General features: G+C 67.4%; 37 protein-coding genes, 1 tRNA gene, 1 rRNA gene and 1 riboswitch (1 of these 40 running past the window's edge). Of the genes, 23 read left to right on the top strand and 16 right to left on the bottom strand.

Annotated elements, in window-relative coordinates; all coding sequences use genetic code 11:
* Positions 1 to 289: 289 nt before the first annotated feature.
* The 6 genes from rrf (at position 290) to ACFVTE_RS08205 (ending at position 7922) form a co-directional block, all read left to right on the top strand.
* Positions 290 to 406 (top strand): 5S ribosomal RNA (gene rrf / locus ACFVTE_RS08230).
* A 320-nt stretch (positions 407 to 726) separates the two neighbouring features.
* Positions 727 to 2037: an ISL3 family transposase gene (locus ACFVTE_RS08225; RefSeq protein WP_387099011.1), complete on the top strand. Its 1311-nt coding sequence runs from the start codon at positions 727 to 729 to the stop codon at positions 2035 to 2037.
* 256 nt (positions 2038 to 2293) lie between these two features.
* On the top strand, positions 2294 to 2578 hold the full coding sequence (locus ACFVTE_RS08220; RefSeq protein WP_003803320.1) for an HU family DNA-binding protein: 285 nt from the start codon (positions 2294 to 2296) through the stop codon (positions 2576 to 2578).
* Positions 2579 to 2694: 116 nt separating this feature from the next.
* On the top strand, positions 2695 to 4857 hold the full coding sequence (locus ACFVTE_RS08215) for a cytochrome c oxidase assembly protein (protein ID WP_387099009.1): 2163 nt from the start codon (positions 2695 to 2697) through the stop codon (positions 4855 to 4857).
* On the top strand, positions 4857 to 6857 hold the full coding sequence (locus tag ACFVTE_RS08210) for an NHL domain-containing thioredoxin family protein (protein WP_387099007.1): 2001 nt from the start codon (positions 4857 to 4859) through the stop codon (positions 6855 to 6857). Before ACFVTE_RS08215 ends, ACFVTE_RS08210 begins: the two co-directional genes overlap by 1 nt.
* A 714-nt stretch (positions 6858 to 7571) precedes the next feature.
* On the top strand, positions 7572 to 7922 hold the full coding sequence (locus ACFVTE_RS08205; RefSeq protein ID WP_387099005.1) for an endonuclease domain-containing protein: 351 nt from the start codon (positions 7572 to 7574) through the stop codon (positions 7920 to 7922).
* Positions 7923 to 7981: 59 nt separating this feature from the next.
* On the opposite strand, the gene ACFVTE_RS08200 is transcribed toward ACFVTE_RS08205, so the two are convergent.
* The gene (locus ACFVTE_RS08200) at positions 7982 to 8974 is read right to left on the bottom strand and encodes a hypothetical protein (protein WP_387099003.1); all 993 of its coding nucleotides are present in this window, start codon (positions 8972 to 8974) and stop codon (positions 7982 to 7984) included.
* A gap of 129 nt (positions 8975 to 9103) precedes the next feature.
* Positions 9104 to 10828: a helicase HerA-like domain-containing protein gene (locus tag ACFVTE_RS08195; protein WP_387099001.1), complete on the bottom strand. Its 1725-nt coding sequence runs from the start codon at positions 10826 to 10828 to the stop codon at positions 9104 to 9106.
* Positions 10829 to 10981: 153 nt separating this feature from the next.
* Here ACFVTE_RS08195 and ACFVTE_RS08190 point away from each other — a divergent pair, with 153 nt between their 5' ends.
* From ACFVTE_RS08190 to ACFVTE_RS08180, 3 genes are all read left to right on the top strand, one after another.
* Positions 10982 to 11971, top strand: coding sequence for an LLM class flavin-dependent oxidoreductase (locus ACFVTE_RS08190; protein WP_387098999.1), 990 nt, complete (start codon positions 10982 to 10984; stop codon positions 11969 to 11971).
* A 181-nt stretch (positions 11972 to 12152) separates the two neighbouring features.
* Positions 12153 to 13460 (top strand): hypothetical protein, encoded by a 1308-nt coding sequence (locus tag ACFVTE_RS08185; protein WP_387098997.1) that lies wholly within the window; start codon positions 12153 to 12155, stop codon positions 13458 to 13460.
* Between the two features lie 129 nt (positions 13461 to 13589).
* Complete coding sequence (locus ACFVTE_RS08180; protein ID WP_387098995.1) at positions 13590 to 16217, top strand: trehalase-like domain-containing protein; 2628 nt, start codon at positions 13590 to 13592, stop codon at positions 16215 to 16217.
* A 2-nt stretch (positions 16218 to 16219) separates the two neighbouring features.
* Here ACFVTE_RS08180 and ACFVTE_RS08175 read toward each other — a convergent pair whose 3' ends face one another.
* The 4 genes from ACFVTE_RS08175 to ACFVTE_RS08160 form a co-directional block, all read right to left on the bottom strand.
* The gene (locus tag ACFVTE_RS08175; RefSeq protein ID WP_387098993.1) at positions 16220 to 17341 is read right to left on the bottom strand and encodes an FAD-dependent oxidoreductase; all 1122 of its coding nucleotides are present in this window, start codon (positions 17339 to 17341) and stop codon (positions 16220 to 16222) included.
* A gap of 68 nt (positions 17342 to 17409) precedes the next feature.
* The gene (locus ACFVTE_RS08170; RefSeq protein WP_387098991.1) at positions 17410 to 18336 is read right to left on the bottom strand and encodes an AEC family transporter; all 927 of its coding nucleotides are present in this window, start codon (positions 18334 to 18336) and stop codon (positions 17410 to 17412) included.
* 110 nt (positions 18337 to 18446) lie between these two features.
* Positions 18447 to 18875 carry an aspartate 1-decarboxylase gene (gene panD, locus ACFVTE_RS08165; protein ID WP_387098989.1) on the bottom strand — a complete coding sequence of 143 codons (429 nt, stop codon included), beginning with the start codon at positions 18873 to 18875 and terminating at the stop codon, positions 18447 to 18449.
* A 57-nt stretch (positions 18876 to 18932) separates the two neighbouring features.
* Entirely contained in the window at positions 18933 to 19919 is a 987-nt protein-coding gene (locus ACFVTE_RS08160; protein ID WP_387098987.1) for a LysR substrate-binding domain-containing protein, read from the bottom strand.
* Positions 19920 to 20076: 157 nt separating this feature from the next.
* On the opposite strand from ACFVTE_RS08160, the gene ACFVTE_RS08155 reads away from it, so the two are divergent.
* The gene (locus ACFVTE_RS08155; RefSeq protein ID WP_387098985.1) at positions 20077 to 21537 is read left to right on the top strand and encodes an amino acid permease; all 1461 of its coding nucleotides are present in this window, start codon (positions 20077 to 20079) and stop codon (positions 21535 to 21537) included.
* 411 nt (positions 21538 to 21948) lie between these two features.
* Complete coding sequence (locus ACFVTE_RS08150; RefSeq protein ID WP_387098983.1) at positions 21949 to 25473, top strand: proline dehydrogenase family protein; 3525 nt, start codon at positions 21949 to 21951, stop codon at positions 25471 to 25473.
* Between the two features lie 81 nt (positions 25474 to 25554).
* Here the strand turns inward: ACFVTE_RS08150 and ACFVTE_RS08145 are convergent, their stop codons facing one another.
* Together ACFVTE_RS08145 and ACFVTE_RS08140 are read right to left on the bottom strand one after the other, a co-directional pair.
* Entirely contained in the window at positions 25555 to 25809 is a 255-nt protein-coding gene (locus ACFVTE_RS08145) for a hypothetical protein (protein WP_387098981.1), read from the bottom strand.
* Between the two features lie 146 nt (positions 25810 to 25955).
* On the bottom strand, positions 25956 to 26810 hold the full coding sequence (locus ACFVTE_RS08140; protein WP_387098979.1) for a LysR substrate-binding domain-containing protein: 855 nt from the start codon (positions 26808 to 26810) through the stop codon (positions 25956 to 25958).
* 133 nt (positions 26811 to 26943) lie between these two features.
* Here ACFVTE_RS08140 and ACFVTE_RS08135 point away from each other — a divergent pair, with 133 nt between their 5' ends.
* On the top strand, positions 26944 to 28272 hold the full coding sequence (locus ACFVTE_RS08135; protein ID WP_387098977.1) for an MFS transporter: 1329 nt from the start codon (positions 26944 to 26946) through the stop codon (positions 28270 to 28272).
* A gap of 29 nt (positions 28273 to 28301) precedes the next feature.
* Here ACFVTE_RS08135 and ACFVTE_RS08130 read toward each other — a convergent pair.
* Positions 28302 to 28375, bottom strand: a tRNA-Gly gene (locus ACFVTE_RS08130).
* A 245-nt stretch (positions 28376 to 28620) separates the two neighbouring features.
* On the opposite strand from ACFVTE_RS08130, the gene ACFVTE_RS08125 reads away from it, so the two are divergent.
* Positions 28621 to 29067 carry an SRPBCC family protein gene (locus ACFVTE_RS08125; RefSeq protein ID WP_387098975.1) on the top strand — a complete coding sequence of 149 codons (447 nt, stop codon included), beginning with the start codon at positions 28621 to 28623 and terminating at the stop codon, positions 29065 to 29067.
* A gap of 98 nt (positions 29068 to 29165) precedes the next feature.
* Here ACFVTE_RS08125 and ACFVTE_RS08120 read toward each other — a convergent pair whose 3' ends face one another.
* Positions 29166 to 30989, bottom strand: a complete 1824-nt coding sequence (locus ACFVTE_RS08120) for a CAP domain-containing protein (RefSeq protein ID WP_387098973.1) — start codon at positions 30987 to 30989, stop codon at positions 29166 to 29168.
* A 106-nt stretch (positions 30990 to 31095) separates the two neighbouring features.
* Between ACFVTE_RS08120 and dcd the strand changes: the two genes are divergently transcribed.
* Entirely contained in the window at positions 31096 to 31671 is a 576-nt protein-coding gene (gene dcd / locus ACFVTE_RS08115; RefSeq protein WP_003803277.1) for a dCTP deaminase, read from the top strand.
* A 97-nt stretch (positions 31672 to 31768) separates the two neighbouring features.
* Here the strand turns inward: dcd and ACFVTE_RS08110 are convergent, their stop codons facing one another.
* The 3 genes from ACFVTE_RS08110 to ACFVTE_RS08100 all read right to left on the bottom strand — a co-directional run bounded on the left by ACFVTE_RS08110 (position 31769) and on the right by ACFVTE_RS08100 (position 34978).
* The gene (locus ACFVTE_RS08110) at positions 31769 to 32953 is read right to left on the bottom strand and encodes a cation:proton antiporter (protein ID WP_387098971.1); all 1185 of its coding nucleotides are present in this window, start codon (positions 32951 to 32953) and stop codon (positions 31769 to 31771) included.
* A 5-nt stretch (positions 32954 to 32958) separates the two neighbouring features.
* Complete coding sequence (locus tag ACFVTE_RS08105) at positions 32959 to 33441, bottom strand: cation:proton antiporter regulatory subunit (RefSeq protein ID WP_377951376.1); 483 nt, start codon at positions 33439 to 33441, stop codon at positions 32959 to 32961.
* Between the two features lie 133 nt (positions 33442 to 33574).
* On the bottom strand, positions 33575 to 34978 hold the full coding sequence (locus ACFVTE_RS08100; protein ID WP_387098969.1) for an MFS transporter: 1404 nt from the start codon (positions 34976 to 34978) through the stop codon (positions 33575 to 33577).
* 190 nt (positions 34979 to 35168) lie between these two features.
* On the opposite strand from ACFVTE_RS08100, the gene ACFVTE_RS08095 reads away from it, so the two are divergent.
* From ACFVTE_RS08095 to mnhG, 6 genes are read left to right on the top strand one after another with little or no spacing between them, the layout of a single operon-like run.
* The gene (locus ACFVTE_RS08095) at positions 35169 to 38246 is read left to right on the top strand and encodes a Na+/H+ antiporter subunit A (protein WP_387098967.1); all 3078 of its coding nucleotides are present in this window, start codon (positions 35169 to 35171) and stop codon (positions 38244 to 38246) included.
* Positions 38243 to 38836 (top strand): Na(+)/H(+) antiporter subunit C, encoded by a 594-nt coding sequence (locus tag ACFVTE_RS08090; protein ID WP_387098965.1) that lies wholly within the window; start codon positions 38243 to 38245, stop codon positions 38834 to 38836. Before ACFVTE_RS08095 ends, ACFVTE_RS08090 begins: the two co-directional genes overlap by 4 nt.
* Positions 38833 to 40425, top strand: a complete 1593-nt coding sequence (locus tag ACFVTE_RS08085) for a Na+/H+ antiporter subunit D (RefSeq protein WP_387098963.1) — start codon at positions 38833 to 38835, stop codon at positions 40423 to 40425. The genes ACFVTE_RS08090 and ACFVTE_RS08085 overlap by 4 nt, the downstream gene beginning before the upstream one ends.
* A complete protein-coding gene (locus ACFVTE_RS08080; RefSeq protein ID WP_387098961.1) occupies positions 40422 to 40967 on the top strand; it encodes a Na+/H+ antiporter subunit E in 546 nt (181 codons plus the stop codon). Before ACFVTE_RS08085 ends, ACFVTE_RS08080 begins: the two co-directional genes overlap by 4 nt.
* Positions 40964 to 41242, top strand: coding sequence for a monovalent cation/H+ antiporter complex subunit F (locus tag ACFVTE_RS08075; RefSeq protein ID WP_387098959.1), 279 nt, complete (start codon positions 40964 to 40966; stop codon positions 41240 to 41242). Before ACFVTE_RS08080 ends, ACFVTE_RS08075 begins: the two co-directional genes overlap by 4 nt.
* The gene (gene mnhG / locus ACFVTE_RS08070) at positions 41232 to 41648 is read left to right on the top strand and encodes a monovalent cation/H(+) antiporter subunit G (protein WP_387098957.1); all 417 of its coding nucleotides are present in this window, start codon (positions 41232 to 41234) and stop codon (positions 41646 to 41648) included. The genes ACFVTE_RS08075 and mnhG overlap by 11 nt, the downstream gene beginning before the upstream one ends.
* A gap of 126 nt (positions 41649 to 41774) precedes the next feature.
* Here the strand turns inward: mnhG and ACFVTE_RS08065 are convergent, their stop codons facing one another.
* Positions 41775 to 42038: a DUF4235 domain-containing protein gene (locus tag ACFVTE_RS08065; protein ID WP_387098955.1), complete on the bottom strand. Its 264-nt coding sequence runs from the start codon at positions 42036 to 42038 to the stop codon at positions 41775 to 41777.
* 59 nt (positions 42039 to 42097) lie between these two features.
* Positions 42098 to 42649, bottom strand: a complete 552-nt coding sequence (locus ACFVTE_RS08060; RefSeq protein WP_387098953.1) for a heme-degrading domain-containing protein — start codon at positions 42647 to 42649, stop codon at positions 42098 to 42100.
* 119 nt (positions 42650 to 42768) lie between these two features.
* A riboswitch (TPP riboswitch) is annotated at positions 42769 to 42911 on the top strand.
* Between the two features lie 72 nt (positions 42912 to 42983).
* On the opposite strand from ACFVTE_RS08060, the gene ACFVTE_RS08055 reads away from it, so the two are divergent.
* Genes ACFVTE_RS08055 through ACFVTE_RS08045 form a run of 3 tightly spaced genes read left to right on the top strand, consistent with a single transcriptional unit; the run spans position 42984 to position 46047 of the window.
* Entirely contained in the window at positions 42984 to 43604 is a 621-nt protein-coding gene (locus ACFVTE_RS08055) for an ECF transporter S component (protein WP_387098951.1), read from the top strand.
* Positions 43604 to 45247, top strand: coding sequence for an ABC transporter ATP-binding protein (locus ACFVTE_RS08050; RefSeq protein WP_387098949.1), 1644 nt, complete (start codon positions 43604 to 43606; stop codon positions 45245 to 45247). The genes ACFVTE_RS08055 and ACFVTE_RS08050 overlap by 1 nt, the downstream gene beginning before the upstream one ends.
* Positions 45244 to 46047, top strand: coding sequence for an energy-coupling factor transporter transmembrane component T family protein (locus tag ACFVTE_RS08045; RefSeq protein ID WP_387098947.1), 804 nt, complete (start codon positions 45244 to 45246; stop codon positions 46045 to 46047). Before ACFVTE_RS08050 ends, ACFVTE_RS08045 begins: the two co-directional genes overlap by 4 nt.
* A 43-nt stretch (positions 46048 to 46090) precedes the next feature.
* On the opposite strand, the gene ACFVTE_RS08040 is transcribed toward ACFVTE_RS08045, so the two are convergent.
* On the bottom strand, positions 46091 to 46181 hold the final stretch of the coding sequence (locus tag ACFVTE_RS08040; protein WP_387098945.1) for a GNAT family N-acetyltransferase. The gene runs 407 nt beyond the window's last position; only the last 91 of its 498 coding nucleotides appear in the window; its start codon lies beyond the right edge, outside the window; its stop codon occupies positions 46091 to 46093.

Genomic DNA, 46181 nt, shown 5'->3' with positions numbered 1-46181 from the left:
GACCACTGGGTTGATAGGCCGGATGTGGAAGCGAGGACTAACGACTCGTGAAGCTGACCGGTACTAATAGGCCAACAACTTACACCACACAAGAAACAAGCATGCTTGCGTCCACTATGTGGTTCCCAACCAACAAACCCGAGCCGGGTTTGCACGGTCACACGGAACCAACAACTAAATAAACAACACCACAACTGCACCACCACCCCCAGCGGGGAACCGGTGCAGGAACGTGTAACCACAGATTTCCCACCCCCAGGCAACGCCCCCGGGGGACGGGACACAGGGTTACGGCGGTCATAGCGTGGGGGAAACGCCCGGTCCCATTCCGAACCCGGAAGCTAAGACCCACAGCGCCGATGGTACTGCACCCGGGAGGGTGTGGGAGAGTAGGTCACCGCCGGACAACCATTAGGTCGAGAGCCCCAACCACACGGTTGGGGCTCTCCCGCATTTAAGACCTCGTGACAGAGTCCTCCAGGCACACCCCCTGCGGACAGCGGCCCGGGGGTTTCGACAGGCCCAACCATCATGCCCACGGCCCGGTTTCGACAGGTTAAACCGGCCCTTCGCAGATGAGCGTGGTTAGGGCGGTCTGAGGCTTCCGCCGTGGCGTTGGATGTTTCCGGTACGGCGTGGTGCGGCAGGAAAGAGGTCAGGGCCTCTTTGAATTGGTTGCGACCAAGCAGACCAATATCCAAAAGAGACCCTGACATGAATAACTCTATGTCTTGTTCCCACGGCCGGTGGTGCACGCGCGCGGATACGCTGCTCGGTGTTGAGGGCATCCACATCAGCTCTGTCACGGCGACCGGGGCCGGCCTGGTCCTGGGGGTTGAGACCGGGGAAGACGTCACCGGTTGTCCGGACTGCGGCGTCGTGGCGGTGGGCCACGGCCGTCGGCCGGTCCGGCTCCACGACATCCCGTGTTTCGGGCGGCCGGTGCGGCTGCTCTGGGCCAAGCGCGTCTGGCGATGCCCGGACCCTGACTGCCCCAGAACGACGTTCACCGAGGAGCATCCGATGGCGGTATCCCGAGCGAAACTCACGACCAGGGCAGTCGGGTGGGCGACCGATACGCTGCAGCGTTTCGACACCTCGGTTTCGGCACTGGCCCACCAGCTCGGCGTTTCCTGGCACACCATCTGGGACGCTGTCCGGGTGGAAGCATCCCGCCGGATCGCAGAGACGGACCGGCTGACAGGGGTGGACGCGCTCGGGGTTGACGAGCACGTCTGGTCCCACACCGGCCCGCCTGGCACCGGCATGGTCACCGGAATCGTGGACCACACTCGCGACGCCCACGGTGTTGTCCACGCCAGGTTGCTGGACCTTGTCCCGGGCCGGTCCGGGAAGGCTTACGCCGACTGGCTCAAAGACCGCGGAGAGGAATTCACCGCAGGCATCAAAACCGCAGCGCTGGACCCGTTCCGCGGCTACGCCAACGCGATCCGCGACGAACTTCCCGAAGCCATCACCGTCCTGGATGCCTTCCATGTCGTGAAGCTCGGATCGGCCATGGTCGATGAGGTCCGCCGCCGGGTCCAGCAGGACACTCTCGGGCACCGCGGCCGCAAGGGCGACCCGCTCTACGGCATCCGCCGGACCTTGCAGATCGGGGCCGAACACCTCACCGACAAACAGGCCGCCCGGCTCGACGCGAAGCTCACCCTCGGGGACCCGGACCACGAAGTCAGCCTGGCCTGGCAGTGCTACCAGAAGCTCCGAAACATCTACCACGCCAGACCGGAGAAGGGCCGCCAACTCGTCAGCGAGGTGATGGCCCAATTCCCGACCTGCCCGATCCCGGAAGTCGCCCGGCTCGGCCGGACACTCAAACAATGGAAGGCAGCGATCCTGGCCTACTTCGACACCTTCGGCGCCTCCAACGGCCCCACCGAAGCGATCAATGGGGTCATCGAAACCACCCGCAGAATAGCCCGCGGCTTCCGCAACTTCACCAACTACAGACTCCGATGCCTACTCGCAGCCGGCGGCCACCGCCCCTACCGAATCAACCAGACAAACCATGCCTAAATGCGAAGGGCCGTTAAACCAGCGGCCCCTCTTCGGAGAAAGGTCCGGCCGCAGAGGCACCAAGCGCGAGCGTCGATCCGGGGCGGAGGCCGCATTTGGCTGGAAATCCTTGAAATACCGGTGATTTAGGTCAAAAAGTGGCGGAAACACGCGGAATTTATCCCCCTCGCCGGTGCAAGCTGGTAAGTTTTCGAACAGTGGCTTGCACGCACGCCGCATGCAGGATCCAGAATCAAAAGCGTCCAGGAGGACATACATGGCTAAGAACCGTAGTGAACTTGTTTCCGAGGTAGCAGGCAAGGCCGGCACCAGCCAGGCAGCCGTCAACTCCGTGCTCGATGCACTGTTCGAGGTTTTCGAATCTTCTGTCGCCGCCGGCGAGAAGATCACCATCCCCGGCTGGCTCGCAGTTGAGCGCACCGACCGTGCAGCCCGCACCGGCCGCAACCCGCAGACCGGCGAGACCATCCAGATTGCTGCCGGCCACAGCGTCAAGCTGACCGCTGGCTCCAAGCTGAAGGCCGCTGTCTCCAAGAAGTAGTCTTTACACAGCTCAGAGGAGCGGCGCCCGTGTGGGTGCCGCTCCTCTTGCATTTAACCCGGGATCCGCCAGACACTCGATTCGCCGCCGTGGCGGCGGTAGCGGACAATGGATAGGTGCCCTCAGCAGCAAAACCCCTAACTCCGCAACCCGCGCCCGATTCGGGCACGCGGGCCACTGACAGTGCCTTCGGCATTCAGCGGGCCTGGCAGTTGGCCGGACTCGGTGCCCTCTTCCTGGGGCTGGTGGCCGCGTTGCTGTTCTCCGGTGCCGCAGCCGCCCGCGAGGTTTCCGACCCCGGTGCGCTGGTCCGGTGGGGCCTGCCGGTCAGCAAGGCCATCCACAACGTCTCCCTGGCAACGGTAATCGGCGGGCTCATCTTCGCCGCCGGCATCCTGCCGCACAGGCTCGGTGACGCCCGGTCGAAGGACGCCGATACTCCCGAGCACCCGGCCTTCACGCGCGCCTTGGCCATTGCGGCAGCAGCAGGCGTGGCGTGGACGCTGTCCGCCATCGCCGTCCTGGTGCTGACGTACTCTGACGTGGCAGGCCAGGGCATCTCCGGGGATGCCGAGTTCACCCGTGCCCTCGTGTACTTCATGACAGACATTGAAACCGGGCGGGCCTGGCTGGCCGTGACGATCATCGCCGCCGTGGTGACCACCGCCCTCTTCGGGGTGCGGTCGCTGACGGGCCTGGCGTTCACGCTGCTGCTGGCGCTGATCGGGCTGGTTCCCACCGCCCTGATCGGCCACTCCGCCAGCTCCAACGACCACGAGGGCGCCATCAACTCGCTGGGCCTGCACCTGGTGGGGGTCAGCGTCTGGGTGGGCGGCATCATCCTGCTGGCCCTCCTCTCCGGTGCCCTCGCCACGCGCAACCCTGCCCGCAGCGGCCAGATGTCCCAGCCGGGAAGCCAGGACATCACCGAACCCGTTCTCCGTCGGTTCTCCTCGCTCGCCGGTTTCGCCTTCGCGCTGGTGTTCGCATCGGGCGTCATCAATGCCAGCATCCGGGTGACCAGCTGGGCTGACCTTTTTGACTCGGCCTACGGGCAGCTGATCCTGGCGAAGTCCGCCGCAACACTGGTGCTGGGCGGAATCGGCTTCATGCACCGGCAGTGGGTCATCCCGCAGCTGGCCCGTGCTGGGGCGGCGCTGTCCGCACGGCGGGTCCTCTGGCAGCTCATTCTCATCGAACTCCTCATCATGGGCGCCACGTCCGGCATCGCCGTCGCACTGGGCCGTTCAGCGCCGCCGGAGCCGGCCACCTACGCCGCGGATGCGTCCCCGGCCTTCATCCTCTCCGGCTACGAGCTGCCGCCGGAACTGACGCCCGAACGCTGGTTCACCGAATGGCGCTTGGACTGGCTCTGGATCGCCGTCGGGGTCTTCGGCCTCGTGTCCTACCTCCTGGGCGTGGCCAAGGTCCGCGCACGAGGCGACAAGTGGGCCTGGTTCCGGACGACGAACTGGATCATCGGCCTCCTGGTGCTGACCTACATCACGTCGGGACCGCCGTCGGTATACGGCCGTGTACTGTTCTCAGCGCACATGGTGGACCACATGGCCCTCACCATGGTGGCCCCGATCTTCCTCGTCCTCGGTGCCCCAGTGACCCTGGCGCTCCGGGCGCTTCCGGCGAGGAGGGACGGGTCCCGCGGCCTCCGGGAATGGCTCCTGCTGTTCGTACACTCGAAGTTCTCGCAGGTGGTCACCCACCCGCTGTTCGCGGCGGCCAACTTCGCCGGCTCCATCGTGCTGTTCTACTACTCGGACGCCTTCAGCCTCGCGATGCGCGAACACGTGGGGCACGAGCTGATGAACCTGCACTTTGCCCTGACGGGCTACATCTTCGTGCTCAGCATGATCGGCACCGACCCGCTGCCGCGCCGCGCGCCGTACCCCCTCCGGCTCCTGCTCCTGCTGGCAACCATGGGCTTCCACGCCTTCTTCGGCGTGTCCATCATGGGCGGCACCAACCTGCTGGCCGCGGACTACTTCGGCAACCTCGGCCGCACCTGGGGGGCCTCTGCCCTGCTGGACCAGCAGATGGGCGGCGCAGTGGCCTGGGGCATCGGCGAAGTGCCCACAGTGCTGGTGGCGATCGGCGTCGCCATCATGTGGTCACGGTCCGACGAACGCGAAACCCGGCGCACCGACCGGGCCGCCGACAGGAATAACGACGCCGATCTCACCGCTTACAACGATATGTTTGCCAAATTGGCTGAACGCGACGCCAAGCTGGCTGAACGCAACTCAAAGCTGGAAGGACGCTGATGAGCGAAACCGTACGCACCCACCTCCGGGTCCGCGCCTCCGAACTGGTGGGCCGCAACTGGCTGAACACCGGCGGCAAGTCTTTGGACCTGGAAGCCCTGCGCGGCAAGATCGTGCTTCTCGACTTCTGGACCTTCTGCTGCATCAACTGCCTCCATGTGCTGGACGAGCTCCGGCCGCTCGAGGAAAAGTACTCCGATGTCCTGGTCACGGTGGGCGTGCACTCCCCGAAATTCGAGCACGAGGCCGATCCTGTCGCGCTGGCCGCCGCCGTGGAGCGCTACGAGATCCACCACCCGGTCCTGGACGACCCCGAGCTGGAAACCTGGAAGGCTTACACGGCGCGCGCCTGGCCCACGCTGGTGGTCATTGACCCCGAGGGCTACATCGTGGCGCACCTGTCGGGCGAAGGCCACGCTGACGGCCTGGGCGTGCTCATTCCCGAGCTGATTGCCGAGCACGAGGCCCGCGGCACCCTGCACCGCGGCAACGGCCCGTACGTGGCCCCGGAGCCGACGTCGGGAACCCTGCGCTTCCCGGGCAAGGCCCTCTACCTTCCGGCCGGCCGGGGTTCCGCGTCCGCCAGTTCAGCGTCCGACGCCGGTGCTGCCGCCGGCACCGCGTCCGACGCCGGCACCTGGCTGGTCACCGACACCGGCCACCACCGCGTTCTGGAGCTCGGCACCGACTTCCACACCGTGCTGAACACCTACGGTTCCGGGGAGAAGGGGCACGCCGACGGCGCCGCCGGCACCGCCCGGTTCAACGAACCTCAGGGTCTTGTCCTGCTGCCGGAAGACGTGGCAGCGAAGACGGGCTACGACGTCGTAATTGCCGACTCCGTCAACCACCGCCTGCGGGGACTGTCGCTCGCCGACGGAACCGTCACCACCCTCGTCGGCAGCGGCGTGCAGCGGCTCCTTGAGACCGGGCCCGCCCGCGTGGACGAGGACGCGGCCGGCTTCACCGGACGCCTGGGCGACCACCCCCTGGATGTTGCCCTCAGCTCGCCGTGGGACGTCGTCTGGTCCGGCAAGCTGAACGCCGTGGTGATCGCCATGGCGGGCGTGCACCAGATCTTCAGCTACGAACCCCTCACCGGGGATGTCTCGATCGTTGCAGGCAACGGGCTGGAAGGCCTGCTCGATGGCGCCGCCCACGAGTCGTGGTTCGCGCAGCCGTCGGGTGTGGCCGAGGACGCCGACGGAAACATCTGGGTGGCCGACTCCGAGACCTCTGCCCTGCGCAAGCTGGTGATCGACGACGACGGAACCGTCACCGTTGAATCCGCCGTGGGCAAGGGCCTCTTCGACTTCGGCTTCCGTGACGGCGAGGCGTCCGAGGCGCGCCTGCAGCACCCGCTGGGTGTCACCGTGCTGCCGGACGGCTCCGTGGCGATCGCCGACACCTACAACGGTGCCGTGCGCCGCTACGACCCGGCCGCCGGAACCGTGTCCACGCTGGCGCGGGGCCTGGCCGAGCCGTCCGACGTGATTGTCGACCACACCCAGGTGGCGGGCTCCGAGCCGCTGCTGGTGGTGGTAGAGGCGAACAAGCACCAGCTCGTGTACGTGCCCATCCCCAAGGAAGCGCAGCAGGTGGACGAGGGCGCCGCCCAGACGCACCGGCCCAAGAGCCCTGTGGCGCCGGGCCTGCTGGAGCTTACGGTCCGCTTCACGGCGCCCACCGGCCAGAAGCTTGATGACCGCTGGGGCGACCCCACGCAGCTGAAGATCTCCTCCACGCCGCCGGAGCTGCTCGTGTCCGGCTGCGGGACCTCCGTGGGCCTGCTGCGCACGCTCGAGCTGGCCTCAGACGTTCCGGAGGGCATCCTGCACATTACGGCCCGCGCTGCCGCCTGCGACGGGCCGGAAACGGAGGACGGCGAGATCCCGGACCACGCCGCGTGCCACCTCTACCAGCAGGACTGGGGCATCCCCGTGGTGCTGCAGGCCGACGGTGACACGGACCTGGTGTTGGATCTGCGCGGCATGGACTGAGGTCCCCCTAAAGCTCCGCACGGCTGAAGCGGCCCGGTTTTCCGCCCTTGTGACGCGAAAGCCGGGCCGCTGTCGTTGGATCGGGTCCAAAACTGGGCCTGCCCGGCCGCCGGGGAACGGCGGTTGTTCACGTAGAACACATAACGCCGGACACGGGGGTCCTGCGGCAGGCAGGGTGGAGGTGTGGATCCCGCCTACATCATCAAATCCGCTGGCGGAGTGCTGCTGACGCGGGACGTGCTGGCCAGGGGCGCCTCAGAGGTAAGTATTCGCCGTGCCGTCCGGGGCGGTGCGGTCTTGCGGCTTGAGCGCGGGCTGCTTGCCGTGGCCGGAGCGGACCCTGAACTGGTGGCGGCGGGACGTGTGCGTGGCCTCCTCACTTGCATTTTTACCGCTCCGAGGTTTGGTCTGTGGCAGCTCCGCCCGGCAACGCAGCCCCACTACTGGCACAGCAACGGCCGGGCAGCAGACGGTTGCGTCGGTCACCGACTTGCCCTGACGCAACCGAGACGCCACGGAACCGTCGCCCCGCTACCAGATGTTCTGCTCCAATCCCTGCTCTGCCTGCCGCCTCTGGAATCGCTGGTGATGGTGGAGTGCGCATACAACCGCGGAGACATCGACCCCACATTTTTGCGCGGGCATCTCACCGGTAACCGTTGCGGGAAGGCCAGGGACGTACTGGCAAGGGTGGAACGGGGCTCCGATTCACTCTTGGAGACTCTGGCCCGCGTTCTGTTCCGTGAGGCGGGGATCGCCACCGAGGCCCAGGTCTGGCTCGATGGGATCGGAACCGTGGACTTCCTGCTGGAAGGCTTCCTCATCGTGGAACTCGACGGAGTCGCCTTCCACCTCGAGTCGCGACAGTTCAAGAAGGACCGGCGGCGGGACAATGCCGCCGCCGTGCGGGGGCTGCCGGTCCTTCGCTTCTTCTATGACGACGTCGTTCACGCGCCGGAAGCGGTGTTGGCGCAGGTGCGGGAGGTCCTAGCCCGTGGTTCATCACGCTGGCCGCAGCCGGACCAGCCCGGTTTCGGGCCGTACAGGCGGTTGCTGAGGCCGTAACGGTGGGGGACTGGCCATTGAAGATGGGCCAGTCCAGCCGACCGCGGAGGGCAGCGAGCCTAGAAGCTGAGCAGCGGCGTGACCTTGATGGTGTCGCCGTCGATGTCCAAACGCGTGGTGAAACTGAAGTCGTGCTCCTCGTCCAGCGGCGAGACGGCGCCGGTGAAGAGGTCGATCTGCTCGGCGGTGATCTTGGCCTTGCCGTCCAGCGGCGCCACCACCCACTTGCCGTCGAAGGGCTCGATGGTGATCTTCGGGTACTCCGTGATGCTCCACTTGATGGTTCCGTCCACCACGCGGTTGTTGGTGACGTGGTAGAACGGGCAGTCGGGCTGGAGCCGCTGCTGCTGGCCGGCTTCCGCGGCGCACTTGTCGAGGAACTCCTTGACCCGGGCGGACACGGCCTGGTTCAGCTCATCAGTGGCATGCGTCAGCAGGTTCAGCGGGGCGGCGGGGGCCTCCCGCCCGGAGACCGTGGCGCGGGTGGGGGGAGCCGCGAAGTACTGGCCGTTGAGGGACGCCTCGTACTCACCCGGGTAGAACACCGAGAAGCTGTTGTGGCCGCCGGGCATGTTCACCGGCACGCCGTTCATCGTTGCCTCGCTGGAGTTCACCACCGTCACGTCCACGGTGGGCAGCGTGGTGGGCACGAAGGACCATTTGTGGAAGAACAGCCATTCGGTGCCGGTGCTCTCCAGCAGGAACTCGGTGTGCAGCTGGCTGCCGTCGATGGTGTAGTCCATCGGAACCATCACCCGGTTGCTGCCGCGCGCAACTGCGGCGCCGAGCTTGACGTTCGTGATGCGCGAGGCCGCGGTCTGCAGGGCCGTGCCGTCGAGCATGGCAGGGTCGGCGTCCGGCACCGACGCGCGGAGCAGGCCAAGCGCCCGTTCGCCTTCGCCATGCTGCAGGGCCTCCAAATATTCGCGCACGGGTTGCTGCGGACTGGCCACGGAGGAGTTGACCAGATTGACCGAAATGATGGCGCCAACGATGGCAAGCATGAGGCCCAGCAGCCATCCGGCCGCCGTCTTCACCAACGCTTGACTCATTTGCACGCACCCCACGTTACCTGCAACGCCAGGCAACTCTGGAGTAAGGGCGGTCCACGTGACGCTTAGCCAGCGTGCAGGAATGCCCGACGGCGGGGGCTCACCCGCCGCTTCCGGCGCTGCCTTCCGCTAGCGCCGGCGCCTGGACGAGGTGCCGAAGACGCCCCGCAGGAGCTCCCTGCCGAGCTGGGTTCCCATGGACCGGGCCATGCTTTTCAGGCCGCTGCCAAGGGCCCCGCCCAGGGCGCCGGTGATGTCGTCCATCATGCCGCCGGACGGGGGAGCCTGGCGCCTGGCCGGGGGCGGAGGAACGGGCATGCCGTCTGCCCGCCCGGTGCCGGTCTGGCTGTGCGGCTGTCTGCTGCTGGGACGGCCGAGGATCTCCTCCTCGATGCGGCGGGCTTCGTCGTCGATGGCCGTTGGGCCGAGACTGCCGGGAACGAACACTTCGGGCGACGGCACCGGCGGCTGACCGGGCGCAGCAGCGCCGGTGGCCGCCCCGGCCTTGCCGGTCAGCTTCTCGTACGCTGAGACGTTGTCCACCGCAGTCCCGTACTTCGCAAGCAGCGCCGACCCCGCCACAGTGCTCCTGACCAGTTCGGCGCTGCTGGGACCCATGACGGATTCCGGTGCCCGCAGCCGGGTGAGGGCGACCGGCGTCGGCGCTCCCCTCTCGTTCATGACCGTGATGACGGCCTCGCCGATGCCCGCGGACGTCAGGGTTTCCTCGAGGTCGTAGTCGCTGACCGGGAACGTGGAGACGGTGGCCTTGAGTGCTTTAGCGTCCTCCGGCGTGAACGCCCGGAGGGCGTGCTGGACGCGGTTGGCCAGCTGCCCGAGGACGTCCGCGGGGACATCCTTGGGGGTCTGCGTGACGAAGAAGATGCCCACGCCCTTGGAGCGGATCAGGCGGACGGTGGTGGTGATGGCTTCCAGGAAGGCCTTGGAGGCGTCGTTGAAGAGCAGGTGCGCCTCGTCCAGGAAGAACACGAGCTTGGGCTTGTCGAGGTCGCCGGCTTCGGGCAGGTCCTCGAACAGGTCGGCGAGAAGCCACATAAGGAACGTGGAGAAGACCATCGGCTTGGTCTGCAGCGTGGGCAGTTCCAGGCAGCTGATGACGCCGCGCCCGTCAGGTGCCGTGCGGAGCAACTCGGCGGTGTCGAATTCGGGCTCGCCGAAGAACCGCTCCATGCCCTGCACCTCGAGGGTCACCAGCTCGCGGAGGATGACGCCGGCGGTGGCCTTGGACAGGCCGCCCAGGTCCTTGAGCGCTTCCTTGCCCTCGTCGGAGATGAGGAACTGGATGACGGCGCGCAGGTCCTTCAGGTCCACCAGCTCGAGGTTGTTCTTGTCGGCAAAGTGGAACACGAGCTGGAGACTTGATTCCTGGGTGTCGTTGAGCTCCAGGACGCGGGAGAGCAGGATGGGCCCGAACGATGTGATTGTGGCGCGGACCGGGACGCCGTCGCCGTCCCCGCCGAGGGCCAGAAACTCCACCGGAAACGTCTTCCCGGACCAGGCCTGCCCGATGCTCTCGGTCCGCCTGGCCAGCTTGTCGCTCCCGGCGGCCGCCGTGGCCAGCCCGGACAGGTCGCCCTTGATGTCGGCCAGGAAAACGGGCACGCCGGCGCTTGAGAGCTGCTCGGCCATCATGTGCAGGGTGACGGTCTTGCCAGTGCCGGTGGCGCCGGCCACGAGCCCGTGCCGGTTCATCATGGACAGCGGCAGCCGGACCGGAGCGTCCTTGTGCAGTTCACCGTCCACGATGGCGGCGCCCAGCTCGATGGTGGCACCCTCCAGGGCATATCCCTTTTGGATGGTGGCTACTTTATCTGCGGTGGACTTGTTGGCCATGCCGCCAGCATAGCGGGAGGTCAATGGACGGGATATGTGGACAGCGTCACCGGCTCAGAAAGAAATAACCCGGGCTCCGCCGTCGTTGTTCCTTACGTGCCGGACCACCGTGGGGCCGGCAGCTGCGCACCCCCTACGAAAGGCCATCCTGCCGTGACTGTTCCCCTCTCCATCCTCGACCTGGCAACCATCGGCAAGGGCCAGACGGCGGCGGAGAGCTTTGCCGGGAGCGTCGCCATGGCACAGCTGGCCGAAAAGCTCGGCTACCGGCGCGTCTGGTACGCCGAGCACCACAACATGTCCTCCATCGCCTCGTCCGCCACGTCCGTGCTGATCGCCCACGTGGCCGCGCACACCCAAAGCATCAGGCTGGGCGCCGGCGGCGTGATGCTGCCCAACCATTCCCCGCTCACCATCGCGGAGCAGTTCGGTACCCTCGAGACGCTGCATCCCGGCCGGATCGACCTGGGCCTTGGCCGTGCGCCCGGCAGCGACCAGAACACCATGCGCGCCCTGCGCCGTGACCCGCATTCGGCCGACACTTTCCCGCAGGACGTCCTGGAACTGCAGGGCTACCTCACCGGGCCCACCCGGGTGCAGGGCGTGGAGGCGACGCCGGGCAGGGGAACCAACGTGCCCCTCTACATCCTGGGCTCCTCCCTCTTCGGGGCACGGCTCGCGGCCCAGCTGGGGCTGCCGTACGCTTTCGCCTCCCACTTCGCGCCGAATGCGCTGCAGGACGCCGTCGCCGTGTACCGCCGGGAATTCAAGCCGTCCGAGCAGCTGTCCGCGCCGTACGTCATCGCCGGCGTGAACGTGGTGGCCGCCGATGCTGCCTCGGACGCCCAGGAAATGCTGCGGGCCACGATGCGGGCCCGCGTCTCGCTGTTTTTCGGCGGCGGACGGCAATTCACCGACGACGAAGCCGACATGATCCTGGATTCGCCGCAGGGACAGCACGTGTCGCAGATGATGAAGTACTCGGCCGTGGGCACCCCGGACGTCGTGCTGGAGTACCTTGACGGCTTTGCCCGGCACGCCGACGCCGACGAGCTCATTGTGGCGCACCAGAGCACCGGGACCGCCGAACGGCTGCGCTCGGTGGAGCTCCTGGCAGAGGTGGCCGGACTTGTGGGCGTCTGAGTCAAGGCCCCGATTTTCAACTCATATCTGTTGACTCCGGCCGGAGGCGGAACCTAGCTTTAAGGGCGCAAGGTCTCAATACAAACACTTATTGCCGGCTGGGTTGAATGTAGCGGTCTCAAATCACTGCAGACCCAGGCCGCCATCCTAAATGCCTGGGGAAAAATTGAAGATCAAGTCCATGGCCGCGGCCGTTTTCACCATCTTCTTCATGGTCAGCGGACTGATTGCCGGAGCTGCTGCTCCGGCGTCCGCCGCGGGCACCACGTACTACGTCAGCGCCGCTGGCAGTGACAGCAACTCCGGCACTGCCAGCACCTCGGCATGGAAGACGCTGTCAAAGGTCAACCAGACGGTTCTCAATCCCGGGGACACCGTCAGTTTCCGCCGGGGCGACACCTTCAGCGGCGGCATCGTCACCGCACAAAGCGGAACCTCCACCGCCCCCATCACGCTGAACAGCTACGGCACGGGCAACGCCCCCATCATCACCGGCGGAAAATCCGGAAACTGCATCAGGATCAATGGCAACTACACCATCCTTGAGGGACTGCGCGCCGTGACCTGCGGCTACGCGGGAGTCAGCGTCACCGGAGACCGCAATACCGTGCGGAACACCAGCGCCTCCTACAATGCCGTCGGGCTTAAGGTCGGAACCGGCTCCGACTTCGGCAAATACACGGGAAATTCGCTCACCAGCAACAATGTGATGAATGTAAATACTCCGGGCACAAATTGCGGCACGTCGGCGGCCGTGAACTGCAGCGACGACTCGGGGGCTTTTGGCGTACTGATTAACGGCAGTGACAACGAGTTTTCCGGCAACACCGTCACCGGGTCCACCGGCAGGTCCTATGACTACAACCAGGACGGCGGTGCATTCGAAATCTACAACGGCAACCGCAACAACGTTCACCACAACGTGTCGCTGGACAACAACAACTTCTCCGAACTTGGAAAGTCCTCGGGCACGGCAGACGGCAACACATTCCGCTACAACCTCATCCGTTCAACCTGCGGCGCCAACTGCTCAGAGGCCAAGGGCCTGATTGCCCGTGGAAACGGAACGTCATTCGGCCCCACCAACGGCACCGTCTTCGAGTTCAACACTGTCTACCTGACCGGCACGCAGTCGCAGGCGATCGTGTGCCACGCGACCTGCCCTGCCTCGACGGTGATCCGCGCCAACATCCTGGTGGGCGTCAGGAACTCCCTGTGGATCAACGGTTCTGGCTGGACCGAGAAGCAAAACGTCCTGAACGGCCCCGTCAACATCACCCCGAACAGCACGTCCACGACGGCTCCGGCCCGCTTCGCGAATGCTCCGGCAGACCTCCGCCTGACGGGCACGAGCCCGGCCATCGACAGGGCCGGCACCACGCCCTACACGGTGGACCTGATGAAAGCCCCCGCCGTCCAGAACGGGGACTGCGCCGGAACGGCCGCTGCTGACGCCGGGGCCTACGAATACGATTCGCCCAACTGCTGATAGCGGTCGGCAGGAACAGGGGCCGCAAAGTAACACGAACGCAATAACGGGGATATTCAGGGGAAACGGCTGCGCCGGACACTTGAGGTGTCCAAGTCCGATTGGGGATAATCCGAAGGATTGCCGCGCATGCCCACTCCGCTCAACCAGACGGTGGCCGATTCCGCACTACTGACCAAATCCCTTCCGTTGGGCCTGCTGAGGGCCTTCGTCCAGTCGGAGGCAGCCGACGACGGGCTCACGCCCCAGCTGCTCGGCGAACTGAAGATCCTGGCCCGGACGCCGGGGCTGCTCGTCGCGTGCAATTACGGCGGAACCCTGTGCGCCGCCGAGGGCATCTCCACGGAAACGCTGCCGCTGGGCAGCGCGGCCATCGCCCTCCGGGCCCTTGCGGCCCTGCCCAACACGCACGCCGCGGTCATCTCCGGACGGTCCCTGCGTGACCTCGCCGCCGTCTCCCGGCTTCCCGCCGAAGTCCACCTGGTGGGTTCGCACGGTGCGGAGTTCGACATGGGGTTCGCGCACGGACTGTCCCTCGCCACGGAGTCGGTGCTGCAACAGGCCAACCAGGCCCTGCTCGAAGCGGTGGGCGCGGACAAGGGCATCAGCATCGAACGAAAGCCCGTCGCCGTCTCTGTCCACACCAGGTCCGCGGCCCCGGACGTCGTGGCCCGGTGTGCCAGGAAAGCGGAGGAGGTCGCCCGGGCCCTCGGGCTCTTCTTCATTGTGGACGGCTCCGTCCTGGACCTCTCCGTGCTGCCGCCCTCCAAAGCCGATGCCCTGGACCACCTGAGGGCCCGGCTGGGGGTGAGCGCCGCCCTGTACGCCGGGGATGCCGTGAGCGACGAACTGGCCATGGCCACACTCCGCGGCCCGGACATGGGGCTGTGGGTAGGGGACATGCCATCGGAGACCAAACACAGGTTGAAGGATCCGGAATCCTTCGCTCGTGTGCTCGGCATCCTCTTCGAGTTGCGCCGTGCCTGGCTTTTCGGCGAGGACGCCGTCGGTCTGGAGCGGCACTCAATGATCGGGAACGGCTCCTCCACCGCGTTGGTGACGCCCGAGGCCAAGATCTGCTGGATGAGCCATCCCCTGCCGGACTCGGGCTCTCTCTTTGCCCACATCCTGGGCGGCGACGCCGCCGGGCACTTCTCGGTGGAGCCGGTCAAGGCGTCGCGGGTTCTTGGCCAGCGGTACGTGGACAGCACCATGATCGTGGAAACGCGTTGGGCGGACGTCACCGTGACTGATTATCTTGAGCCTGCCCCGGAAGGCATCACCAGCCTGGTCCGGGTGCTGTCAGGCACCGGGGCGGCCCGGATCGTCTTCGCGCCCCGGCCGGACTACGCCAATGCGCCCTTCAGCATGGAGGCCCGCGGCAGTGAGCTCCACGTGGTCGGCACCTCCGACCCCATCATTCTGCTGGCGCCGGACGTCATGTTTGCCATCACTTCGGACGGGCGGCACGCAACAGCCACCGCCGAGGTTAATCTGCAGCACGGACCGGTGGTCCTCAACCTCAGGTGCGGCGATACGGAGCCCCAGCACGCTCACGGGACAGGTGAAGCGGACCGCAGGGCCGCCGTCGCGCATCATTCCCGGCGCTGGGTACAGGACCTGAGCCTGCCGTCCGTCAAGCCCTCCCTCGTGCGGCGCTCGGCACTGGTGTTGCGCGCGCTGGTCCATGAGCCCACCGGCGCGGTGCTTGCGGCCCCCACCACGTCCCTTCCGGAGGGCATCGGCGGCACCCGCAACTGGGATTACCGCTACTGCTGGCTGCGCGACGGATCCATGACCGTCAATGCCCTGGTGGACCTGGGATCAACGGTGGAGGCCGACGGCTTCCTCAGCTGGCTGACCGGGATCCTGGCGAACGCCCCTGGGCCGGAATGGCTGCATCCGCTGTATTCCGTCACCGGTGCACCGCTGTCCACGGAGGCCATCATCGAGAGCCTCCCCGGATACGCGGGTTCGCGTCCCGTACGGATCGGCAACGCCGCGGACCACCAGGTCCAGCTCGATGTCTTTGGCCCGATCGCGGAGCTGATCCACGGGCTGAGTAAGTCCCGGCATTCGCTGGCTGACGGGCACTGGGAGTTGCTGGTCCAGATGGCCAGCGCCGTGCTGGCGCGGTGGCACGAGCCGGACCACGGCATTTGGGAGGCCCGGCGCGCCCCGAGGCACCATGTCTACACCAAGGTGATGTGCTGGGTGACCCTGGACCGCGCCCTGCGCACGGCCGCCCGGCACGGCCGCAGCCCCGACCCTGCCTGGGCGGACACGGCGGCCGCCATCCGGGACGAGGTGCTCCGGGAGGGATGGGACCACACCGCCGCGTCCTACACCGTCGCCTACGACAGCCCGGACCTTGACGCCGCTGTACTGCACATCGGACTGTCCGGACTGCTCGACGTCAGCGACCAGAGATTCCTGGACACCGTCGCTGCCGTGGAGCGGGAACTCCGGGTGGGACCCACGGTTTTCCGGTACAAGTACGACGACGGCCTGCCGGGCCTGGAGGGCGGCTTCCACATCTGCACCACCTGGCTGATCGAGGCGTACGTGGCGGTGGGCCGGATCGCCGACGCCTGGGACCTCTTCGACCAGTTGGTCAACCTGTTTGGGCCCACGGGGCTGCTTCCGGAGGAGTACGATCCGGGCACCGAGACGCATCTGGGGAACCATCCGCAGGCGTATTCACACCTCGGGTTCATTCGCTGCGCGCTGCTCCTGGATGGGCACCAGCGGAGCTGAACCTACGCCCGGGAAGCCGCAAAGATCGCCGGCGCCGGGCCCTCACCGGTGGCAAGGTCCGCGAGGATCCGGCCCACCACCGGAGTGAACTTGAAGCCGTGGCCGGCGAAACCTGCCCCGATGACCACGGGCCCGATCCGGTCCAGCACGAAGTTGTGGTCCGGGGCGGTGGTGTAGGTGCAGCTGATGTCGGTCATGGCGTCGGCGTCCACGCCGGGCAGCCAGTCCCTCGCGTACTGCTGGAGGGCTGCGCGCTGGCGCGGTTCGGGCAGGTAGGACCTCAGGTCCGGGTCCACGACGGGCCCCACTCCGTGCCAGCCCGCCTTGATGCCTTCGCCGGGTGTCAGCATGCCGTACACGGGGGAGTAGAAACCCGCATAGTCCCGGCCCTCGCCGGGGAAGTGGTTGAACCCCGGCCAGGAGGCGCCGTCGTCGGTGATGCCGAAGTGGGCCGGCTGCTCCTGGGTGACGGTCAGGCGAGGGGTGGCGACTGAGCCTGCGAGCAGCTTGGAGGTCCAGCCGCCTGCGGTGACCACCGCCTGCCGGGCGGTGAGCGCCTCCGCCCGGCCGCTGTCGTCCACGGTGAGCCGGACGCCGTCGTCGAGTATGTCCAGCCCCACCACCTTCACGCCATGCCTGATGGCCGCGCCGTTCCGTGCCGCGAGCCGCTGGAACGCGGGAAGCGCGGCCTCGGGGTTGAGCTGGCCGCCGTCGGGCATATGGAGGACCTGCTGGTCAAAGCGGATGCCGCGCCAGCGCTCGCCGGCTTCGGCCAGCGGCACGAAGTCCGCCCGCAGGCCCGTGCCGTTCAGCGCCGCGTGGATCTCACCGAGGTGCGGGTCGGGACCGTGATTGACGACGCCGGTGCGCGCCAGCAGCTGCTCGCCGCTCTCCTCTTCGAGCTCGGCCCAGAGCTTCAGTGTTTCGGCCAGCATGGCGACGTACTCGGGCTCCGCGTAGGCAAGGCTCAGGTTCCGGGTTGCACCGTGCGAGGCGCCCTTGTGGTGGCCGGGCGTGAACTGCTCGAGCAGTGTCACGTCGCGTCCGCGGGCAGCCAGCGCCCAGGCGGCAGCGGAACCCATGGCTCCGCCTCCGACGATCACGGTGTCCAGGGTGGTGTTCAAGGTTCCTCCAGTTCGGGCGGCAGCCGGGGAGCGGTCAGGGGTGGGGCTTTTGGGGGGTGGGGCGGCAGTTATGCCAGAAGCAGGGCCACACCGATCATCGCAGGCACGGCCACGATGGTGGTGATCAGGACGGTGTCCTTCGCCACCGTGAGCCCGGCCTTGTACCGGCTGGCGGCGACGAACACATTCTGCGCAGTGGGCAGGGCGGACGTGACCACCACGGCGAACAGGGCCGCACCGTCCAACCCGAGGGCGAAGCGCGCAAAGACATACGCAATGGCGGGGTGGACGAAGAGCTTGAAGCCGCTGGCCAGCAGGGCGTCGGTTCTCCGGCCGGCGTCCGCCTGCAGCGGCTTCGACCCGTTCAGGCTCATGCCGAAGGCCATCAGCATGGCCGGAATCGCGGCGCCGCCGATCAGGTGGACGGGCTCCAGCAGCAGCGGCGGGACTTGAAACCCAGTTCCCGCGACCAGCAGCCCGAGGGCCGAACCGACGATCATGGGGTTTTTCAGGATCAGCATCACGAACCGGAGCGGCGTGGTCCGGTGCGAGCTGGTGGTGGCATCGAGGGCCATGAGGAACATCGGCGTGAAAAACGCCAGCTGGAAGATCAGCAGCGGAGCGACGTGGCTGGCGTCGCCGAGGACGTAGACGGCAATCGGGATGCCCAGGTTGGCGGAGTTGGCCAGCGAGGCGCTCATGGACGACATCAGTGATTCCGGGACGCTGCGCTTCAGCAGGAACCTGACGATGATGAAAAACAGGGCGGCGGTGGTGACGGCACCGACTGCTGCCACGAGTAGCGGGGCAGCGAACACGTCACGGAGGCTGGCCCTGCTGAGTGTTTCGAAGAGCAGCGCGGGGCTGGCCACGAAGAAGGTCAGCCCGCTCAGGACCTGGCGGGCGTTCTCGCCCAGGATGTTGCGCCTGCCCACGAACATGCCCACCAGGATGATGGACCACACCACGAAAAAGCCCGCGAGGACGCCTAGCACGGAATAGCCGTCGGGGGCAGGCTGAGGCAGGCAGTGGCATCCACCATCCCAGCCTAATCAGATTTATTCAGCCGCGGTTCACGTTGTGGCAGGGATCTCGCAGCTGCCGATCAGCTGAGCGCCGCGTTATTCAGCGCGAACGGCGGCCGCAGCAGTCCCGGGGTGAGGCCTTCGGCGGGGTCATTGCCCAGCTGAATGATGCGGTTGTCCTTGTCCACGTGGACAACCTTCGGCTCGTAGGCCTTGGCTTCCTCGGTGGTCATCTGCGCATAGGTGATCAGAATGACAACGTCGTTCTCCTGCACCAGGTGGGCTGCGGGGCCGTTGATCCCGATGACGCCGGAGCCGCGCTCGCCGGCGATGGTGTAGGTCTCGAGGCGGGCACCGTTGGTGACATCCACAATGGCCACGAGCTCGCCGGGCAGGATATCGGCAGCGTCGAGCAGGTCCAGGTCAACGGTGACTGAACCCACGTAGTGCAGGTCCGCGTGCGTGACAGTGGCCCGGTGGATTTTGGACTTAAACATTGTGCGATTCATAACGTCAACAGTCTAACGCCGGGGTCAACGCTTGGCTGTGAGCCAGGGAACACCCCGCTACACAGCTTCGCCGCCTGTTGTCGTGGTTCCGGGGGTTGCCGCGGGGGCGCCGGAGGCGTCCGCTCCGGTGTCGATTTCCTGGGCAGCCGCAATGGAGGCGGCGGTTGAGGCAAGGATCTCCCGGGCCGCGAGGATGGCGGGCCGCTGCGCGCCGGAGCGCCGCACGGACGTGAAGACCGTCCGCCTCGGCTTGCCGGGAAGATCCAGCAGCTTGGCCGTGGTGCCCCGGCCGGTCCACACCAGATCCGGCATCAGGGCGACGGCGTTTCCGGACTCGATCAGGCGGATCTGGGCCTGCAGGTCTGCTGTTTCAAAGCGGACGTCCGGCTCAAAGCCGGCGCTCCGGCAGGCCTGTTCGGCCCAGTGCCGCGACGCCGCGCCGCGCGGCTCCATCACCCAGGGCATCTCCGCAGTGTCTGCGAGTGACTCGACTTTCGCCCGGCCCTCGGCCGGCGGCGGCACCGCGAGACGGATGGCGTCCCCCGTGAGGCGTACACGGTCCAGCTCGGGGTAACGGGGCGCCGCGTGGCCGGGGTACTGCTCGGCGATGACCAGGTCGAAGTCGCGCGCCCACGTCTCATGCAGCGCCGTCTCGGGTTCGCGCTGCGTCATCTCGATCCGGACCTCGGGGTAGGTCGCGGCGAGCCGGGTCAGAGCGTCAGGCATCAGCGCCAGTGCTGCGGACTGGAAGACTGCGATCCGTACGGTGCCCGAGACGGTGGTCAGGGATGCGGCCAGGTCCGCCTCGGCCTGTTCCAGGGTTTCCAGGAGGTGCGCCGTGTGCGCCACCAGAACCTCGGCCTGCGGCGTGAGCTGCACCCGGCGGCCGGTTTTCCTGAGCAGTTCCACCCCCACTTCCTTCTCAAGCAGGGCCAATTGTTGGGAAACTGAGGACGGACTGTACTGCAGGGCTGCTGCCACCTCGGCGAGCGTGCCCCGGATCTTCAGCTCGCGGAGCAGCCTCAACCGGCGGACATCAAGCATGGACCGTTCCTTGGATTGCACAAATGAATAGTCGGACTAACGAATACTGGTTAGAAGTATGCACTTTATCTAATGCAACACTGCTTGCATACTGAACAGAATGAGTTACCCCCATCACAGGGCGAAATGATGGGGCCGCACCTAAGCAGGAGTCCCAATGAGTACAACAGATCCCTCGCAGTCAATCCTGAGGCGCAAGCCCATTGACGACATCGAAGTAGAGAACAAGCACAGCGGCCTATTCAAGTCCCTCGGGCTGTGGCAGCTGACCGCCATCGGCGTCGGCGGCATCATCGGCGTCGGCATCTTTTCGCTGGCGGGCCTTGTAGCGCACGGCAGCGCGGACACCCCCGGCGTCGGCCCTGCGGTGTTGATTTCCTTCCTGATCGCCGGCCTGGCCTCGGCAGCCGCGGCGCTGTCCTATGCAGAGTTCGCCGGCATGATTCCCCGTGCTGGCTCTGCGTACACCTACGGCTACGTGGCCCTGGGCGAAATCATCGGCTGGTTCATCGGTTGGGACCTGCTGCTGGAGTACATCGCGATCGTGGCCGTGGTGGCCATCGGCATCTCCGGTTACTTTGACGCCTTCCTGTCCGGCATCGGGATCGACATGCCCGCCTGGATGACGTCCACGGTGGACGAGGGCAAGGGCGGCATCATCAACATCCCCGCCATCCTCGTCTGTCTGCTGGTCACCTGGATCCTCTCCCGCGGCACCAAGACCTTCGGCCGGTTTGAACTGATCGCCGTGGCCATCAAGGTTGTCCTGATCCTGTTCATCATCGGGCTGGGTGTCTTCTACATCGACACCCAGAACTTCACCCCGTTCATGCCCAGCGGCTTCGGGCCCGTCGTGGCGGGCTCCGCCACCGTGTTCTTCGCCGTGTTCGGATACGACGCCATGAGTACCGCGGCCGAAGAGGCGACCGACGGCAAGAAGCACATGCCCAAGGCCATCGTCCTGTCCCTCATCATCGCCATGTTGCTCTACGTAGCCGCCACGCTCGTGCTCACCGGCATGCAGAACTACAAGGACATCGATCCTGCCGCCGGGTTCGCCTCGGCGTTCCAGAGCGTCGGCCTTCCCGTGATCGCTACCATCATCTCTGTCTTCGCCGTGCTGTCCATCCTCACTGTGATGCTCACCTTCCTCCTGGGCGTCACCCGCGTGTGGTTCTCCATGAGCCGCGACGGGCTTCTTCCCGGCTGGTTCTCGAAGACCGACCGGCACGGAACCCCGCAGCGCGTGACCTGGATCGGCGGCATTGCCTCGGCGCTGCTGGCCGGCGTATTCCCGATCAAAGCCGTCGCCGACCTCACCAACATCGGCATCCTCGCTGCCTTCGTGGTGGTGTGTGTTTCCGTGATCATCTTCCGCTACACCAAGCCGGAGGCGCCGCGCACCTTCCGCCTGCCGCTGATGCCGGTGGTCCCCGCGTTCGGTGTCCTCGCCTCCGCCTTCCTCATGTTCCAGCTGCACTGGGAGACCTGGCTGCGCTTCGGCATCTGGCTCGTGATCGGCCTGGTTATTTACTTCGGCTATGGCAAGCGGCACTCGCTGATGAACCCGAACAGCCCGCGGCACGACGAAGCGGTGGAGATGCACACGCCCGCGTAGCCCCCTTGCCATCGGCGCCATCCTGACGAACCCTCCCGCACCTCTCAGGTGCGGGAGGGTTCGTCGTTTAGCGACGAAAGCTGAGGACGCGTCGGGGAAAAAGCGACAGGATCTGACGGAGCGTTTGGGAAAGACGGCGAAAGCTGAGAGGGCGTTTGGGCTCCGCAACGCTCGATCAGATCCTGCCGCGTCTTTCCCAACCCTTCCTCACGTCCTGCAGGGTTTTCCCGCACGCTTCCTCACGTGTTGCGCCGGCCGCGGAGGGGCGTCGTTTCGGGCTGCGGGCGTCAATACAGAACGATCGGTATTCCTAACGTGTATTGCTCAGAAAAGGTCGCTTTATCTTAAGGGAAGCCAGGCTCATACTGATGAATAAGACGATCACATCGCATTGAAAGAACGAGGAAAGCCATGACCAACACCGCAACGGATCACCGCGTGCAGGCAGGCAAGGGCGCCACTGTATCCGGCGCCGTCGCCACCCCCTCGGCAGGGTCGGGGGTCGCCGAGGCGACCGCTCTGGCCACCGACGCAATCGCCCTCGTCCGCCGCTGGCTGACCGAAGCCAGCAAGGTTCCCGTGGACGCCTCCGCCGAGCAGCTCGCCGGTGTCCTGAAGGACCCGAACGGCCTGGACTTCACCGTGGGCTTCGTCGACGGCGTGGTCCGTCCCGAGGACCTGCACGTCGCCGCCCGCAACCTCGCCGCCCTCGCCCCGAAGGTTCCCGCCTTCCTGCCCTGGTACATGCGCAGCGCTGTCCAGGTGGGCGGCCGCATGGCCCCGGTCCTGCCGCAGGTCGTCATTCCCGTGGCCCGCAAGGTCCTCCGCGAAATGGTGGGTCACCTCATCGTCGACGCCACCGACTCCAAGCTAGGCCCGGCCATCGCCAAGATCCGCAAGGACGGCATCAAGCTCAACGTGAACCTGCTCGGCGAGGCCGTGCTCGGTGAGCACGAGGCGTCCCGCCGGCTCGAAGGAACCCACACCCTGCTGGCCCGCCCGGACGTGGACTACGTCTCCATCAAGGTGTCCTCCACCGTGGCACCGCACTCCGCCTGGGCCTTCGACGAGGCGGTGGAGCACGTCGTCGAGAAGCTCACGCCGCTGTTCGCCCGCGCTGCCTCCTTCCCCAAGCCCAAGTTCATCAACCTGGACATGGAGGAGTACAAGGACCTGGATATGACCATCGCGGTCTTCACCCGGATCCTGGACAAGCCCGAGTTCAGGAACCTGGAAGCCGGCATCGTGCTCCAGGCATACCTCCCCGACGCCCTTGCCGCCATGATCCGGCTGCAGGAATGGGCCGCCGCCCGCCGCGCAGACGGCGGCGCGGCCATCAAGGTCCGCGTGGTCAAGGGCGCCAACCTTCCCATGGAGCAGGTGGAAGCCTCGCTGCACGGCTGGCCGCTGGCCACCTGGGGCACCAAGCTCGACTCCGACATCAACTACAAGCGCGTCATCAACTACGCGCTGCACCCGGACCGGATCGGCAACATCCGGATCGGCGTGGCCGGCCACAACCTGTTCGACATCGCCTTCGCCTGGCTGCTGGCCAAGCAGCGCGGCGTCGAGTCGGGCATCGAATTCGAGATGCTGCTCGGCATGGCGCAGGGCCAGGCCGAGGCCGTCAAGAAGGACGTCGGCTCCCTGCTGCTCTACACACCCGTGGTGCACCCGGCCGAATTCGACGTCGCCATCGCCTACCTGATCCGCCGCCTCGAAGAGGGCGCCAGCCAGGAAAACTTCATGTCCGCCGTCTTCGAGCTCAGCGAGAATGAAGGACTGTTCGAGCGCGAAAAGCAGCGCTTCCTGTCCTCCCTGCAAGAGCTCGACGACGAGGTGCCGCCGCCCAACCGCCTGCAGAACCGCAGCCACCCGGCAGAGCTGATGCCGCGCACCGGCTTCCAGAACACCCTGGACACCGACCCGTCCCTGCCCGCCAACCGCGACTGGGGCCGGGCCATCCTGGACCGGGTTCCGACGTCGATCCTGGGCAACGCCTCCGTTGAGGCCGCCACCATCACGGACGCCGACACCCTCAACACCGTGATTGCAACGGCCGTTGAGAAGGGCAAGGCATGGGGTGCGCTGTCCGGTGCCGAGCGTGCCGAGATCCTGCACCGCGCCGGCGACGTGCTCGAAGCCCGCCGCGCGGAGCTCCTCGAGGTCATGGCCAGCGAGACCGGCAAGACCATCGACCAGGGCGACCCCGAGGTCAGCGAGGCGGTGGACTTCGCCCACTACTACGCCGAGTCAGCCCGCAAGCTGGACCAGGTCGACGGCGCCAGGTTCGTTCCGGCGAAGCTCACCGTGGTTACCCCGCCGTGGAACTTCCCGGTGGCCATCCCTGCCGGTTCCACCCTTGCGGCGCTCGCCGCCGGCTCCGCCGTCGTGATTAAGCCTGCCAAGCAGGCCCGCCGCAGCGGCGCCGTGATGATCGAGGCACTGTGGGAGGCCGGCGTTCCGCGCGACGTGCTCACCATGGTGCAGCTGGGTGAGCGCGAGCTCGGCCAACAGCTGATCTCCCACCCGGCCGTGGACCGCGTCATCCTCACCGGCGGCTACGAGACCGCCGAACTGTTCCGCTCGTTCCGCAAGGACCTCCCGCTCCTGGCCGAAACCAGCGGCAAGAACGCCATCATCGTCACACCCAGCGCTGACCTGGACCTCGCTGCGAAGGATGTTGCCTACTCCGCGTTCGGCCACGCCGGCCAGAAGTGCTCCGCCGCCTCGCTGGTGATCCTGGTGGGCTCTGTGGCCACCTCGAAGCGGTTCCACAACCAGCTGATCGATGCCGTGACCTCCCTCAAGGTGGGCTACCCGCAGGACCCCACCAGCCAGATGGGCCCGATCATTGAGCCTGCCAAGGGCAAGCTGCTCAACGCGCTGACCACCCTCGGCGACGGCGAGAACTGGGCCGTCGAGCCCCGCAAGCTCGACGACACCGGCCGGCTCTGGAGCCCGGGCGTGCGCTACGGCGTCAAGCGCGGTTCCTACTTCCACCTGACCGAGTTCTTCGGTCCCGTCCTCGGCGTCATGACGGCGGACACCCTGGAAGAGGCCATCGCCATCCAGAACCAGATCGAGTACGGCCTCACCGCCGGCCTGCACTCCCTCAACACCGACGAACTGGGAGTGTGGCTGGACACCATCCAGGCCGGCAACCTCTACATCAACCGCGGCATCACCGGCGCCATCGTGCAGCGGCAGCCGTTCGGCGGCTGGAAGAAGTCGGCGGTTGGCGCCGGCACCAAGGCGGGCGGCCCCAACTACCTCGCCGGCCTCGGCGACTGGACCAGCGCCGAAAGCACCCAGGGTGCCGCGGCGGCCATCGCTAACCGCCGGGTGCAGCGCCTCCTCGACGCCGTGAAGGGTGAACTCAGCGCAGCCGACACCGAAGCGCTGCAGCGGGCACTGGGCTCCGACGCCCTCGCCTGGGCCGACGAATTCGGCACCGCCAAGGACGTCTCCAACCTCAGCGCCGAGCGGAACATCTTCCGCTACCGTGCGCTGCCGGTCACCATCCGGCTGTCCGACGGCGAATCCCTCCGTGCGCTCGTCCGGACAGTGGCCGCCGGCGTACTTGCCGGCGCCCCGCTCACCGTTTCGTCCGGCGTCGAACTTCCCGCCCAGCTGCGTGCGGTGCTCACCGGGCTGGACATCACCGTGACGGTGGAGAACGACGCCGCGTGGCTGGTATCCGCCGGCCGCCTCGCCGCGGCGGACAAGCTGTCCGGCGGACGCATCCGCCTGATCGGCGGCTCCGCTGCCGACCTGGCCGAAGCGACCGGCGGCCGTCCGGACCTGGCCATCTACGCCCACGAAGTGACGGAGGCCGGCCGCATCGAAATGCTGCCGTTCCTGCACGAGCAGGCCGTCAGCATCACAGCTCACCGGTTCGGCACCCCGAACCACCTCTCCGATTCACTGATCTAAACGTTCCGGCCTTTCTAACCGGGCAAAGAGAACGGGCGGGCACCCATCAGGTGTCCGCCCGTTCTCTTTGCCTGTTGCTGCTTAACCCAGATACCAGCCGGGTGGGGCCCACGATGCCGGGACGCTGTGTGCGGAAAAGTCCTCGCAGCGCGTGCAGGTGTACGCGACTTCGCCCAGCTTCCGGACGGTGCCGTCCTGGCGGTGCTTGGGCGGCACGAAGGACTCAAGATAAATGAACTCGTCGGTTCCGCACTTTTCGCAATTGGGCTGGCCGACGTATTCGGCGTCCATGGTCATGGAGTGGCGGGTATAGCGGGGGTTTGCGGCTGTGGTCACGGCGTACCTATCCCGGACACACGGGCTTCATTGCCAAAGCATGTCCGTTTTCGAAACCTGTGTGTTGACAGCCGCTGCATGACCGCAACATTCACAGCATAGGCCAGCTGCGAACCGTTATCAATCATTTTCCGGCCGCAGCCAGCCTAAACAGGCTTCTTCAGCGTCCTTCCCATGATGGCCTGGGTCAGGGCGTCGATGACCTCGGCGTTCGCCAACGGGTTCCTGATCAGCGTGAAGTCGACATCCCCCACCGGCGGCAACTCGAAGCGGCGGGTGATGATTTTCAGGTCCTCGGGCACCAGGGAGGACGGCATCACGGCCACCCCGATCCCGGCGCGGACGGCCGCCAGCACGCCGCTGATTTGCTTGGTGGTGCACGTGATGCGCCACGTCCTGCCTACGGATTCGAGCGCGTCGATGGCAAGCTTGCGGCTCAGGCTCGGCGCGGGATAGGCGATCAGCGGCACGGGATGGCCAGGTTCCAGGGCGGTCTGCTCGAGGCCCACCCAGGAGAAGGTGTCGTGCTGGACCACGGTGCCGTCCTTGGCGCCGGCCACCCACTTGACGAAGACGAGGTCCAGCTGGCCGGAGTTCAGGCGCTTGTACAGCTGGTCGCTCTGGCCGACCGTGAGCTCGAGGTTGATCTGCGGGTAGATCTGCCGGAACTCGCGCAGGATCCGCGGCAGGCCGGTGATGGCGAGGTCGTCGGCGGTGCCGAAGCGCAGACGCCCGCGCATGGCCGAACCGGAAAAGTAGCGGGCGGCGGCGTCGTGGGCGGAGAGGATGCTGCGGGCGAAGCCGGCCATGGCATCGCCGTTGTCCGTCAGGCTGACGTCCCTCGTGTCCCGGCTGATGAGCGTCCGTTTGGCGGCGGCTTCAAGCTTGCGCACGTGCTGGCTGACCGTGGGCTGGGCCAGGCCCAGGCGCTCTGCCGCCTTGGTGAAGCTCAGCGTTTCGGCCACGGCGAGGAACGATCGGAGCTGGGCCGGTTCGAACATGCGTCCTCCTCGACGGCGGTAGTCATTACGTTTAGCAATGTTAGTTATAGGAGCAATAGTCCTCCACAATCAGAGGTGCCGGCCATAGCGTTGAGGGCATCCCCCATCGGACCGCTCAGCTGAGGAAACCCCTGTGACACCCCCACCGCCGCCACTGGCCACCGTCACCCCGCCCGTCGCCGTCGTCAGTGAACGCCTTCCGTGGCGCCACACCTTCATTTCACTCCGGGTCCCCAACTTCAGGCTCTTCGCCGCGGGCCACTTCATTGCCGTCATCGCCATCTGGATGCAGCGCATCGCCCAGGACTGGCTGGTGCTCCAGCTCTCCGGTTCGGTCACCGCCGTCGGGTTCACCGTGGCGCTGCAGTTCCTGCCCTCACTGCTGCTGGGGCCGTGGGGCGGGATGGTCGCGGACAGGTTCTCCAAGCGCAAAATCCTCATTCTGTGCCAGTCCGCCGCGGCGATCCTGGCCGCTGCGCTCGCGGCCCTGTCACTCACCGGGAGGATCGAGGTGTGGCACGTCTACGCCATCGCGCTGGTCCTTGGCCTCGTCACCGTCCTGGACCAGCCCGCCCGGCAGGTCTTCGTCCACGAACTGGTGGGCCCCCGCTACCTGCGCAACGCCATCAGCGTGAACTCGACTACGTTCCAGCTGGGCGGGCTCATCGGTCCGGCGATCGCCGGGGTGCTGCTGACCGCCGTCGGTGCCGGCTGGGCCTTCGCCGCCAACGCGGCTGCCTGCTGCTCCACGGTGGCGATGCTCCTGCTGCTGCGCCGGGACGAGCTGTTCGTCAGTGCGCCGGCGCCCAAGTCCAAGGGCATGCTGCGGGAGGGGCTGCGGTACGCGCTGAACAAGCCCACCATCTACTGGCCGTGGCTCATGGTGGGGTTCATCTCCGTGTTCGCCATGAGCCTGCCCGTGCTGCTCGCCGCCTTCGCGGACCGCGTGTACGGCATAGGCGCGGGCGGTTACGGCATGCTGAATGCGCTCGTGGCCCTCGGGGCGCTGACAGGCGCGGTTGCCTCCACCAGGCGGCGGCAGCTCCGGCTGCGGTCGGTGGTCCTGGCGGCCGGCATGTACGGGCTGATGCTGTGCCTGTCCGCGGCCGTTCCCACCCTGCCGCTCTTCGGCGCAGCGCTGGTGCTGTCCGGGTTCTGGTGCCTGATGTTCCTCACCGCGTCCAACCAGCTGGTGCAGACCAGCTCCAACATGGGCATCCGCGGCCGGGTGATGAGCCTGTACATCATGGTGCTCATCGGCGGCCAGGCCCTCGGCGGACCCATGATCGGTTTCATTGCCGAGCACTTGGATCCGCACGCAGGGCTGCTGGTGGCCGGAGGGGTGCCGGCGCTCGCCGCGGCGACTGTCGCCGTCGTGCTTGCCCGCAAGGGTGAGTTGACGCTCAAGGTGGACCTGCGGAGCCGGCGGGGACTGCTGCGGGTGGTGCGCCGCGCGGCGTAGGGCCGGCGTGCAGCACAGCAGGGGGTGGTTGGAGCGGCTGACGGGAATCGAACCCGCGTATCAAGCTTGGGAAGCTAGCGCTCTACCATTGAGCTACAGCCGCAGTCGCACCGGAAACTGCCCGGGGCAGAACCTAGCTTAGCGCAGTTGTACCGTGACCCCGGCCATCTGGATCCCGAGTCCGCCCGCGTCGCCAAGCCCGGCCGAAATGTCCTCCCCGTAACTGTTCGGTAAAGGCCCGGGCGGTGCGCGGCTCCGCGTCGGCGAGGATGACTATCCTGAATCTCGTTAGCTGCAGTATGGGGAACGGGCTACGCAAGGCAGGCCCGACGTCGGAAAAGGATCCCCATGGCAGGTGCAGAACACGAGGTCCTCGTTGCGCGCGACGCCATGACGGTCTGGTCCTTCCTCCTGGACGGCGCGAATCTGCCCAGATGGCAGGCCGACGTCCGGAGCGTAGGGCTCAGTTCGGGCAGCGCCGGCAGCGTGGGGGCCAAGTACCAGGTCACGGTTGACGGGCCCCATGGCCGCCCGGTGGCGCGCGATTACGAGATCACCCATGCCCGGCCCGGCGCCGAAATCCAGTTCCAGGTGGTGGCCGGCCCGTCCCTCCTGCGCGGCGGTTTCTACCTCAGCACCGAGAGCGCCGGAACCCGGGTGCGGTTCGCGCTGGAGGCCCCGACGCGCGGCTTCTGGAGCTTCTTCCGGCCGGCTTACCGGCGCCGGCTCCGGGCCGCCGTGGGACAGCTCGCGAAGCTGCCCGCCGTTATCGAAGAACGCACGACGGCGGACTGAGACTTCGTCTCTCCCGTTGGAGTTTTCGTCCACATATCGCGAGTTAGAGGCCCCCTAACTCGCGATATGTGGACAAAAACTCCATATGGCGATACTTCTTACTGGGCCAGTTGCTGGCCCGCCCAAACGCCGGGGATGGCCGACGGCGGCGACAGGACTCCGCCGTCGAGGTTCCAGTACTGCATGGGGCCGGCTTGCCCGGCTTGTCCTGTACGCTGCAGGACCAGCCCAGTGGAGTAGACGCCGGTGACGCCGTGCAGTGCGCGGATGGAAGTCACGTCGCCCCAGCCGCTGGCGACCAGTGTCCGGGCTTCGGCCTGGGGCGACGGACCGCCGGAACCGCGGTAGAGCAGAACGGTGCCGTCGCCCTGGCGGGCCAGCAGGTCCTGGAACCCGTCGCCGTCGTAATCCACCATGGCGAGCCGGGTGGCGGTTACGCCGGAGGCGATGAGGGTCCGCTGGACCAGGTCGCCGGTGCCCCGGTTGGGGTAGAGCCAGAGGTTTGCGCCGGCGTCGAGGGCCAGGAGCGCGGGGAGCCGGTTGGTGGAACACCACCCGCCGACGGCCAGCGTCATCCCCGCCCAGCCGGACTGCCCCAGCGTGACCGGCGGCAGGAACCCGCCCGCCAGCTGCCCCGGATACAGGGTGAGGCGCCCGTCGGACCATTGGGCGAGCACGTCGAAAACGCCGTCGCGGTCCCAGTCGGTAACGAAAACCTGCCGGGCGGCCGCGAAGCCGGAGCCGATGGTTTCGGGCGGGCCGAACTGTCCGGCGCCCAGCGCTTGCCGGTTGATGAGCTGCCCCGAAGAGTCCACCGACACGATGTCCCCCGCGCTCCTGATGGCGGCCGTGGCCAGATCCAGGGTGGGCGGCATGTGCTTCACCAGCGGTTCGCACACGTCGGCCGGCTGCACGGGAACCGACGTGCTGCCACCCGGAGCGGCCGTGGTGCCGGCCGGCAGGGCCGTGTAGCCGAAGAAGTTCACCACGCCCCACATGGTGTAGCGGTTGGGCGTGGTCTGCCAGTTCCCGTCGGTGAAGGTGATGCCGATCCCGACGACGTTGAACCGCGGGTCCGTGAGGATGGCGTTGTGCGCCGGCGAGTTCTTCCACCACTCGACGAGCTGCGCGGCGTCGCGGTCCCAGCGGACGGCGATGACCTCGCCTGCACCGTTGGTGGGGCTCAGGGCCCGGGCATCAGTCCAGAAGTTGGCCCGGTGTTCAATGACCTCGCGGGACGCAATGCTGTCCGACCATTCCTGCGCCAGGCCGGCAACCGTCGCGTGGTACTTAACGGCCGCCAGGCCGAGGGACGCCCGGTAGGTGTTGATGGCGTTGAAGACGGCGGCCACCTGTGCGGCGTTGCTGTCCGGCACCAGCGCCTGCGGTGTCAGCAGGCCCTTTGCGGCGGCGCCTTGGTCCGTCCGTGCCGTGTCCTGCGGTGCGGCGAAGGCATCGGCGGGTGCGGAGAGCGGCGGAATGGAGGCCGGTTCCGGCGGGCCCTCTGCTGCGGGGCCGGCGACCTGGGCCGGAGCACGCTGCGGGGGCGCGGGCTGCGTGGTGTGGCTTGGTGCGGCGGGCACTTCCCGGGCGGTGACGGGCGCCGGGGCGGGGACTGCCGCCGGGGCCGGGACCGCCGTCGTCCCCGTCTCCGCCGGTGTTGCGGTGTGCGGTGCGGTGTCAGCAGCTCCGGTGAGTGGGAGCCGTGGTGAGAGTGCCGCGGTGGCCGGGCCGCCGTCGTCGGGCGTTTTCCGGGACTGCGCAGGGACGGCTTCCGGTGCGGCGGCAGGGGCGCCCGGCACCGCGGTGGCCGTGGCGGAACTCCCGGCGGCTGCCATGGTTGGCAGGCCGCTGGCCGCGGGCGCCGCCAGCGCGAGGGCGCAGGCGAGTGCAACAGCGGCCTTGGCCGCAATCCTGTTCAAAATATCCCCAGCTCTATTTCCGGCCGTGTGACGTGAGACCGCCAGCCTGATTGTTCACGCAACACTAGCGGCAGGGCAGGGGAGCGGCAATGGTATTTTTGAGGGTGTGCTGATCTCTGACCGCGACATTCGTGCCGAAATTGATTCCGAACGGATCGTCCTCGATCCGTACGAAGCCGCGATGGTCCAGCCGTCCTCGGTGGATGTCCGGATTGACCGCTATTTCAGGCTGTTCGACAACCACAAATACGCCCACATCGACCCCGCCGAGGAGCAGCCCGAGCTGACCCGGCTGGTGGAGGTGGAGGAGGGCGAACCGTTCATCCTGCACCCGGGCGAGTTTGTGCTCGGCTCCACCTACGAAACCGTCACGCTGCCCGACGACATCGCGGCGCGCCTCGAGGGCAAGTCCTCGCTCGGCCGTCTCGGCCTGCTGACGCACTCAACGGCCGGCTTCATCGACCCCGGCTTCTCCGGGCACGTCACGCTGGAGCTGTCCAACATGGCCACGCTTCCGATCAAGCTCTGGCCCGGCATGAAGATCGGCCAGCTCTGCTTCTTCCGGCTGACCTCCGCCGCTGAGTTCCCCTACGGCTCTGGCGAGTATGGCAACCGCTACCAGGGCCAGCGCGGACCCACCGCGAGCCGCAGCCACCTGAACTTCCACCGGACCGACATTTAGCGCCAGCTGGTTGCGGCGAGAGGTGAGATCCCGTCGCTTTGCGGCCTCATAAACGTCGAGATCCCACGTCTCGATGAGGAAACGGCCCCGGCGAGGCTCAGGCCCGGACGGGTTCCGGCCGCGCCGGCCGGGAGAACTTCTTGACGAGGGGCTCGACGTAGCGGGCAGCCAGCGGGCCCATGACCGCCATGATGAGAACGTACGCCGTGGCGAGGGCGGCGAGCTCGTCCGTCACCACCCCGGACGTCACGGCGAGGCCGGCGATGACAATGGAAAACTCGCCGCGTGCTATCAGCGCAGCCCCGGCGCGAAAGCGGCCCGGCCGAGCGATGCCGGCGCGCTTGGCGGCCCATACTCCCGTGATGAGTTTGGTGGCGGCTGTGACAACCGCCAGGACAAGCGCCCACGCCAGCACCGGCGGAATGGACGTGGGGTCCGTGTTGAGTCCGAACGCCACGAAGAAGATGGCAGCAAACAGGTCCCGCAACGGCTCAAGAATCCGCGTTGCACTGTGGGCAGTGGCGCCCGAGATCGCGATGCCGAGCATGAAGGCGCCCACCGCGGCGGACACCTGCAGCACCGCCGCCACGCCGGATACCAGCAGCGCGGCCCCGAGCAGGTTCAGCAGGAAGACCTCGGAATTCTCGCTGTGCACGGCTTTGGAGACGTGGTGCCCGTGGCGCAGGGCGACCAGCAGCACCACGGTGACCACAGCCAGTGAGACGCCCACGGTCTGCAGGCCGCCCAGGAAGCTGACCCCGGCAAGCGTGGCGGTGAGGATCGGCAGATAAATCGCCATGGCCAGGTCCTCGAAGACCAGGATGGAGAGGACGACTGGTGTCTCGCGGTTACCGATACGGCCAAGGTCCGTGATGACCTTGGCCGCGATGCCCGACGACGATATATACGTGACGCCGCCCATAACCATGGCGCCCACGACTCCCCACCCGAGAAGGGCAGCCAACGCGGCGCCGGGAATGAAGTTCAGGACGAAGTCGAGGATGCCGGCCTTCCACGATCTGCGCAGACCGGTCACGAGCTCCGTCGCCGTATATTCCAGACCGAGCATAAGCAGGAGCAGGATGACACCGATCTCGCCCGAGAGGTGGGAAAACTCCTTCATGCCGCTCAGCTCCACGACACCACCGGCGCCGAAGCACAGCCCGCCCACCAGATACAGCGGAATGGGTGACATCCCGATCCGCCCTGCCAGCCTCGCCAGCAGGCCGAGGCAGAACACAACTGCCCCGAGTTCGATGAGGGACAGGGCCACGCGGTCCATGAGGGTCAGCCGTTGCGCAGGATGTCCGCCGCAGCGTCCAGCCCCTCTTGCGTGCCGACGGCGACCAGCAGGTCGCCGGGGTGAAGCAGGAGGTCAGGGCCCGGCGAAGGAACCACCTCGCCTTCACGCATGATCGCCACAATCGAAACGCCGCACCGTGTGCGAATGCGGGCTTTGCCCATGGGCTGGTTCTGGAACGGGGAGTCCGCGGCTATGGAGAATTGCCGGGTGGCGATGCCGGGAACTTCCCGGTGGGCCTCGGTCAGCGCCATGGCAATGTGCTGGCCTCCCAGCAGATTCCCCAGGCATGCCGCTTCCTCGCCGGTCAGCGGAATCGAGGCCTGGCACGTGTCCGGGTCATCCCACGTGGAAACGAACAGCTCGGTCTGGCCCTCGCGCAGTTCCACCACCCCGATGCGCCGGCCGGATGCTGTCATGAAGTCCTTGCGCCTGCCAAGGCCCGGGAGGTCTGTCTCTTCCACGTACATAACATCAGCCTAGTCCGCAAACCTGCGATTTCGATTGAATCTGCGGGGCCCTGGCGGGGCTTAAATGTCCGTTCGCGCCAGGGCACGCGCCAGGGAAGGCCCGGAGCAGGGACGGGAGCAGGGCGGGGCCGGGTCAGGACTGCGGGACGACGGCGATCTCGGCTTCACTCGGGGCCTTGACCGGCAGGAGGACCAGGAGCCCGGCGAGCAGCACCGCCATGATGCCCAGGATGCCCCAGCGCTGCGCTTCCCCCTGGGCCACCAGGGGAGTGGCGACGGTGATGCACAGCGTGAACAGGGCAGGGGCCAGGAAGCTCACCGCGCGGCCGGTGGTCGCGTACAGGCCGAAGAGTTCGCCGGATTCGCCCTGCGGGGCCAGCCGCGCGAGGTAGGCGCGCGAGGAGGACTGGGCAGGCCCGACGAACAGGCAAAGGAACAGGCCGAAAACCCAGAACGTCGTGGCGCCGTACCAGGGCACCCCGAAGAACGTGTGGTTGTCGTTGCCCAGCACCAGAATCACCGTTCCGGCGAGCAGCAGGCCGGTGAGGGATCCGATGATCACAGCCTTTGGACCCACCCTGTCGTCCAGGAAGCCGCCGATGATCGCGCCCACGGCGGCCACGATGTTGCCGAAAATAGCGAAAAAGATGACCTGCGGCAGTGCGAAGCCGAAGGTGCCGGCCGCGATGATCCCGCCGAAGGTGAAGACCGCCGCCAGCCCGTCCCGGAAGATGGCGCTCGCCAGCAGGAAGAAGATGGTGTGCGGACTGGTCCGGTAGATAGCCTTGATCCTGCGCGCCAGCAGCCCGTACGACGCCAGGAACCCGAGCCTCGCCGCGCGCTTCAGTTTGGGGAGCTCCGGCACCGCGAACATCACCGGCAGCGCGAAGATGAAGAACCAGAGGGCGGAGAACACCGCCACCAGCCGGATGTTGAGGCCGTCCTGCGTTGAGGCGCCGAACCACTCGAAGCGAGGCTGCACGAAAAGCTGCAGCACGATGAGCAGGGCCACGATGCCGCCGAGGTACCCCATGCCCCACCCGAACCCGCTGACCTTGCCGATATTCCTCGGCGTCGAGATCTGCGCCAGCATGGCGTTGTAGTTGACGCCCGCGAACTCGAAGAAGATGTTGGCCAGGGCGATCAGGGACACCCCCAGCAGGAGGAACTCGGGCCGCGGAAACACGAAGAAGCACAGCGCCGTCAGGACCGCCACGGCGGCCGTGTTCACTCCCAGCCAGAGCTTGCGGCGGCCACCGGTATCGGACCGCTGGCCCGTGACGGGCGCGAGCAGGGCGATGGCCGCCCCTGCAATGGCCAGCGCCCCGCCGAGCACCGCCGATGCCCGGTCTTCGCCGCCGAACGCCTGGGACGTCAGGTAGACCGTGAAGACGAACGTCGTCATGACCGCGTTGAACGCCGCGGATCCCCAGTCCCAGGCCGCCCAGGCCAGAACGCGGCCCTTGCTGGAGGCCTGCTGGCCTGCTTCAAGGTCCGACGACGGCTGCGTCGCCTCGGATGCCGCTGCGGAGTTCATAGGCCGATGCTATCCGCCCGGAGCGAACAAGGAGGGGAAAGTCTCCCGCAGGCTGGCGAAACTTGCCTTCCGGCCCGCCGTTACCGGGAAAACTGTCGGTGACCCCTTGATAAACTGTCTGGACCGAACCCAACGAATGACCGCCTGCTCCAACTTTTGATAACCGAATTCTGACTTTGCGGAGATACCAGTGATCACAGTCCTTGCCGTGCACTTCGCGGTGGCCGCTGTGGCGCCATTCATCTTCCGGAAGTTCGGCCGCAACTCGTTCTACGCGCTGGCCGCGGTCCCCGCCGGTTCATTCGTCTGGCTCCTGTTCCAGCACGCCGCCGTCTACGCCACCGGATCCGCAAACACCGGAGCCCCCGCCGAAACCGTTCCGTGGATCCCAAGCCTCGGCATCGAATTCGCTTTCCGCATGGACGCCCTCGCCTGGGTCATGTCGCTGCTGGTCCTCGGTGTCGGCGCCCTGGTGCTGGTCTACTGCGCCCGGTACTTCAAGGACAAGGACAGCTACCTCGGCGGCTTCGGCGCGCAGCTGCTGGCATTCGCAGGGGCAATGTTCGGGCTGGTCACCGCCGATGACCTGCTGATGATGTTCATCTTCTGGGAACTCACCACGGTCCTGTCCTACCTCCTGATCGGTTACGCACGGACACGGCTTGCCGCCCGCCGCTCCGCGCTGCAGGCCCTCATGGTCACCACCGCCGGCGGCCTGGCCATGCTCGTCGGCCTGATCATGCTCGGCGCCAGCGCCGGCACCTACCGGATCTCGGCCATCCTCGAGCAGGCACCGCAGCTGGTTTCCGGGCAGGCGGCGGGGGCCGTGGGCGCCGCCGGCGTCCTCATCCTGGCCGGTGCGGTGACCAAGTCCGCGCTGGTTCCCTTCCACTTCTGGCTTCCCGGCGCCATGGCAGCGCCGACTCCCGTCAGCGCGTACCTGCATGCCGCCGCGATGGTGAAGGCCGGCGTGTACATCGTGGCTCGCCTCGCGCCGGGCTTCACGGAGACGGCCTACTGGCTGCCGGTGGTCCTCGGGCTGGGGCTCGCCACCATGCTGGTGGGCGGCTACCGGGCACTGCGCCAGACGGACATCAAGCTCATCCTGGCCTACGGCACCGTGAGCCAGCTCGGCTTCATCACCATGGTGGTGGGGCTCGGAAAGCCCGACGCCGCGCTCGCCGGCCTCGCCATGCTCCTCGCCCACGGCTTGTTCAAGGCAACGCTCTTCCTGGTGGTGGGCATCATCGACCACCAGTCCGGCACCCGCGACATCCGCCAGCTCTCGGGCGTCTTCCGCTCCTCCCGGGCCCTCGGCATCGTGGCCGGCATCGGTGCCGCCTCCATGGCCGGCATCCCGCTGCTGGGCGGGTTCGTGGCGAAGGAGTCGGTCCTCGAGGCGTTCGTGCACTTCGCCGCCGAGCCCGGCTACGGGCCCTGGGGCGCGGTGGTCCTGGCGGGCGTAGTGCTGGGCTCCGTGCTGACCTTCGCCTACAGCGCGCGCTTCATGTGGGGCGCCTTCGCCGTGAAACCCGGCGTCGAGCGCACCCCGTTCAAGGCCGTCCGGCCGTCCTTCCTCGCAGCTCCGGCCGTCCTGAGCGGCCTCACCATCATTTACGGACTGTGGCCCGTTCCGGTGGATGCCTGGATCCAGCCCTATGCGGCCCTGTTTACGGGAGAGACGCAGCTTACCGGGGGAACGCACGACGCCGGCACTGCTGCAGGTGCCGCAGGGCACCTTGCGCTGTGGCACGGGCTGACCCCCGCCCTGGGCCTGACCGCCGTCACCTTCGCCGCCGGCGCGGCGATGTTCTACGGACGGGCGGTAGTGGACCGGATCCAGAGCGCCGTTCCGGCTTGGTTCGACGCCGACCGCGGCTACCAACTGACCATCGGCGCGCTGGACGACGTCGCCGTCTGGATCACCGGACGCACGCAGCGTGGTTCACTGTATTTCTACCTTGCCGTCATCCTCAGCGTCGCCTTCGTCCTGCCCCTGTCCGCACTGATCGCCGCGAACAAGCCCCTTCCCGAAGGGCTGTACTTCGTCGACCCCAACTCGCCCCTGCAGCTGGTGGCCGGAGCCGGGATCGTGATCGGGGCCCTCGCCGCCGTCCGGGCCAACAAACGTTTCCTTGCCGTGCTCATGGTCTCCGTCACCGGCTACGGCATCGCGCTGATGTTCGCACTGCAGGGCGCCCCGGACCTGGCCCTGACGCAGATGCTCGTCGAAACCATCATCCTGGTGGCATTCGTGCTGGCCATGCGCAGCCTTCCGGCGGAGCTGCGGGACCGCACCCGGGGCAAGTACCGGGTGGTCCGTGTGATCATCGGCCTGTCCTTCGGCGCCACCATGGTCTTCGCCGCCATCCACGCCATGGGCGCCCGCATCGCCAGGCCGGTCTCCCTTGAGTTCCCCAAGCTGGCGTACGAGGGCGGCGGCGGGCTCAACATCGTTAACGTCACCCTCGTGGACATCCGCGCGTGGGATACCTTCGGCGAGATTTCCGTGCTGGCGCTGGCCGCCACCGGCGTGGCAAGCCTCATTTTCGTCCGGGGACGCGGGGACCGGCTGCGCACGGCCTCCGCCGTGGCTGAGGGGACCGTCGGGCGCCGCCACGGCGTGGACAAATCGTCGCGGGACGGCGCCGCCCTGGCGCTGACCCGGAAGTTCGCCGCGGCCGCACGGGACCCGTGGCTCGTTGCCGGGCGCACACTGGCGCCGGAGCGCCGCTCCATCATCTTTGAAGTGGTCACCCGGCTGGTCTTCCACTCGATGATCATCTTCTCGCTCTACCTGCTGCTGGCAGGACACAACCTCCCCGGCGGCGGCTTTGCCGGCGGCCTCATGGCCGGGCTGGCTCTCACCCTGCGCTACCTTGCCGGCGGCCGCTTCGAACTGCGGGAAGCCACCCCCATCAGCGCGGGCACCCTGCTCGGGATCGGCCTTGCCACGGCCGCGTTGTCCGGGGCCGCCCCGGTCCTGCTGGGCGGCCAGGTGTTCCAGAGCGCCATCATCGAGTTCTGGCTGCCGGTCTTTGGCGACATCAAGTTCGTCACCTCCACCATCTTCGACACCGGCGTCTACATCGTCGTCGTCGGCCTGGTGCTGGATGTGCTCCGCAGCCTGGGCGCCCAGATCGACGAGCACTTCGAAGAACGCCCCCTGCAGGAGGGCGGGCAGCAGGACGCACAGGAAGGCGACGAGGGCAGCGAAGAGATGCCCGGCGGCGTCCCGGCCGGATCAACCCGAGGCGGCACCGCATGACCGTCAACCTGACCCTACTCACCGTCATGGGCGCCCTCTACGCCTGCGGCATCTACCTGATCCTGGAACGCAGCCTCACGCGGGTGCTGCTGGGGCTGATGCTGCTGGCCAACGCCACCAACCTGCTGATTCTCGCCACCGGCGGCTATGCCGGGCTGGCACCCTTCTTCAGCAAGGACACGGATCCGGCGTCCTACAACGACCCCCTGCCGCAGGCACTGATCCTGACGTCCATCGTCATTTCCTTCGCGGTCACGGCCTTCATGCTGGGCATCATCTACCGGACCTGGGTGCTTGCCCGCCAGGACGACATCCAGGACGACATCGAGGACCGCCGCGTGGCCGAAACCCCCAGCTTCGACGCGGAGGACGACGCCGTCATCCCCGTGGAAACCTCCGAGTTCCCGTTGCCCATGCGCGGGACGGACGGGACTGCCGGGGACGGGCCGACGGCGACCGTCGAGGCAGGCGGACGGACCCTCCTGGCGGAACATGCGGCGCTGGAGGAGAAACCGGGATCCGGCAACATCCCCGCCGACACGAACACGGGCACAGAAAAAGGCACGGCTACGGACGGAGGCGCGAAGTGAACCTCGCAAGCCTTGCCCCGCTCGCCGTCGTTCTTCCCATCCTGGGCGCGGCGCTGACGTTCGTGCTGATCAGGCATTCCCGTGCGCAGCGCGCCGTCAGCATCGGCCTGCTCTCGCTCACCCTGCTGCTGGAGTGCCTGCTCCTGGCGTCCGTCTGGAACGGCGGCACGGCCGCGGTGAACATCGGCGGCTGGGTGCCGCCATGGGGCATCGTCATGGTGGTGGACCAGTTCTCCTCGCTGATGCTCGTGGTTTCCTCCGCGGTGAGCCTGGCCGTCCTCGTGTATGCCACAGGGCAGGGCATGGCCGACGGCGACCAGGACGCCCCGGTGTCGATCTTCCACCCCACCTACCTGATCCTCGTCGCCGGCGTCTCCAACGCGTTTCTCTCCGGGGACCTGTTCAACCTGTACGTCGGCTTCGAGATCCTGCTGACGGCAAGCTATGTGCTGATGACCCTCGGCGGCACAGGCCCGCGCATCCGGGCCGGAGTCACCTATGTTGTGGTCTCGGTGGTGTCGTCGGTGCTGTTCCTGATCGCCATCGCCATGGTCTACGGCGCGACCGGCACCATCAACATGGCGGACCTTGCCATCAAACTGTCCGAACTGGACCAGGGAACCAGGACTCTCCTGCACGTCATGCTGCTGGTGGCCTTCGGCATCAAGGCCGCCGTGTTCCCGCTGTCCTTCTGGCTTCCGGACTCCTACCCCACCGCGCCGGCACCGGTCACGGCCGTGTTTGCCGGCCTGCTCACCAAGGTGGGTGTCTACGCCATGGTCCGCACGGAAACCCTGCTGTTCCCCGGTGACAGCCTCAACACGCCCCTGATGGTGGTGGCGCTGCTGACCATGGTGGTCGGCATACTGGGTGCGCTCGCGCAGAGCGACATCAAGCGTCTGCTGTCCTTCACCCTGGTCAGCCACATCGGCTACATGGTGTTCGGCCTGGCGATGTCCTCGGTGGCCGGCCTCGCCGCCGCGGTGTTCTACGTGGCCCACCACATCACCATCCAGACCAGCCTGTTCCTGGTCACCGGCCTGATTGAACGCCGCGGCGGCAGCTCCTCGGTGGACCGGCTGGCCGGGCTGGCCAAGCTGTCCCCGCTGCTGGCGCTGCTGTTCTTTGTGCCCGCCATGAACCTGGCCGGCATCCCGCCGTTCTCGGGCTTCCTGGGCAAGCTGGGCCTGATGCAGGCGGGCATCGCCCTGGGCACCCCGCTGGCCTACGCCCTGGTGATCGGCGGCGTGCTGACGAGCCTCCTGACCCTCCTGGCCGTTGCCCGCGTATGGAACCGTGCGTTCTGGCGGAAGGCCGAGGACGCGGAGCACCCCGACCCGGTGCTCCTGGCTCCCGCTCCGGCAGCGGAAGCCGGCACGACGGCGCTACGCCTCCTGCCGCGGACCATGGTGGGCTCCACCCTGGGCCTGGTGGTGCTGGGTGTGGCGCTCACGGTCTTCGCCGGCCCGATCTTCCAGGTGGCGGACCAGTCCGCCGCGGCCATGCTCGACAGGTCCGCCTACATCCAGGCCGTGCTCGGGGACGGCGTCCCGGTCCCGGCCCTGGGGCAGGGCGGAGGCGGAAAGTGAGCCGGAAAAAGGTGTCCCTGCGGCAGGAACTGCCGCTGCTGGTCTGGCTTGTCATCGTCTGGGGAGCACTCTGGCAGGACTTCAGCCCCGGCAACCTGCTCTTTGGCGCCCTGCTGGCGATTGCGGTGGCACGCCTGTTCTACCTGCCGCCGGTGGAACTGAGCGGCCGCTTCAACGTGCTGCGGGCTGTTCCGTTCGCGGTGGTGTTCCTCGGCAAGGTGGTGGCCGCCAGCTGCCAGGTCTTCTACCTGGCGGTGACCCAAGGGCCCAAGGTGACCAACGCCGTCGTCGCCGTTCCGTTGCGCAGCCATTCGGACCTGATGGTGACGGCGACCGGCCACGTGATTTCCCTGATCCCGGGGTCGCTCGTGGTGGAGGTGGACAGGTCCACCTCCACGCTCTACATCCATGGACTCAACGTCCGCAACGGGGAGGACGTCCTCAAGCTGCGCAAGGAAGTCCGCGACACCGAGGCGGGGCTGATCCGGATCATGGGAACGAAGGAAGAGCTTGCCGCCCTGAACCAGGAGGTTGGCGCATGATGGAACTGGTCCTCACCGTCACCGCCGTGGCGCTGGCCCTCGCCGCCGCGGGCACGATCATCCGCATCGCCCGTGGCCCGTCGCTGCTGGACCGGGTCCTCGCGGCGGACGTGCTGCTGGCCATCCTCGGCGCGGCGCTGTGCATCGACATGGCCGTGAACCGGCACCTGAACAACCTGATGCTGGTGGTGGCCATCTCCGTCATCGGGTTCATCGGCTCGGTGACGGTGGCGCGCTTCGTGGCGGACAGGCGGGAGCAGCCGAATGAGTCCTGAACCGAATGCCGTGGATGCCGTGATCGATGCCGTTTCGGCTGCATTCATGGTGGTGGGCGCCCTGATGTCCCTCGCCGCCGCTGTCGGCCTGCTCCGCTTCCCCGACCTGATGAGCCGCATGCACGCCGCCACCAAGCCGCAGGTGCTCGGGCTGTTCCTGCTGCTGGCGGCGGTGGGCTTGCAGCTGCGCACATGGTGGGTCTGGCCGGTACTGGCCGTGGCCTGGATCTTCCAGCTGCTCACCGTGCCTGTCTCTGCCCACATGGTGGGCCGGGCAGGCTACCGCACCAAGCACCTCCACAAGGAACTGCTCAGCGCCGACGAGCTCGAGGCCGTGGTGCTGAAGGCCGCCAAGGCGGCCCGCGAAGCCGAAGCGGACGACGGCGGTCATCACCCGCCGTCGTAAGCGATTGTTTGCGATGTGCAACGTGCTCGGCCGTCCTGCGCCGAGTCGAGGTCATCAGCAGCGCCAGGTCCAGGACAGGAATAGTCTGGCCTGCGAAGCTTGGGGAAACAGGGTGGAGACAGGCGCCTAAACGATGTCCTGGGTCTTGGCGAAGCGGGTGATGGCCCGCTGGGTGCCGCGGTTGGCGAGCACCTGGATGACCGCGCTTACGGACGCGGAGACGAGGGCGAACGTCAGGGCCGTGCGCAGCGTGGTGGGGACGTCGTCCTTGTCCCCCTTGGGCGGCTTCTGCCCCGTGACCTTTTCCCAGATGGTATCGACGGCCTTGGTGCCGGCGAATCCTGCCAGCAGGCTGATGCCCGTGCCAAGCAGCTTGATCACAAAACTCATTCCGGAACTCCTCGCGTGGTGAACACTGGTCTTTGCCTAGCCTATCCGCATGCGGCGCGCTAGCTCTGCCGCATGGACCGGTGGATTTCCCGCAACGCCTGCACCACAAGGTCATGGTCGGCTTTCTGCGGCAGCCCGGACACAGTGACCACGGCCACCGCTCCCACATCCCGGACGTAGATGGGGAAGGCCCCGCCGTGGGCGGCGTAGGTGGACTGGTCGAACCAGGCGTTGTCCTCGATCCGTCCGCCGCCGGTTCTGCCGCGCAGGCCCACCAGCAGCGACGGTTCCTCGTAGCGCACGGCGGTCCGCTGCTTGGCCCGCACCCAGCCCTCGTTGTCCGGGGTGGCACCCTCGAGGGCCACGTGGAAGAGAACCTGTTCGCCCTTGGTGATGTCGATGGCGATGGGCAGGTTGTCCTCCTTGCCGCGCTCCACCAGTTCCAGGCCGAGGGCCAGGGCATCGTCCTTGCTGAACCTGGGGAACTGCAGTTCGGCGATTTCACCCTCGATCCGGCCGATCAGGGCTTCCAGCGACCCCGCCGGCTGGTCCTCGACGGAATCGGGGTCAAAGGCGGGCAGGGCAGCGCTGCCGGAGTCCTGTGGCGTCATGGCCCCAATGTACTCCGGACAGTACTCCCGGCGGCGCAGGAAGACTCCCCGATTGTGACGGCGGCCCCGGGATTCCGGGGCCGCCGAGGTGTAAACTGGACCAGCCCACAAGGGCAGATTTATCACGACAGGGGAGCGCCGCCGTCGGGATGCAAGGCAACTGCCAGCGCAACCGCGGATGGGCGCTGAGAGTGCGGACAGCCGCAGACCCTCGAACCTGATCCGGCTAGTACCGGCGCAAGGGAGTCGAGTTCTCAGAGCGCCCGGCAGCAGGTGGTCCAGCCACCGGCAGCCGGGGGAACGCTTTCCCCTCCTGTTCCTCAGGAGGACCATCATGACAACTGCAGCAATCAAGAAGACCAGCTATAACTGGCGCGTGGCGGACATCGTGGTGGCGGCGCTCATCGCCGTTGCCGGCGGCGTCATCTTCTGGGCCTGGTCCCAGGGCGCCAACCTTATTTCCACTCCCGTCAACGCCGTCTACCCGCCGCTGAGCGGCCTGTACGCCGGCGGCTGGATGATCCCGGCGGTCCTGGGCATGCTCATCATCCGCAAGCCCGGCGCGGCCCTGTTCTGCGAAACTGTCGCGGCCACCGGCGAGCTCATCATGGGCTCCCAGTACGGCACCACAGTGCTGATTTCCGGCGTCCTCCAGGGCCTGGGCGCGGAGCTCGTGTTCGCCGCCCTGGTGTACCGGAAGTTCAACCTCCCGGCCTCGCTGCTTGCGGGTGCCGGCGCCGGCCTGTTCTGCGGCCTCAACGACTCCTTCGCGCCGTGGGGCTGGAACATCGCCTACACCGGAGGAGACAAGCTCGCGTACATCGTGTTCTGCGCCATCTCCGGCGCGGTCATCGCCGGCGCCCTGTCCTGGATCGCCACCCGGGGCCTGGCCAAGACGGGCGTACTGAGCTCCTTCGCGTCCCGCAAGGCAGCAACGGAGCCCGTCTTCTCCTGATGCCCGCACATCACGACGGCGGCGTCCGGCCCGCCGCGGTACATGCCCGCGGCTGGGGCTGGCGCCACGCCGGCCGCACCAAACCCGCCGTCCACGCCCTGGACCTGGACATCCGCCCCGGCGAGCGGGTCCTGTTGCTGGGCCCCTCCGGGGCCGGCAAGTCCACGTTGCTCCACGCTCTGGCCGGCGTGCTGGGGGACAGCGACTCGGGCGGCAGTCCGGCGGACGACCGCGGTCCGAGGGGCGCCGGGGCGCCGGACCCTGACGACGCCGACGAGAGCGGCGAGCTGCTCATCGACGGCGCGCCGCCGCGCGCGCAGCGCGGCCGTGCCGGGCTCATGCAGCAGGACCCGGAAACCCAGGTGGTGCTCTCCCGCCTCGGCGACGACGTCGCCTTCGGCGCCGAAAACCTCTCGGTGCCCCGCGACGAGATCTGGCGCCGCGTGCACGAGGCACTGGACGACGTCGGACTCGCCCACCTGCCGCTGAACCACCCGACGTCGGCCCTGTCCGGCGGCCAGAAGCAGCGCCTGGCGCTCGCCGGCATCCTGGCGATGAGGCCGGGACTGATCCTGCTGGACGAGCCGACCGCGAACCTCGACCCTGCCGGCGTTTTGGAGGTCCGGGACGCCGTGGGCCGCTGCCTTGACAAGACCGGGGCCACCCTGGTGGTGGTGGAGCACCGGGTCGCCGTGTGGAAAGACCTTGTGGACCGCATTGTGGTGCTGCAGCCGGGGTCCGCCACGAACGGCGCGGTGCTGGTCGACGGCACGCCGGACGAGGTCCTCGAGCAGGCCCGCGGGATGCTCACCGCCGCCGGCGTGTGGGTCCCGGGCTACGTTCCCGAAACCCGGCACCGTTCGGCCGCCGGTCCGTCCATCGCCAACGGCGGCCAGCTGCTGCTCGCCGCCGAAAAGCTCGCCGTGTCGCGGGAGCGTCCCCGGCGCCGCGGATTCCGCTCCGTACCTCCGCAGCCGGTGCTGGGCGACGTCACGGCACAGGTCCGGGCGGGGGAAGCGCTGACCGTCACAGGACCCAACGGCGCGGGCAAGTCCACCTTCGCGCTGACCCTCGCCGGGCTGCTGCCGCCGGTGGACGGCAGGGTCTCCGCGACCGTCGAGCTGAGCGGCGGCGCCGGGATAGACCCGTACAGGTGGAAGGCCGAGCAGCTGATCCCCCGGATCGGCACGGTGTTCCAGGAGCCCGAGCACCAGTTCGTCACCGGCCGCGTCCTGGACGAGCTGCTGTTCGGTCCCCGCCACCTGGGTCACGGTGAGGAGCGCGTCGACGAGCTGCTGGAGCGCCTGCGCCTCACGCATCTGGTGGACGCCAACCCTTACACCCTGTCCGGCGGGGAGAAGCGCCGGCTGTCCGTGGCCACCGTCCTGGCCGCGCATCCGCAGGTGCTGGTCCTGGACGAGCCCACCTTCGGCCAGGATGCCAACACCTGGGCGGAGCTTGCTTCGTTCCTTTCCGAACTGCTCGACGCCGGCACTGCCGTGGTGTCCGTGACGCACGACGAGGAGTTCACCAATGTGCTCGGCGGCACCGAACTCCGGCTGGGCGCCCGCGGCCGGCCCGAGCCCCGGCCCGCCGTGCCCACATCAAAGGCCGGGCCGACATCCGAACAGGCGGCGACATGAGGGAAGCACTGACACTTGCCGGAAACCGGGCGGTGCTGACCCGCGCCAATCCGCTGGCCAAGTTCGCCGCGGTCTTCCTGGTCACCCTGGCCCTGGCGCTGTCCATCGACTGGATGTCAGCTTCCGTGGCGCTCGTCTGTGAACTGCTGGTCTTTCCGCTGGCCGGGCTGACGTTTTCGCTGCTCTGGCAGCGCGGCTGGCCGCTGATCCTGGCTGCCGCCGTGGGCGGCTGGAGCACCTCCATCCTGGCGCCGGACAGCGGAAGGATACTGCTCGACGTCGGCCTCTGGTCCATGAGCGAAGGTTCCCTTCAGCTGGGGCTTGGTTTCCTGCTCCGGGGACTGGCGATCGCGCTGCCCGCGGTGCTGCTGATGAGCTGCACCGATCCCACGGACCTGGCGGACGCCCTTGCGCAGAAGGCGCGGCTGCCGCACCGTTTTGTGCTGGGGACCCTGGCCGCGATGCGCCTGGTCGGGCTGATGGCGGAGGAGTGGCAGACCATCGGAATGGCCCGGCGCGCCCGCGGCGTGGGATCGCGCGGCAACCCGTGGCAACGCATGCGGGCCACGCTGGGGCAGAGCTTCGGCCTCCTGGTCCAGGCGATCCGCCGCGCCACCCGGCTTGCGGTGACCATGGAGGCCCGCGGGTTCGGCGGCGCCAGCCGGACCTGGGCGCGCGTGTCCACCTACAGCGTGCTGGACATCTGGGTGGTGCTCGGCGGAGTCCTCATCGCCGGCGGCGCCGTGGCCGCCGCGCTGTGGGCCGGCACGTGGCACATGGTGTGGCTGGAAGGCTCCTAGGAGCCTATCGCCGGACCGGCCGCTGCCCGGCCACTCTCCCGCGTCACTGGCCCGCCGGCCGGGCCATCCGGACCTCGGCCATGCCTTCCCAGTCCTCGATCGTGTCCCGGGCGCCGGTGAAGACGAAGGCGTTG

This window comes from Arthrobacter sp. NPDC058097 (assembly GCF_042884885.1).
Taxonomy (GTDB): Bacteria; Actinomycetota; Actinomycetes; order Actinomycetales; family Micrococcaceae; genus Arthrobacter.
This window is presented reverse-complemented; position numbering and strand designations above follow the sequence as displayed.

Coding starts and splice junctions, on each gene's coding strand:
- mnhG (WP_387098957.1), top strand. CDS start 41,232: ATGAGTCCTGAACCGAATGCCGTGGATGCCGTGATCGATGCCGTTTCG.
- panD (WP_387098989.1), bottom strand. CDS start 18,875: ATGAATCGCACAATGTTTAAGTCCAAAATCCACCGGGCCACTGTCACG.
- ACFVTE_RS08075 (WP_387098959.1), top strand. CDS start 40,964: ATGATGGAACTGGTCCTCACCGTCACCGCCGTGGCGCTGGCCCTCGCC.
- ACFVTE_RS08225 (WP_387099011.1), top strand. CDS start 727: ATGTCTTGTTCCCACGGCCGGTGGTGCACGCGCGCGGATACGCTGCTC.
- ACFVTE_RS08150 (WP_387098983.1), top strand. CDS start 21,949: ATGACCAACACCGCAACGGATCACCGCGTGCAGGCAGGCAAGGGCGCC.
- ACFVTE_RS08065 (WP_387098955.1), bottom strand. CDS start 42,038: ATGAGTTTTGTGATCAAGCTGCTTGGCACGGGCATCAGCCTGCTGGCA.
- ACFVTE_RS08100 (WP_387098969.1), bottom strand. CDS start 34,978: ATGAACTCCGCAGCGGCATCCGAGGCGACGCAGCCGTCGTCGGACCTT.
- ACFVTE_RS08185 (WP_387098997.1), top strand. CDS start 12,153: ATGGCCGCGGCCGTTTTCACCATCTTCTTCATGGTCAGCGGACTGATT.
- ACFVTE_RS08155 (WP_387098985.1), top strand. CDS start 20,077: ATGAGTACAACAGATCCCTCGCAGTCAATCCTGAGGCGCAAGCCCATT.
- ACFVTE_RS08125 (WP_387098975.1), top strand. CDS start 28,621: ATGGCAGGTGCAGAACACGAGGTCCTCGTTGCGCGCGACGCCATGACG.
- ACFVTE_RS08090 (WP_387098965.1), top strand. CDS start 38,243: ATGACCGTCAACCTGACCCTACTCACCGTCATGGGCGCCCTCTACGCC.
- ACFVTE_RS08220 (WP_003803320.1), top strand. CDS start 2,294: ATGGCTAAGAACCGTAGTGAACTTGTTTCCGAGGTAGCAGGCAAGGCC.
- ACFVTE_RS08200 (WP_387099003.1), bottom strand. CDS start 8,974: ATGAGTCAAGCGTTGGTGAAGACGGCGGCCGGATGGCTGCTGGGCCTC.
- ACFVTE_RS08110 (WP_387098971.1), bottom strand. CDS start 32,953: ATGGACCGCGTGGCCCTGTCCCTCATCGAACTCGGGGCAGTTGTGTTC.
- ACFVTE_RS08140 (WP_387098979.1), bottom strand. CDS start 26,810: ATGTTCGAACCGGCCCAGCTCCGATCGTTCCTCGCCGTGGCCGAAACG.
- ACFVTE_RS08160 (WP_387098987.1), bottom strand. CDS start 19,919: ATGCTTGATGTCCGCCGGTTGAGGCTGCTCCGCGAGCTGAAGATCCGG.
- ACFVTE_RS08045 (WP_387098947.1), top strand. CDS start 45,244: ATGAGGGAAGCACTGACACTTGCCGGAAACCGGGCGGTGCTGACCCGC.
- ACFVTE_RS08105 (WP_377951376.1), bottom strand. CDS start 33,441: ATGTACGTGGAAGAGACAGACCTCCCGGGCCTTGGCAGGCGCAAGGAC.
- ACFVTE_RS08210 (WP_387099007.1), top strand. CDS start 4,857: ATGAGCGAAACCGTACGCACCCACCTCCGGGTCCGCGCCTCCGAACTG.
- ACFVTE_RS08060 (WP_387098953.1), bottom strand. CDS start 42,649: ATGACGCCACAGGACTCCGGCAGCGCTGCCCTGCCCGCCTTTGACCCC.
- ACFVTE_RS08195 (WP_387099001.1), bottom strand. CDS start 10,828: ATGGCCAACAAGTCCACCGCAGATAAAGTAGCCACCATCCAAAAGGGA.
- ACFVTE_RS08050 (WP_387098949.1), top strand. CDS start 43,604: ATGCCCGCACATCACGACGGCGGCGTCCGGCCCGCCGCGGTACATGCC.
- ACFVTE_RS08055 (WP_387098951.1), top strand. CDS start 42,984: ATGACAACTGCAGCAATCAAGAAGACCAGCTATAACTGGCGCGTGGCG.
- ACFVTE_RS08180 (WP_387098995.1), top strand. CDS start 13,590: ATGCCCACTCCGCTCAACCAGACGGTGGCCGATTCCGCACTACTGACC.